We start from the raw sequence: 56,612 nt of genomic DNA, 5'->3' as shown, positions 1-56,612 counted from the left end.
CCCCACCCGGCCGAACACCCCCCCCCCACACCCCCCCCCCCCCACACCGCCAGGGCGCCGCCCCCCGCGCGGGGGGGGGCCCGGCCCCCCCTTGGGGGGGGAAGGACCAAAATGACGGCACTGGGGGACGGGCCCGCGTTGCTGTACGACACCGGGTCTCCGGTGCCGGGGCCGGGGGGAATCCCGGTCACCTACGAGCAGTTCGCCACGGGAAGCCTGCCGGTTGTCGGCGCCGGCGTCGAGGCGCTGCCGGTGCCTCGACTGAGCTCCGGGCTCAAACTGCACGGGGAGTACCAGGGTTCGGGCTTCACCGAACCGAAGTACATCGCGCGCCGCGGAGACGGCCAGGTCGTGCAGCTGTCACGGCTGCTGTACCTGGTCGCCTCCGCGATCGACGGCGTGAACGACATCGAGACCATCTCGCACCGGGTCAGCGCCCGCTACGGCCGCGAGCTCAGCGCCGACAATGTGCGTTTCCTGGTCGAGGAGAAACTCGACCCGCTCGGCGTCACCGTGCCGGAGGGCAAGGAGGAGGACGAGGTCTCGGCGCCGCGCTCCGACCTGCTCCTCGCCCTCAAGGGGCACCGGATCATCTTCAACGAGCGCAGGGCGGGCCGGATCGCCCGCTCGCTGGCCTGGCTGCACCGCCCCACGGTGGTCGTGCTGATGCTGGCGGCGGCCGTGGCCATGGACGTGTGGCTGTTCGGCTTCTTCGGCGCGGTGGAACCCGTACTCCAGGTTCTCGACCAGCCGGTCCTGATGCTCGTCGTGTTCGCGCTCACCGTGGCCTCGCTGGTCTTCCACGAGTTCGGCCACGCCTCGGCGTGCAGATACGGGGGCGCACGGCCGGGCTGCATCGGCTGCGGGCTCTTCCTCATCTGGCCGTCCATGTACACCGACGTGACGGACATCTACCGGATCGGCCGGGCCGGACGGCTCCGTACCGACCTGGGCGGGGTGTACTTCAACGTCGTCTTCATGCTCGGGATGGCGGGCGCGTACTTCGCCACCGGCCAGCAGTTCTTCCTGGCCACGGTCTATCTCGGGCACTTCGAGATCCTGGAGCAACTGATGCCCGCCGTCCGGCTGGACGGCTACTACATCCTGGGCGACCTCGCCGGCGTGCCGGACCTCTACGGCAAGATCAAACCGATTCTGCTCAGCACGGTGCCGGGCCGGCGCGGCAAGGCGGCGCGCGCCGAAGTCGTCGGACTCAAGAAGTCGTCCCGGACCATCATCACCACCTGGGTCCTCACCATGGTGCCGCTGCTGATCGGCGAGCTCGGGTACGCGCTGTGGAACCTGCCGCGGATCGTCGCGACGATGGTCCGCTCGCTCACGGACCAGGTCGTGGGAACCGGGGACGCCTTCGCGGGCGGTCAGGTCGCCGCGGCGCTGATGGGCGTGATCGGCTGCTTCATGCTGCTGTGCCCGATGGCCGGCGTGGTCTATCTGTCGCTCAAGATGGGCGGCCGGGTCTTCCGCGCCGCGAAGCGGTCGACGGCGGACAAGCCCGGGCTGCGGGTGGCGCTGTGCGCGCTGGCGCTGCTGGGCCTCGGCTCGCTGAGCTACGCGTGGGTGTCCGGTGTGACACCCGAGCCGCTGCCGAAGCGTCCGCCGATCGCGCCGATCCTCCAGCCCGGCGTGTCCACGGCCGAGCCGCCCGCCCGTCCCGCGACCGCGCCCCGGCCGCACACGTCACCGTCCGACACCTCGGCGGCCCTGCCGTCCGGCGCCGCGTCCTCCGGCTCCACGGCCGCCACCGCGCCGAGCACGTCGGCCTCGCCCAGCGCGGACGCCTCCGCCTCCACGTCACCCGGCGCCTCCCCGTCCACGAAGCCGACCACACCGGCCGGCGGTCCGGGCGCGACGGGTTCCGTCTCGGCCGGTCCGCCCGCGGGTCCGTCCGAGCCGCCCGGCCCGTCGCCGTCCGTCTCGTCGTCCGCACCGGCGCCCTCGACGGATCCGCCGGCGCCGACCGAATCCGTCAGCGCGACCGGCGCACCGAGCCCGGCCACCCCGTGACCGCCCTCGGCGATCACCGCCCGGTGGCCGTCGTCCCGCCGAACCACGACCGCAGGAGACCCATGTGAGTACCCATCCCAACACGCACCGCAAGCCTCGCCCAGCCGGCCGGGGTCTCTCCCAACGAGCCATGCGCATAGGCCTGTTCGCGGCCGGCGCGGCCGGTATCGCCGCGGCGGTCCCGGCCCAGGCCGCCACCGCGGCGGCGGGCTCGGTAGCCCGCCACGCCGTCGCGGAGGACCACACCTTCAGTCACGCCGACCGGGCGCATCCGACCCAGGTCAAGGACTCCTTCACCGTGCGGCAGCTCGGCACGGCGAAGGCGGTGGGTGTACGCAACCAGGCAGGCGCGGTCTCCGTCGGCTGCTCGGTCGACGCGCACTGCCGGTCGGTCGCGCTGTCCTTCCAGATCGTCACGCTGGCGGGCCAGAACACCCACCTGAACGCGGTGAACCTCAGCGACGCGACCAACGAGCACTGCAACGGCTGCCAAACCCTTGCCGGCGCCTACCAGTTCGTGGTGTCCACCGCCCGTCCGTTCACCCTGGACGCCACCGCGCAGCACAAGCTCGCCGACATCCACCGCAGGCTGGACGACCTGACCCGGTCCACCATCCCGGCCGCCGACCTCAAGACGAAGGCCGACTCGCTGGCCGCGGAGGTCACCGCCGTCCTGCACGACGCGGTGGCAGGCGCACCGAAGGCCCCGGACGCTCCCGCCGTCGCGGTCCACCGTCACCTGGACGGCTGGCCCGGCCACTGACCCAACGGCCACCATGAAGGGGTACGGCGTCACCGACCGGCAGGTGACGCCGTACCCGTGTGCCCGGCTCAGCCGGCCGTGCGCCCGGCCACCAGCCACTTCGACGGCAATTCGATCCGCGCACCGTCAGACGTGAACTCGGTTGTCACGAGCGGGAGTTCACCGCTCGCGAGGACGGTCAGGCCCGCCGCGCGGAGGTAGTCGGGGACCGCGTCGTCGGACACCACGCCGGGCGCGATGCCGTGCCGGAAGATGGGGGCCAGCTTGGGCGGCGGTCCGTCGGAGTTCTGGGCCAGGCCCATCAGGACCGGCCGGGCTGCTTCGGAGAGTTCGACGAGAAAGGCCCGGCCGCGCTCCCCCACCAGGGTGGCGAGGGCGTCCACCAGCGGCTGGCGGTCGTCCGGCTCGCACTGGTGGAGCACGCCCCGCATATAGACGTTGGCGTCGCCCAGCTCCGCGTGCAGGCTCTGCGCCTCGGTCTTCTCGGCCGCGTCGAGCCGCCGGTACGTCGCCTGGCCCGCCGGATCGGCGAGGCGGGCGTGCTCGAGCGCGGCGTCCGCGAGGTCGGCGCCGACCACATGCCGGAAGCGGTCGGCCAGGAAGCGGGTCTGGGTGCCGTTGCCGCAGCCCAGGTCCACGACCGGCAGATCGTGAGCCGACAGGTACGGCTCGAAGAGGGCGAGGTGGACGCCCGCGGTCAGTGCGGGGTCCGCGTCCCAGAAGACGGCTCCCTGCTCGTCGGGGGCCTCGCGCCAGAAGCCCTCCCAGGCCTCCCTGTACCGATGTGTCACGCTCATGCCCGCTCCCCAGGTCGCCGCCGCGGCCCGCCGAGGATGGCGGGCGGGATCGGTCTATCGTGCCGGGCGTGCGTCGACAAGCATGCGGCGCATTCCCGCACGGTTCATTTTGATCCGTGTACGCCGGTACGCGCCCCCGGGTCATCGCCTCGCGTCAGCGCCTCGGCAGGGTCAGTTCGAACCACACGGTCTTGCCGGCGCTGGTGCGGCTCGTGCCCCACTCGCGGGCCAGCGTGCTGACGATACGCAGACCGCGGCCGAACTCGTCGCCGGGGCTCGCGCTGAGCAGCGTCGGCAGGGTGTGGTCGTCGTCGGCCACCTCGCACAGCAGGGTGTCGCCGCGCACGAGCCGCAGTTCGATCCGACGGCTGTGCGTGTGCCGTACGGCGTTGGCCACCAGCTCGCCGACCATCGACTCGGCCGGGTCGGCCAGCCGGGCCAGGCCCCAGTCATGGAGCTGCTCGCGGACCACGGTGCGGGCCCGGCGGGCCTCGACCGGGTCGAGCGAGAGCCGCCACTCGGCGACGTCCTCGGGTTCGATGCCGCCCAGCCGGGCCATCAGCAGCGCCACGTCGTCCTTGCGGCCGCCACAGGTGTTGAGGGCGCGGATGATCGTGTCGCAGGCGTCGTCCATGGACGCGGCCGGGTGGGCGGCGGACTCGCAGAGCGTGGCGAGGCCGACCCCGATGTCCTCGCCGCGCACCTCGACCAGGCCGTCGGTGCACATCACGAGCCGGTCGCCGGGCGCCACCGGCACGCGTACCGCCTCGAAGGGCACGCCGCCGACCCCGATGGGCGCGCCGGTCGGCAGGTCGAGCAGTTCGCTGTGGCCGTCCTCGGCACGGACCAGGACGGGCGGGATGTGGCCCGCGTTGGCGATGTGCAGCTCGCCGACGATGGGGTCGTAGACCGCGTACAGACAGGTCGCGAGATAGTGCTCACCGAGCCGCTGGGCCAGATCGTCGAGGTTGCGCAGGAGTTGGGCGGGCGGCAGGTCGAGCGCCGCCATGGTCTGCACCGCCGTGCGCAACTGACCCATCATCGCGGCCGAGTTGAGGCCATGGCCCATCACGTCGCCGACGACAAGCGCGGTACGGGAGCCGGGCAGTTTCACCGAGTCGAACCAGTCGCCGCCGACGCGTCCCAGCAGGGTGCCGGGCAGATAGCGGGTGGCGATGTCGCAGCCGGCCATGCGGGGCGCGATGTGCGGCAGCATGCTGTCCTGGAGGGTCTCGGCGACGCTCTCCTGGTAGGTGTACATGCGCGCGTTGTCGAGGACGAGGCCCGCACGGGCCGCGAGTTCGGCGCCGGTGACCCGGTCCATGTCGTTGAACTCGACGCGCTCCGGGTGGCGCAGCAGGATCATGAACCCGAGCACCACGTTGCGGGCCTTCAGGGGCACCACCAGCATGGAGCGGTTGGTGATGAGCGGCCTGATGTCGCGCTTCTCGAACTGTGCGGCGATCATGTGCCCCATCTGCTCGCTGATGCGCGGCACGAGGACGGGTTCCCCGGTGGTCATGCACTGGAAGAACGGTGTGTGCGCGGGGAACGGCATGGCCTCGCCGACCGGCACGACGTCGTCCCAGCGGCCCGGCTCGTCGGTGTGCTCGACGGCGACGCGGTGCCACATGGTGGTCGTGTCGGGCACACCGTCGGGGAAGCCCTCACCGGCGACGACCTGTTCGCGCAGATAGGTGCCCGCCACGTCTGTGAAGCGCGGCACCACGGCCCGGCTGACCTCGAGGATCGTCTGCGCGAGGTCGAGCGAGGTACCTATGCGCCCGCTGACCTCGTTGAGGAACTCCAGGCGCTCGCGGACCGCGACGTACTCGAGGTCCTCGCCCTCCTCGTCCTGGAGCTCCTGCGGCAGGGGCTCGCCGGTGGCCGCCGCACGTACCGCCCACTCACGGCGCGCCTTGCGTTCGGCGCGCCGGGGCACGCCCCAGTCGGGAGTCACCGGCACCCGGTCGTTCTGGCTGAACTCCAGGACGGGGTAGCCCAGTTCGAGTACCTGGGAGACGATGCGGGCGCCGTCGCCCACGCTCATGCTGGGCAGGATCTCGGGCAGTCTGCGGGCCAGTTCCTCGGCGCCGGGGAAGTCGGTGTGCAGCGCGAAGCCGGGCGCGATGCGCTCGATCGCCACCTCTGCGTCCTCGTGGCGCAGCGCGTCCGCGTCGGCGGCGAGCACGAGCAGCCGCTCCGGTCCGGGGCCGACCAGCGGGTACGCCCACCACAGGACGTCCACGCGGTCCCGCTCGGGCACGGTGAGCCGGGCGCGTCCGGCGGCCGGGTAGGAGAACCGTCCGCCGAGGGAGGACTCCAGGCCGGGGCCGAGTCCGTCGTACGCCGCGTACGCCCCGTAGGGCCCGATCTCGTCCTCTTCGGGGAGCGCGCCGGAGACGGGGAGCAGGTCGACGGCGGGGCGGCCCACCGCGTCCTCCTTGGACACGCCGAACTGCCGCCGGGCGCCGGTGCTCCAGTGCGACACCAGTCCGTCGCGGTCGACGACCACCACGGCCAGCGGAATGCGCCCGGCCTCGGTGTGTTCCACCGCGTCGTCCCCAGCTCCGCGGCTGTGAGGTGCGCCCGCTTCGGTGCCACTCGCGGTGCCACTGTCCGTGCCACTGTCCGTGCCACTTGCTGTGCCGCTGTCCATGGCCGAGGCCCTTCCTCCCCACGGCTCCGCAAGATCTGTGCCGCCTTCACTACCGTACGGCTGCGGCCCGTCGCGATGTGTGGCAATACGGGAATTGACCTTTCCAGGGGGCGGCTCCGGCGCACGGGCCGCCTCCGCGAAGGTTCCCGCGGCGGCCGTTCAGTCCTCGTGGCCGAGCTGCAGATCCCGCTCCGTGCGCCCCCCACCGGCCACTTGCAGCACGGTGGCCACCGGCGGATAGCCCGCCGCGATGACGGTGTACTCGCCGGAGGACAGGTCGACGAACCGGAACGCCCCGTCCGCACCGGTGGTGAGCGTGTCCACCACGTTGCCCGCGGCGTCCAGGAGCGTCACCCGCGCGTCCTCGACGGGCCGGCCGCCGCCCGCCCGCACGGTGCCGCGCAGCACGGCGCCGCCCGCGAGTTCGACGTCCTGGCGGGTCTCGCGCGAGGCCTGCACGCTGACAGGGAGGGCGGCCGGGCGGAACGCGGGCGCGCTGGCGGCGAGGGTGTACTCGCCCGCCACCAGCTCCGTGATGACATAGCCGCCTTCGCGCCCGCTGCGGGTGGTGGCCACGACTTCCCCGTGGACGTTGGTGAGCGTGACGGTGGCGTCGCGCACGGGGGTGCCGTCCGCGGTCAGCACACTCCCGGCGAGGCGTCCCGCGCCGCCGAGGACGACGTCCAGTTCCACGGGGCGCTCGCCGATGGTCACCGAGACGGCCTGCGGCTGGTGGCCGCCCGCCGCGGCGATCAGGACGTACGACCCCGATCCGGGCGTGGACAGCGCGTACCGCCCGTCCTCGCCGCTGGCGCCCCGCCCGATCTGCTGTCCGGCGATGTCGATGAGGGTGAGCGCGGCGCGCGGCACGACGGTCCCGTCGGGGTGCTGCACGGTGCCGCAGACGGGGATCCCGGCGGCGTGGGAGGAACGGGCCTGCGGGATCGGGGCGTTCACCCGTGCGGTCTCCGGGTCGGCGATGGGGGCGTTGTGGGACACCAGCGGTTTCTCCTTGAGGAAGCAGGCGATGAGCAGGCCCAGGGCGAGCACCGGGACGAGGTAGAGGAAGATCCGCGGCATGGCGTCCGCGTAGGCGCGGATGTAGTCGTCGCGCAGGGCCTCGGGCAGGGAGTGGACGAGCTGCGGGGTGATGGACTCGGGGTCGGGCAGGCCGGTGCGCGGGGGCAGGCGGTCGGCGAGCGCGTCCGAGAGCCGATGGGCGAACAGCGTGCCGAAGACGGCGGCGCCGACGCTGCCGCCGATCTGCCGGAAGTAGTTGTTGGCGCTGGTCGCGGTGCCGAGGTCGGCGGGGCGCACGGAGTTCTGCACGGCGAGGACCAGCACCGGCATCACCATGCCGATGCCCGCGCCGAGGACGGCCATCCAGATGCTGTAGTGCAGGCGGGGCGTGTCGACTTCGAGGCGGGACAGCAGCCACATGCCGAGGACCGACAGGGCGCTGCCGAGGACTGGATAGATCTTGTAGCGGCCGGTACGGCTGATGAGCTGTCCGCAGACGATGGAGGCGCCGACGATGCCGCCCATCATGGGGAGCATGAGGAGTCCGGACTCGGTGGCGCTGGCCCCGTCGACCATCTGCAGGAAGGTCGGCAGATAGCTGGCCGCTCCGAAGAGGGCGACGCCGATGACGAGCCCCACCAGGGCGGTGGTGTTGAAGACACCGTCCTTGAACAGCCTCGGCGGGATGAGGGGTTCGGTGGCGAAGCGCTCGGCGACGAAGAAGAGGACGGTCGCGACGAGCGCGCCCGCGCCGAGCCCCATGATGACCCGTGAGCCCCAGGCGTACTCGGTGCCGCCCCAGCTGGTCAGCAGGACCAGGCAGGTCGACGCGGCGGCCAGCAGCAGCACACCGATTACGTCGACGCGTCCGCGCGCGGGGGGCCTGGGCAGCTTCAGCACGACGGTGACGACGGCCAGGGTGAGCAGGCCGAAGGGCACGTTGATGTAGAAGCACCAGCGCCAGGAGAGGTGGTCGGTGAAATAGCCGCCCAGGAGGGGCCCGGCGACCGAGGCGAGGCCGAAGGCGGCGCCGATCAGGCCCATGAAGCGGCCGCGCTCGCGGGGCGGCACGATGTCCGCGATGATCGCCTGCACGCCGATCATGAGGCCGCCCGCGCCGATGCCCTGGATCGCGCGGAAGGCGATCAGCTGGTCCATGCTCTGGGCTCGTCCCGAGCACGCCGAACCGGCCACGAAGACGACGATCGCGAACTGGAAGACGCCCTTGCGGCCGAAGAGGTCGCCGAGCTTGCCGTAGACGGGGAGTCCGACGGTGGAGGTGAGCAGATAGGCGGTGATCGCCCAGGACATTCTGCCCAGGCCGTGCAGCTCACCGACGATCTTCGGGAGCGCGGTGGCCACGATCATCTGATCGAGGGCGGCGAGCAGCAGCGCGAGCATGAGCCCGAAGAAGACCAGCCGCACCTGGCGCGGGCTCAGCCGGGCGGTCCCGGGGGCCGGTGGAGGCGAGTGCCGCGGGGGCGCGGCAGCCGGTTCGTCCTGCACCAGAGTGATCCCGCCCACGTACCGCTCCCCTCGTCGCGCCCACCGCACAATTCCCGCTTATCGCGACAACTGTGAGCAAGCGCGACGAGTTACGGCGTACCGCCGCGTCGCGAGGGGATCCACTCGAACCAGTGAGGGTGACAACGCGCCCCGGAGAGTTGCCTCTTGGGCCGTGCGGCCGTCAAAGAGGCGTGCGTCCTTGCTACTTCTGCGTCTCGGCGGCGAGCTTGTCGAGCACCAGGTCGTAGATCCTGCCGAGGCCCTTGGGCGCGAAGGTCTTCTCGAAGAAGCCGCCGATGCCGCCCGCGCCGTCCCAGACGGTGGTGACGACGACACGGGACTTGCCCTCGCCGGCCGGGGTGACCCGCCAGGTGGTGACCATGGAGGAGTTGCGGTCCTTCTCGACGAGCTCACCGTCGGTGGGCTCGGTGACCTCGAGGAGGCAGTCGCGCACGCGCTTGCTGGTGGCCTGGAGCTTCCAGTGGACGAGGGTGCCCTCGCCGTCGCCGCCCTCGCGTACCTCGTACTCGCTGAAGTGCTCGGGCAGCAGCTTCGCGCGCGTGCCGCTGTAGTCGGCCAGGGCGTCGAACACCGCCTCCGCGTCCGCCGCGATGACCCGCTCCGTCGTGGCCTCGACCTGCGCCATTGCACTTCCTCCAGCACTTGGTGACTCGGGGTGTGCGGCAAGCCAACCACCCGGCGGCCCGACCCCCCAAATCGGGGTCCCCAGGGGGCGCGGAACGGGTCCCCGCCGAGGCACGGAAGGGGCGCTCCGACGTGCGCGGAAAACCGGGTCGCACGATCAAGGGAACATGTGTTCTATTCTGTGGCCAGTGCTACCGAGGAGGCGTCATGCGCTGGGACAACCTCACAGCGGACCCCGCCGGGGACCGTGCCCGGGACGCCGCGCTGTTCGGCGCGGACGCGGTCACCACCCGTACGTTCGACAGCCCGGAGTTCCGTGGTGTCACGTTCCACGAGATCCGGGCCCGCTCGATCGTGAACCGGGTACCGGGGGCCTCGCGCATGCCCTTCGAGTGGACGGTCAACCCCTATCGGGGCTGCACACACGCGTGTGTGTACTGCTTCGCGCGCAAGACCCACAGCTATCTGGACCTCGACACGGGACTCGACTTCGACTCCCAGATCGTGGTGAAGGTCAACGCGCCGGAGCTGCTGCGCCGCCAGCTCGGCTCGCGCCGCTGGCAGGGCGAGCACATCGCGATGGGCACCAATGTCGACTGCTACCAGCGGGCCGAGGGCCGCTACCGGCTGATGCCCGGCATCATCGCGGCCCTGCGCGACCACGCGAACCCCTTCTCGATCCTGACGAAGGGCACGCTGATCCTGCGCGACCTCGACCTCCTGAAGCAGGCCTGCGAGGTCACCGACGTCGGGATCTCGGTCTCCGTGGGCTTCACGGACTCCCAGCTGTGGCGCACCGTCGAGCCGGGCACCCCGGCCCCGGAGCGCCGCCTGGACGTCGTACGCACCCTCACGGACCACGGCATCGGCTGCGGGGTCCTGATGGCCCCCGTGATCCCCTTCCTCGGCGACAGCCCGGCCCAACTGCGCGCCACCGTGCGGGCGATAGCGGCCTCCGGGGCCACCTCGGTGACCCCGCTCGTGCTGCATCTGCGGCCCGGCGCCCGGGAGTGGTTCATGGCCTGGCTGGAGCACTACCACCCGTATCTCGTACGGCGTTACGAGCGGCTGTACGCGGAGGGCGCGTACGCCCCGAAGTGGTACCAGCGCCGGATCACCCGTCAGGTCCACGAGCTGGCCCAGGAGTACGGCATCGGTCCCACGCGCGCGGGGATGCCCCGCAGGATCGCCGCGCCCGCCGAGTCCGCCGAGCCGGTGGCGCCCGCCACGCCGGAGCCGACCCAGCTCACCCTGCTCTGACCACGGCGAACGGCCGTTGCCCGGCCCGTTCCTGACGGCATCCGAGCGGATCACACGGCTCAATTGGGTCAAGACTTTCCAGAACGAGTTCTTCCGGGGCCCCTTTCCGGGACGATGCGGCGAAGGCCGTGGCGTGCACGGCTCAAAATCCTCCGTCCTCGGGAGGCTCTGTGAAGAAACGCGCAGCTGCTCTGTGCGGGGCGGCCGCCGTACTGGCCGGGATGATCACCTCGATCCCCGCCGACGCGAGCGCCGGTTCCGCGACCGCACCGCGCACCACCCTCACCACCGCGAAACCCACCTGGAAGAAGTGCGGGACCAGCAAGTATCCGACGCTCCAATGCGCGTCCCTGAAGGTGCCGCTGGACCACTCCAAGCCCCACGGCCGGCAGATCACCCTCGCCCTCTCACGCGTGCCGCACACCGCGAAGACGTACCAGGGGCCGCTGCTGGTGAACCCGGGCGGTCCCGGCGGCAGCGGGCTCTCGCTGGCCGGATTCGTCGCCTCCTCGCTGCCGAAGGCAGTGGCGGCGCAGTACGACGTCATCGGCTTCGACCCGCGCGGTGTCGGCGCCAGCAAGCCCGCCCTGGACTGCAGGCCCGGGTCCTTCAACCCGGTGCGCCCTGACTCCGTGCCCAGCACCCCCGCGATCGAGAAGGCCAACCTCGACCGCGCCAAGGCCTTCGCCAAGGCGTGCGGCGAGAAGTACGCCGACCTGCTGCCGTACATCGACACGGTGAGCGCGGTCCGGGACATGGACTCGATCCGCGCCGCGCTCGGCGCCAAGAAGATCAACTACTTCGGTTACTCGTACGGCACCTACCTGGGCGCCGTGTACGCGAAGCTCTACCCGCATCGCGTACGCCGTCTGGTGCTCGACTCCATCGTCGACCCCAGTGGTGTCTGGTACGAGGACAACATCGGCCAGGACTACGCCTTCAACGACCGCCACGAGGCGTTCATGGCCTGGGTCGCCAAGCACGACGCGACCTACCGGCTCGGCACGGACCCGGCCAAGGTCGAGGCCAAGTGGTACGCCATGCGGGGGGCGCTCGCAAAGAACCCCGCAGGCAACAAGGTGGGCGCCTCCGAACTGGAGGACACCTTCATCCCGGGCGGCTACTACAACGGCTACTGGCCCTCCCTCGCCGGGGCGTTCGCGGCCTACGTGAACGACAAGAAGACGGCCCCGCTCGTCGCGGCCTACGAGAACCTCGGCGCCATCAACGCCTCCGGCGACAACGGCTACAGCATCTACACCGCGGTGCAGTGCCGTGACGCGTCCTGGCCGCGCGACTGGAACCAGTGGCGCAAGGACAACTGGGCGGTGTACGGCAAGGCGCCGTTCATGGCCTGGAACAACGCCTGGTACAACGCGCCGTGCGCGTTCTGGCCGACGAAGACGCTGCGGCCGGTGAACATCGCCAACAAGGCGCTGCCGCCGACGCTGCTCTTCCAGGCCACGAACGACGCGGCCACTCCCTACGAGGGCGGCGTGACGGTCCACCACCTACTGCGCGGCTCCAGCCTGGTGGTCGAGCAGGGGGGCGGGAACCACGGCATCACGCTGAGCGGGAACGCCTGCCTGGACAAGTACCTGGCGGCGTACCTCACCAACGGCAAGGTGCCGCACGGCAGCGGCGTGGCCGACGCGGTGTGCAAGAAGCTGCCGGACCCGGAGCCGAAGAGCACGAAGGCTGCGTTGTCCACCACCTCGGGCGGTGCGTCCTCGGCGGGCGCGACGCTGCACGGGCTGCTCGGCCACCGCGGCTGAGCACGCCCTGACGGCCCGTCGGGGGCGTTGTCAGACCCATGGTCCACCATGGACGCATGAGTGAGCTGACCCGCATTCCCGCCCCCGACGGGGTCGCCCCCGCCGCCGCGTACTCGCATGTCGTCCTCGGTACGGGCCGCTTCGTCGCGGTCTCGGGGCAGCTCGCCCTGGACGAGGACGGCAAGCTCGTCGGCGCGGGCGACGCGGCGGCGCAGGCCCGCCAGGTGTTCGAGAACCTGCGCCGCTGTCTGGCCGCCGCCGGGGCGACCTTCGACGACGTCGTCAAACTCACCTTCTTCGTCACGGACATGGCCCATATGCCGGCTGTCCGCGCGGCCCGCGACGCCCACATACCCGCGGACCGCCTCCCGGCCGCGTCGGCGGTCCAGGTCGCCGCGCTGGTCCGCCCCGAGTTTCTGATGGAGATCGAGGCGTACGCGGTGGTGGGCGAGTGGGCACACTCCCGGTCCGGATCCGGGAGATGGTCCTCTCGGACTGCGAGCGGGTGGCCGAGATCCGTATCCGCGGCTGGCAGACCGCGTACCGGGGGCTGATGCCCGAGGCGTACCTCGACGCGCTCAGCGTGGCCGAGGACGCGGCCCGGCGGCGCGAGCGTTTCGGGCGGGGCGGCGGCGCGGTCGTGAACCTGGTCGCCGAGCGGGACGGCGAGGTGATCGGCTGGGCCTGCCACGGCCCGTACCGGGACGACGAAGCCCGCGGCGACGACGTCGGGTCGGCCGAGATGTACGCGATCTACGTCGACCCCGAGCGGGTCGGGGCCGGGGTGGGCCGCGCACTTCTCACGGAATCGATCGCCCGCTGCACCGCCGCGGGGCACGCGCGGATGCTGCTGTGGGTCCTCAAGGGAAACACCGGGGCACGCCGGTTCTACGCACGGGCCGGGTTCGGTCCCGACGGTGGCGAGGAGCCGTTCGAGGTGGACGGTGTCGCCGTGCCCGAGGTCCGGTACGCCCGCACCCTCACGCGCCCCGGCGCCGACACCGGGGCACTCCCGTAGCGCGGGAACTCTTTGCGGTTCCGACCGTTCCCGTGCGGACATCACGGACTACGCTCGAAGGGCCGGGTCCGGAGCGCGACGACACGGTGAGCACGGTCGACGAGGCGCTGCGGGAGGCGGCCCGTCGGCCGACCGCCGTGTCACCCGGGCAGTCGGGCCAGCGCGTGCACCGCCGCCTCGGCGAGTGCCGGATGGGCGAGCGCCTCGTTCAGGACGGGTCTCGCACGTATGTCCCCCAGCGCCCCGAGCCCCTCCACACAGGCCAGGGCGACTCTGCGGTAGGGGTCGTGGGGGCGCAGCCTGCGCCCCAGGGTGGTGATCAGCGACGGTACGGCCTCGGGGGCGCGCAGCTCGACCAGGAGCCGTACGGGATGCAGCGCGTAGGCGACGCGCAGTTCGTTGGTGGCGAGCGCGGCGGCCGCGCGGGCCGTGCGCGGATCGCCGAGCCGGGCGAGCGCGTGTGCCGCGGACGCGCAGCGCTGCGGGTCGCGGTGGTTCAGCAGCAGGACGAGCGCCTCGAAGGCCCGCCGGTCCCCGGCGAGTCCGAGCCGGAAGGCGCCCAACTCCCGTGCCCACAAGGGCTGTCCGGGCGCGGTCAGCGCGGCCGCAAGCACATCCGGGTCCTCGGTCGCCACGAGTCGCTCGTACGCCGGCGAAGCCCCCGCCTCGTTTCGTAGACGCTCCGTGAGTGATCGCAACTCTTCGTCCATGAAACCGAGCCTAGGCGCGGCCCCCATGACTCCGGGACGTACATCACAAACTCGGGGGCTGGCGCGCTCGTTACCGGCGAGTTAAGCTCAGACGAGCGAGTTACCCACTCGCGTCTTGCTTGCGGTGGCCTGGTGACGCAGCCACCGTGAGAGCAGTCGGTTCGGTACCTCAGGTACCTCAGTACGACATGGCTCCGGGACAGGGCCGGTCGGCTTCACCGTTCCCTGGGTGCGCCCTCGCGGGCACCCCCCTTCGGACGGCACCGGGCGTGTGCGCTAGTCAGCCCGGCAACACCCGCACTCTCCGCACTCTCCGCACTCCGTGCGCCTCCTGGGCGTACCTGCGTGCGCTCCTCAGTCGTCACCCTCTTTCTGGAGTCCCGCGATGGCAACTCCCCTGTCCGACACCCCTCTGTCCCCGCTCAAGACCGTTGCCGTCGTCGGCCTCGGCACGATGGGCATCGGCATCGCCGAGGTCCTCGTCCGGGCCGGCCGCGACGTCATCGGCATCGACATCAGCGAGGCCGCGGCCACCCAGGCCGTCTCCGCCCTCGAAGCCTCCACCGCCCGCGCCGTGCGACGCGAGCGTCTCAGCGAGCAGGAGCGCGCCGACGCCCTGGCCCGCTTCCGCGCCTTCACCGACCTCGAGGCCGCCGCCGACGCCGATCTGGTCATCGAGGTGACCCCGGAGTCGTACGACATCAAGCAGCAGGTCTTCCGCGCGCTGGACGGCATCGTGCGTCCGGACACCATCCTGGCCACCGGCACCAACGCCCTCTCGGTGACGCGCCTGGCCGCCGACTCGGCCCGCCCCGAGCGTGTGCTCGGCCTGCACTTCTTCAACCCGGCCCCGGCGATGAAGCTGGTCGAGGTCGTGTCGTCCGTGCTGACCGCGCCCACGGCCGTGAGCGCGGTCACCAACCTCGCACTCGACCTCGGCAAGGAGCCCGTCGCGGTCGGCGACCGCCCCGGTTTCGTCGCCGACGGGCTGCTGTTCGGCTACCTCAACCAGGCCGCCGCGATGTACGAGGCCAAGTACGCCTCACGCGAGGACATCGACGCCGCGATGAAGCTCGGCTGCGGGCTGCCCATGGGCCCGCTCGCGCTGCTCGACCTGATCGGTGTCGACACCGCGCGCACGGTCCTGGAGGCCATGTACGCCGAGTCCCGCGACCGGCTGCACGCCCCCGCGCCCATCCTCAAGCAGCTCAGCGAGGCGGGCCTGACCGGCCGCAAGTCGGGGCGCGGCTTCTACTCCTACGAGGCGCCCGGCAGCGCGACGGTCGTGCGGGACGCGCTGACCCCCCTCTCCGGCGGCCCCGAGGTCCCCGGCCGCACGGTCCGCTCCGTCGGCGTCGCGGGCTCGGGGACCATGGCGTCCGGCATCGCCGAGGTCTTCGCGAAGGCCGGGTACGAGGTCGTCCTCGCCGCCCGCACCGAGGAGAAGGCACAGGCGGCGAAGGCCCGCATCGGCAAGTCCCTGGCCCGCTCGGTCGACAAGGGCCGGATGACCGCGGAGGCCGCCGCGAGCACCCTGGACCTGATCGTCCCGGCGGGCTCGTACGACGCCTTCGCCGACGTCGATCTCGCTCTGGAGGCGGTGGCCGAGGACCTGGAGGTCAAGCAGCAGCTGTTCGGGGTGTTCGACAAGGTCTGCAAGCCCGGCGCGATCCTCGCCACGACCACCTCCTCGCTGCCCGTCGTCGCCTGCGCCCGTGCCACCTCACGCCCCCAGGACGTGATCGGCATGCACTTCTTCAACCCGGCCCCGGCGATGAAGCTGGTCGAGGTGGTCCGGACCGTCCTGACCGCGGACGACGTGCACGCCACGGTCCGCGAGCTGTGCGGGAAGATCCGCAAGCACCCGGTGGACTGCGGTGACCGGGCCGGATTCATCGTGAACGCGCTGCTTTTCCCGTACCTGAACAACGCGATCAAGATGGTCCAGGAGCACTACGCCACCCTCGACGACATCGACGCCGCGATGAAGCTGGGCGGCGGCTACCCGATGGGGCCGTTCGAACTCCTCGACGTCGTCGGTCTTGACGTCTCGCTCGCCATCGAGAAGGTGCTGCACCGCGAGTTCCGCGACCCGGGTCTCGCCCCCGCGCCGCTCCTGGAGCACCTGGTGGCCGCGGGCTGCCTCGGCCGCAAGACGGGCCGCGGCTTCCGCGAATATGCCCGCCGCTGAGCGTCCCGGCGACCGGCTGTGCGACACCGCCGACTGGGGCGGACTGCTCGGCCCGGCCGCAGGCCCCTCGCCCGTCGAGGGCGGGGGGTTCCCCGGACATGCGCGCTCCCCTGCGCACATGCAGTACGTTCGGGTCATGTCCCAGCCCGCCAAGTCCTCACGTACACCAGCCACGCCCGACGCTCCGGAGAGCGCCGCGGGCAGTCGCGCCGCCGCCCAACGGCTCAAGATGCGCCGAGAACTGGCGGCCGCGGCCATGGAGCTGTTCGCGACCAAGGGGTACGAGGCGACCACCGTCGACGAGATCGCGGCCCGGGCCGGGGTGGCCCGCCGCACGTTCTTCCGCCACTTCCGCTCCAAGGAAGAGGCGATCTTCCCCGATCACGACGACACCCTGATCCGCGCGGAGGCGGTCCTCAACGCGGCTCCGGCGCACGAGCACCCGCTCGACACGGTGTGCCGCGGCATCAAGGAAGTCATGACGATGTACGCGGCCCAGCCCGAGATCTCCGTCTCGCGCTACAAGCTGACCCGCGAGGTACCCACGCTCCGGGAGGCCGAGATCGCCTCCGTGGCCCGCTACGAGCGGCTCTTCACCCGCTATCTCCTGGGCCACTTCGACGAGCACGCGCACGACGACGACGCCAACGACGATCCGCTGCTCGCGGAGGTCGCCGCGTCCGCCGTGGTCACGGCGCACAACCATGTCCTGCGACGCTGGCTGCGGGCGGGGGGCCAAGGTGACGTCGAGGCGCAGCTGGACCACGCCTTCTCCATCGTCCGCAAGACCTTCGGGACGGGGATCGGGGCCGGTCGAGAAGCCACGCCCCGTACTGCGCCGGCGTCCGCGTTCACCGAGGGCGACGTTCTGGTGACCGTGGCCCGGGTCGACGCGCCGTTGGACCAGGTCATGCGGACCATCGAGCAGGCGCTGCGGGAAAGGTCGTAGAGCGCGGGGAGGCCGGTCATCGGCTGCGGGGACGCGAGCCGGCCGGGCACGGTCCACGAGGCGTCGTACGGGGTGCTGCGCACTCGCAGGCCCGCGACACGCGGAAGCCCCGCTGTCCGGGTTGCGCGAGCGTGAGAGTGCCGGTGTGGGGGCGCGTACGGGGGTGAAGCCGGCGCCGCGGCGGCGGACGGGCGCTGCGAGTCGTGGGCCGAAAAGTGCCGTCCTCAGGCCGGTACGCCCTTCTGGTCCCGTCGCCCGCACCCCAGGCTCCGCCGCCGAGCGCCCCTCGTCATCGACCGCCCGGCGCTCTCGATGCCCGGCGCTCCCGGAGATGCCCCGCCGCCCCCTGCAACGCCGACGCGCCCCGGCCTCACCCCCGCACCGGCACCCTCACACCGCGCCACCGACACCAGGTGTTCTCCGAAGCGGCCCGCCGCCCCGCCCTTCCGGCCCGCGGACCGGCCCCTCCATACCGCCCCTGACCAGTGCGTTTTGATCGATCATCGGTCGATCTGATCGATCATCGCTCACGTGTTACGTAAAGATTTCACCTGAGCGAAACTCATGGCACTCCGTGCCTTGCACGGTGACACGGCGTGCCATACGTTGATGTTGTCCGGGCGGCCGGCGTGCAGAGACCTTTCGTACGCCGGCTGTCCCCGCAAGCCTCCCCCAGGCTCCGCCCGGGGGTACCCCCAGGCGAGCGCGCCCGGACGCCTGCGTCACAGGCAACCTTTTGCGCCAACCCGGCGCTGCCACCGCACCACCCCCTCCGCCGAACCGACGGCACACCCCTCACTCCCAGCAGCAGTACCGACGTAACCCTCAGCGTCTTCCCTCAAGACGCTCATCGCCGGAGGCAACACCGTGAAGGAAATCCTGGACGCGATTCAGTCGCAGACGGCCACGTCTGCCGACTTCGCCGCTCTTCCGCTCCCCGAGTCGTACCGCGCGATCACCGTGCACAAGGACGAGACGGAGATGTTCGCGGGGCTCAGCACCCGCGACAAGGACCCCCGCAAGTCGATCCACCTGGACGACGTGCCGGTGCCGGAGCTCGGCCCGGGCGAGGCCCTGGTGGCCGTGATGGCCTCTTCCGTCAACTACAACTCGGTCTGGACCTCGATCTTCGAGCCGATGTCGACCTTCGGTTTCCTGGAGCGCTACGGCAGGCTCAGCGAGCTCACCAAGCGCCACGACCTGCCGTACCACATCATCGGTTCCGACCTCGCGGGCGTCGTCCTGCGCACCGGCCCCGGCGTCAACGCCTGGAAGCCCGGTGACGAGGTCGTCGCGCACTGCCTGTCCGTCGAGCTGGAGTCCAGCGACGGGCACAACGACACGATGCTCGACCCCGAGCAGCGCATCTGGGGCTTCGAGACCAACTTCGGCGGCCTCGCCGAGATAGCCCTCGTCAAGTCCAACCAGCTGATGCCCAAGCCCGACCACCTGTCGTGGGAGGAGGCCGCCGCTCCCGGGCTCGTGAACTCCACCGCGTACCGGCAGCTGGTGTCGAGGAACGGCGCCGGCATGAAGCAGGGCGACAACGTCCTGATCTGGGGCGCGAGCGGCGGGCTCGGCTCGTACGCCACGCAGTTCGCGCTCGCCGGTGGCGCCAACCCCATCTGTGTCGTCAGCAGCGAGCAGAAGGCGGACATCTGCCGGGCGATGGGCGCCGAGGCGATCATCGACCGAACCGCCGAGGGCTACAAGTTCTGGAAGGACGAGCACAACCAGGACCCGAAGGAGTGGAAGCGGTTCGGCAAGCGCATCCGTGAGCTGACGGGCGGCGAGGACGTCGACATCGTCTTCGAGCACCCGGGCCGCGAGACCTTCGGCGCCTCCGTCTACGTCACCCGCAAGGGCGGCACCATCGTCACCTGTGCCTCGACCTCGGGCTACAACCACGAGTACGACAACCGCTACCTGTGGATGTCCCTGAAGCGCATCATCGGCTCGCACTTCGCCAACTACCGCGAGGCCTGGGAGGCCAACCGGCTGGTCGCCAAGGGCAAGATCCACCCGACGCTCTCCAAGGTGTACTCCCTGGAGGAGACCGGGCAGGCCGCGTACGACGTCCACCGCAACCTCCACCAGGGCAAGGTCGGCGTGCTCGCGCTGGCGCCCCGCGAGGGCCTGGGCGTGCGCGACGAGGAGAAGCGTGCCCAGCACATCGACGCCATCAACCGCTTCCGGAACGTCTGAGGTTCACCCATGACAGAGCGCCAGAAGGACCGGCCGTGGCTCATGCGGACCTACGCCGGTCACTCCACCGCCGAGGCGTCCAACGAGTTGTACCGGCGCAACCTCGCCAAGGGGCAGACGGGTCTGTCCGTGGCCTTCGACCTGCCCACGCAGACCGGGTACGACCCCGACCACATCCTCGCCCGCGGCGAGGTAGGCCGGGTCGGGGTGCCGGTCTCGCACCTCGGTGACATGCGCCGGCTGTTCCAGGACATCCCCCTGGAGCAGATGAACACCTCGATGACCATCAACGCCACCGCCATGTGGATGCTGGCGCTCTACCAGGTCGTCGCCGAGGAGCAGGGCGCCGACATCACCAAGCTCCAGGGGACGACGCAGAACGACATCGTCAAGGAGTACCTGTCGCGGGGCACGCATGTCTTCCCGCCGGGGCCCTCGCTCCGGCTGACGACGGACATGATCGCGTACACGGTCTCCCACATCCCCAAGTGGAACCCGATCAACATCTGCTCGTACCACCTCCAGGAGGCGGGGGCGACCCCCGTCCAGGAGATCGCGTACGCGATGTCGACGGCCATCGCTGTGCTGGACGCCGTCCGCGACTCGGGGCAGGTGCCCGCCGAGAAGTTCGGTGATGTCGTCGCCCGTATCTCCTTCTTCGTGAACGCGGGTGTCCGGTTCATCGAGGAGATGTGCAAGATGCGGGCGTTCGGGCGGATCTGGGACCAGGTCACGCGCGAGCGGTACGGCATCCAGGACCCCAAGCAGCGGCGCTTCCGGTACGGCGTCCAGGTCAACTCGCTCGGTCTGACCGAAGCCCAGCCGGAGAACAACGTCCAGCGGATCGTCCTCGAAATGCTGGCCGTGACGCTGTCGAAGGACGCACGCGCGCGTGCCGTGCAGCTGCCCGCCTGGAACGAGGCGCTGGGGCTGCCCCGGCCCTGGGACCAGCAGTGGTCGCTGCGCATCCAGCAGGTGCTGGCCCACGAGAGCGACCTGCTGGAGTACGAGGACATCTTCGAGGGCTCGCACGTCATCGAGGCGAAGGTCGCGGCCCTCGTCGAGGAGTCGCTCGCCGAGATCGGCCGGATCGACGAGATGGGCGGGGCGATGGCCGCCGTCGAGTCGGGCTATCTGAAGTCACAGCTCGTCTCCTCGCACGCCGAGCGCCGGGCCCGGATCGAGGGCGGCACCGAGAAGATCGTCGGCGTCAACATCTTCGAGTCCACCGAGCCGAACCCGCTCACCGCCGACCTGGACGCGGCGATCCAGACGGTCGACCCGGCGGTCGAGGCCCGTGTCGTCGCCGCGCTCCAGCGGTGGCGCGACACGCGCTACCAGCCGCCGTTCAACCACCCGCGCCCCTGCAAGGCGCTGGAGCGGCTGAAGGAAGCGGCCAAGGGCACCGCCAACCTCATGGAAGCCACCCTGGAGTGCGCCCGCGCCGGCGTCACGACCGGCGAGTGGTCCGAGGCCCTGCGCGAGGTGTTCGGCGAGTTCCGGGCCCCGACGGGCGTCTCGTCCGCGCCCGTCGCGGTCACCGCCGAGGAGGGCACCGCGATGGCGCTGGTGCGACGCAAGGTCGAGGAGACCGCCCGGGACCTCGGTGTCGGCAAGCTCCGCTTCCTGGTGGGCAAGCCGGGCCTGGACGGGCACTCCAACGGCGCCGAGCAGATCGCCGTGCGGGCCCGCGACGCCGGGTTCGAGGTGGTCTACCAGGGCATACGGCTCACGCCCGAACAGATCGTGGACGCGGCCGTCGCCGAAGACGTGCACGGCGTCGGCCTGTCCATCCTCTCCGGCTCGCACGCCCAGTTGGTGCCGGACGTGCTGGAGCGGCTGCGCGAGGCCGGCGCGGCCGACATCCCGGTGATCGCCGGCGGGATCATCCCGAACGCCGACGCCGAACTGCTGCGCGCCGCGGGAGTCGCCGCGGTATTCACACCGAAGGACTTCGACATCACCGGAATCATCGGCCGTATCGTCGACGAGATCCGGAAAGCGAACAAGCTCGACCCCCTGGAGGTCCCCGCATGACCACGCCCGTCAACCGCCTTCGCCCGCGGCGTTCCTGCCTGGCCGTGCCCGGCTCGAACCCCCGCTTCCTGGAGAAGGCCCAGGGCCTCCCCGCGGACCAGGTCTTCCTGGACCTGGAGGACGCCTGCGCCCCGCTCGCCAAGCCCGAGGCGCGGCACACCATCGTGAAGTTCCTGAACGAGGGCGACTGGACCGGCAAGACGCGGGTCGTGCGGGTGAACGACTGGACGACGCACTGGACGTACCGCGATGTCGTCACGGTCGTCGAGGGCGCGGGCCAGAACCTCGACTGCATCATGCTGCCGAAGGTCCAGGACGCCCAGCAGGTCGTCGCGCTCGACCTGCTGCTGACGCAGATCGAGAAGACGATGGGCTTCGAGGTCGGCAAGATCGGCATCGAGGCGCAGATCGAGAACGCGAAGGGGCTCGTCAACGTCGACGAGATCGCGGCTGCCTCACCGCGTGTAGAGACCATCATCTTCGGCCCTGCCGACTTCATGGCCTCCATCAACATGAAGTCGCTGGTCGTGGGCGAGCAGCCGCCGGGCTACCCGGCGGACGCGTACCACTACATCCTGATGCGGATCCTGATGGCCGCCCGTACGCACGACCTCCAGGCGATCGACGGCCCCTACCTCCAGATCCGCAACCAGGAGGGCTACCGCGAGGTCGCCCGGCGCGCCGCCGCCCTGGGCTTCGACGGCAAGTGGGTGCTGCACCCGGACCAGGTCGCCGCGGCCAACGAGATCTTCTCGCCCTCCCAGGAGGACTTCGACCACGCCGAGCTCATCCTCGACGCGTACGAGTACTGCACGTCCGAGGCGGGCGGCAAGAAGGGCTCCGCGATGCTCGGCGACGAGATGATCGACGAGGCCAGCCGCAAGATGGCCCTGGTCATCTCGGGCAAGGGCCGGGCGGCCGGCATGCAGCGCACCAGCAAGTTCGAAGCCCCGGAGGCCTGAGCAGCATGCAGTTCGGACGCACGTACGAGGAGTTCGAGGTCGGCGCGGTCTACAAGCACTGGCCCGGAAAGACCGTCACGGAGTACGACGACCACCTCTTCTGTCTCCTGACCATGAACCACCACCCCCTCCACATGGACACGAACTATGCGGAGAAGACGACGGATTTCGGCAGGAACGTCGTCGTGGGCAACTACATCTACTCGCTGCTGCTCGGCATGTCCGTCCCGGACGTCTCCGGCAAGGCGATCGCCAACCTGGAGATCGAGTCGCTGAAGCACGTGGCGCCGACCTTCCACGGCGACACGATCTACGGCGAGACCACGGTCCTCGACAAGACACCCTCGAAGTCGAAGAGCGACCGCGGGATCGTCTACGTCGAGACCAAGGGCTACAAGCAGGACGGCACGCTGGTGTGCGTGTTCCGCCGCAAGGTCATGGTGCCGACCGAGACGTACATCAAGGAGCGCGGGGGCGAGCAGCCCGGCCGTCCGGAACTCAAGCAGCAGGAGAAGTAGCCATGGCGCGACTCGCCCAGACCGCCGGTCTCACCGACGTCCAGCAGGAGATCCTCTCCACCGTCCGCGACTTCGTGGACAAGGAGATCATCCCGGTCGCCACCGAGCTGGAGCACCGCGACGAGTACCCCCAGCAGATCGTCGACGGCCTCAAGGAGTTGGGCCTGTTCGGCCTGATGATCCCCGAGGAGTACGGGGGCCTGGGCGAGTCCCTCCTCACCTACGCGCTCTGCGTCGAGGAGATCGCCCGCGGCTGGATGTCGGTCTCCGGCATCATCAACACGCACTTCATCGTGGCGTACATGCTCAAGCAGCACGGCACGCAGGAGCAGAAGGACCACTTCCTGCCCCGGATGGCGCTGGGCGAGGTGCGCGGCGCGTTCTCGATGTCGGAGCCGGGTCTCGGCTCGGACGTCTCCGCGATCACCTCGAAGGCGGTCAGGGACGGCGACGAGTACGTCCTGAACGGTCAGAAGATGTGGCTGACGAACGGCGGCTCGTCGAACCTGGTGGCCGTGCTCGTGCGAAGTGACGAAGGACACCCCGAGGGCACCGCGCCCCACAAGTCGATGACGACCTTCCTGGTCGAGAAGGAGCCCGGCTTCGGAGAGGTCCGCCCCGGCCTCACCATTCCCGGGAAGATCGACAAGATGGGCTACAAGGGCGTCGACACGACCGAGCTCATCATGGACGGACTGCGCGTTCCGGCCAATCGGGTACTTGGCGGCACCACGGGCCGAGGGTTTTACCAAATGATGGACGGAGTCGAGGTCGGCCGCGTGAACGTGGCGGCACGTGGCTGCGGTGTCGCACAGCGTGCCTTTGAGCTGGGCGTCTCCTATGCCCAGCAGCGTCACACTTTCGGCAAGCCGATCGCGCAGCACCAGGCCATCCAGTTCAAGCTGGCCGAGATGGCCACCAAGGTCGAAGCGGCCCATGCAATGATGGTGAACGCGGCCCGCAAAAAGGACTCCGGGGAACGAAACGACCTCGAGGCAGGGATGGCGAAGTACCTCGCCTCCGAATACTGCAAGGAAGTAGTCGAGGACGCTTTCCGGATCCACGGCGGCTACGGTTTCTCCAAGGAGTACGAGATCGAGCGTCTCTACCGTGAGGCGCCGATGCTGCTGATCGGCGAAGGTACCGCCGAAATCCAGAAAATGATCATCGGGCGCCGACTGCTCGAAGAGTATCGACTCCAGGGTTAAGCAGGGTTGGATGCCCCAGTTCGGGGTGTTTTCTTCGAGAAGAAGATCACACCCCGTCAACACTCTTCGGCCGCCGACTCGGCTTCCTGGCTTGCCCAGTTGCGGCCCGCGACCGGTACGATCCCGGGAAAGCCGCCGTCCCCCGTTCCAGCGCGGCATCATCCGCTACGAAGGTCATCCATGCCCCACAGCCAAACCTCTGCACCTCGCGGCCGGGTCCGCCTCGCGCGCGGAGCATCGCCGTGGCTTCTCCCGACCGTTGCCACCGCAGCACTCAGCCTGGTCAAGGCGCGCCGCTCCGGCGCCGCCAAAGCCGTGGCCGTACCCGCCACCGCGCTCGCGGCGGGCATGCTGTGGTTCTTCCGTGACCCCGAGCGCGAGATCGCCCCGGGCCGGGTCATCTCGCCCGCCGACGGTGTGGTGCAGAGCATCATGCCGTGGAAGGACGGACGCACCCGCGTCGCGATCTTCATGAGCCCTCTGAACGTCCATGTCAACCGCGCGCCGCTCTCCGGCACGGTGACCTCGGTCGAGCACATCCCCGGTGGGTTCGTTCCGGCGTTCAACAAGGAGAGCGAGAACAACGAACGCGTAGTCTGGCATTTCGACACCGAACTCGGTGACATCGAGATGATCCAGATCGCCGGCGCCGTCGCCCGCCGTATCGTTCCTTATATCCCGCAGGGTACGAAGGTCGAGCAGGGCGACCGGATCGGTCTCATCCGCTTCGGCTCGCGCGTCGACATCTACCTCCCCGAGGGTGTCGAGGTCGATGTGGAAGTCGGTCAGAAGACCGTGGCTGGGGTGACTCGAATTGACCGTGATTGATCCTGAGACTCAGGCCGGCTGGGTGCCGGAGGCCGACGAGGTGGACGACGAGGAGGAAATGCCCCTCTCTCTCCGCCTCTCAATAGCGGACACCCTCACCCTCGGCAACGCCACGTGCGGCTTCATGGCGGTGTACTTCACCACCACGGGCATTCTGATCCCGCACCTCACCGGCAGCCAGGAGTCGGGCATGGGGCGCCACAGCGCCGCCACGGCCGTCATCCTGATGCTCTGCGCCGCGGTCTTCGACCTCTTCGACGGCCTCGTCGCCCGCAAGCTGCGCTCCTCCCCCATGGGCGCGGAACTGGACAACCTGTCGGACCTGATCAGCTTCGGTCTGGCGCCCGCTTACTTCGTCCTCGTCTACGGCATGGTCGCGGACGACGCGCACCAGAGAGTGGCGGCGCTCGGCGCGATCGTGGTGTTGCTCGCGGTCGTCCTCCGCCTCGCCCGCTTCTCCTGCGTCACGGTGAAGGACGGCACGTTCCAGGGCATGCCGTCGCCGTTCGGAGCGCTGACGGTGGTCTCCATCGTGCTCCTGGAGCTTCCCTTCGCGGCGACGCTGATGGCGATCCTGGGCACGGCGTGGCTGATGGTGAGCCGGGTGGAGTACCCGAAGCCGCGGGGGCGCCTCGCGGTGGCGATGCTCTCCTGGATCGTCCTGTCCATGGGTCTGCTGGCGGCGTGGGCCTTCGACGCCCCCAGCGGTCAGCTCCTGCTCCAGACCGGCTGCGCGCTGCAGCTCGTCATGGGTGCGGTGATTCCGCTGTTCGCGACGGCTCGGCGGGTGAACAACTTCCGCGACAACCGGCGTGAGGCGCGCGCGGCGCAGCTGCCGTAGCTTTTCCTCGTACACGCCCGAAGGGGCCCGAACCGGACAACCGGTTCGGGCCCCTTCGTCGTGCTCCAGGACGGGTCGGGCCAGATCGTCCCGAGAACGGGTCGTACCCAGGTCAGGTCAGGTCAGGTCAGATCAGGTCAGGAAGTCACGGGCGATGTTCTGGGCCACCGTCTCCAGGATCGGCCCCGCGTCGGAGATGCACCGCGCGATGTCGGGCTCGACCTCCGTGAGGGGGTACGCGCGCCGGATGCCAGCCCTGCCGAGCGCCTCCGGGCGCAGTGCCAGGCGCCCGCACACCGCGACGACCTCCTTGCCCGCGGCACGGGCGGCCGCGGCCACCCCCGCCGGAGCCTTGCCGTGGAGGGTCTGTTCGTCGAGGGACCCCTCACCGGTGATCACCAGGGTGGCCCTCTCCAGCGCGGGCGCGAAGCCGAGGACGTCGAGCATCACCTCGATACCGGGACGGAACCGGGCGCCCAGGACCAGCGCACCGTAGCCGATGCCGCCCGCGGCCCCCGCCCCCGGCGCCGCGGCGTACTCCGTGGCCCTGGACCCGATCGACTTCTCCAGAACCGCGGCGAAGTGCCCGAGGGCCGCGTCCAGGATCTCCACGTCGTCGGGGCTCGCCCCCTTCTGGGGGCCGTACACGGCGGGCGCGCCCTTCGGCCCGGTGAGCGGGTTGTCCACGTCGCTGGCGAGGACGAAGTCCACGGAGGCCAGACGGGGGTCCAGGCCGGACAGGTCCGCGGTCGCCACGTCACTCAGCGCCGCACCGCCGGGAGCCACCGGCTCCCCCTCCGCGTCCACGAACCGCGCCCCGAGCGCGGACAGCATCCCCGCCCCGCCGTCCGTCGTCGCGCTCCCGCCCACGCCGAACACGATCGTCCGGGCACCGGCGTCCAGCGCGGCCCGCAGGAGCTCCCCGGACCCGTACGTCGACGACGTCAGCGGCGCGAACACTCCGGCGGGCAGCCGCTGCAGTCCGCTCGCCTCCGCCATCTCGACCACCGCGGTGTCGCCACGCAGCGCGAAGGCGGCGGTGAGCTCGTCGCCCAGCGGGCCGGCGACCCGCACCTCCCGCCGTTCGAACCCGGCCGCGACCGCCGCGTCCACGGTCCCGTCGCCGCCGTCGGCCACAGGCAGCGCCTCCACCTCGGCTCCCGGCACGACACGGCGCAGCCCGGCCATGACGCGCTCCGCGACCTGCACGGCGGTCAGCGACCCCTTGAACTTGTCCGCGGCGATCAGCACACGCGGAACACGCCCGGTGCCCGCACGTGTCGTCTTCACAGCAGAGTCCGCCACCTTGCATTCCCCTTGCTTTCCGGCCTCGCACACGTCAAGGCAGTCGCGCCGCTGCGACCTTAACCGGCGGACGCCCCCGCCGTCATGCCCCGACCGGACCGTGGAACGCCGCACGCTCATGCCCGGAATTGGGTAAACCGGAGCTATGACCGTTCCTAGAGACTGAGTGGGAGTGAGTCCTGTTGCCAGATCTCGGGCTCAGCCGCGTGTCCCGAACGGTGTTGGACACGCTGGTCTCCCGCATACGCGCCGTGTCCGGGCCCGGCGCATCGTGTGCGCGGTCCGGGAACACGGGGGCGGGTTCCCTCACGCCCGAAGATGCCCGGTCCGGCCTGGACGGTCCGATGCCCCACACGATCGCTCCGGTCATGTGGGGGCGGTGCCGTCCGTCGCCGGATCGGGTGCCCTTGGGCGCGCCTGCCGATCGCGATGCTCGCGGCATCGTGCCGGCTGGTCTTGCGGGTGGTACTGGTCGTGGGACGCTGCCAGTACTGGGCGCCCCACTTGGATGTGTATGCGGGATCGACTCCGATGACCGCGATGCCCGTGGCATCGGCCATCGACGTCAGACGGGCACGAAGCCTGCCGGTGGGCAGGCCGGAGATCACCTGCCGGAACTTCTTCTTACGGCCGTGCTTCTCCCTCGTCTTCTCGGCCGTGAAGTCCAGATCCTCAATGGCGACGGCCTGCACGCGACAGGTCCTGACCCAGTTCAGCAGGCGGGTCAGTGCATGGCGGACCTGGGCGTCACGGTGATCCGCGCGGCCGGTCAGGTCGTAAGAGAAGCGGCGTGGACTGCCAACGGGATTGCCGTGCCGGTCGAGCCGCCAGGCGGCAAGGTGATCGGCATTGGTGTCCACCCCGATCACTCCGTGCGCGAGGGCTGTGCCCAGAGGGACCGCCGGGGCGGCCGCGTACTGCCAGCAGGCCGTCAGATACCAGTGGCCCCGCCCGACGTCATAGGCGTTGGTCCGCCCCGCCAGCGGGGCCGGAAGCTTGATGCTGATCTCGCCGTCCGGGCTGACGCGGATGATCTCGTTCCCGTACCGCTTCCCGGACTCCCCATCAGCGGCCAGCAACCAACGCTGCGCTTCCCACCGCTCCCGCCATCTGGCCTCGGCGAGCTGGGCGTCGGCCAGGTGGTGGCGGGCGTTCGCCAGTCGCTTGCCACCACGCACCACGCGCACCCGACCAGCCTGCCAGTCCCCCACCACCACCGCCGCACAGAAAAGGGTCACCCGTTCCCACCTCGAACACCCCAACACTCCATCTGTACGACCGAGCGGGGCAAGGCGCACCCGCTCGTACGCACTCATGTGCCGTAATGCGCAGAAAGGCGGCAGCAGATGAATGCTCCTGTGGGCACCGAACTCGCGGACCGCGTTCTCGGGGGCTGGCTGGGCCGGATCGCGGGCAACATGCTCGGCAAGCCGGTCGAGCAGGGCGACCACTGGACGCGGGACCGCATCGACCGCTATCTGCGACAGGCCGCCGCCCTGCCGCTCACCGACTATCTTCCCGAGCCCGCCACCGACGGTGACGCCGGCGAGTTCGAGCTGCGGCCCGAGTGGCGGCAATGCGTGCGCGGCCGCATCCACGGCAGCTGCCGTGACGACGACGTCGACTACGCGATCCTGGGCCTGCACCTGCTGGAGACGCACGGCTTCGGTTTCAGCACCGAGCAGGTCGGCGACCTGTGGCTGCTGAGGCTGCCGTATCTACAGACGTTCACGGCGGAGCGGGCCGCGTACCGCAACCTCGCCAACGGCATCAAACCACCGCTGACGGCCACGTACGACAATCCCTACCAGGAGTGGATCGGCGCCCTGATCCGCGCCGATGTCTACGGCTGGACCAGCCCGGGTGCGCCGCGCCGGGCGGCCTCCCTCGCCCGTCGGGACGCCGTGCTGTCCCACACCGGCAACGGCGTGTACGGGGCGATGTGGGCGGCGGCGCTCGTCTCGGCCGCGTTCACCGCGCCCACGGTCCGCCACGCGTTGGACACCGCACTGACCGTCATCCCCGCGAGCAGCCGCCTCGCCCGCACCGTACGACGGGTGCTCACGCTTCACGAGACCCGGATGACCTGGGAGGACACGCTCACCACGGTGTCCGAGGAGACCGCCGGGCTCGGCTGGATCCACACGATCCCGAACGCCGCCGTCCTCACGGCCGGGCTGCTGTACGGCGACGGCGACTTCACCCGGACCATCACACTGACCGTCCGCGGCGGCCTGGACACCGACTCGAACGGCGCGACGGCGGGCTCGGTGGCCGGGGTCCTGTGCGGGGCCGAGGCCATTCCCGCACAGTGGAAGGACCCGCTGGAGGACACCGTACGCAGCGCGGTGTTCGGCTTCGACGGCGTACGGATCAGTGAGCTGGCCACGCGGACGCTCGCGCTGAGGGAGACGGAGGGCGAGGCCCAGGGCGGGTCCGGTACCGGTCCCGACGCCCAGGACCTGTCCTAGGGCCTGTCCGACGGATGTCGGGGCCGCCGACGGGACGCCCAGGGCGTCGTCGGCGACCTCGAAGTCTCGTACGTAGGCTTCAGGGATGACCACTCCAGACTTCGCCACGTACATCGCGGGCCTCCCCCGTGTCCTCGCCGGTGCCGCCGCGCTCTTGCGCGACGGTGACGGCCGGGTGCTGCTCGTCGAGCCGAACTACCGCGAGGGCTGGGCCCTTCCGGGTGGCACCGTCGAGTCGGACGACGGGGAGACCCCGCGCCAGGGCGCGCGCCGCGAGACCGCCGAGGAGATCGGGCTCGACATCGAACTCGGCCCGCTGCTCGCGGTCGACTGGGTGCATGGGACGGCGCGACCCCCGCTCGTCGCCTACCTCTACGACGGCGGAGTCCTCGGTGAGCGGGAACTCAAGGCGATCCGGCTGCAGGAGGAGGAACTGCTGTCGTGGCGGCTGGTCCCACGGGAGGAGCTGGCCGAGTATCTGCCGGGCGCACTCGGCCGCCGGGTCCTCGCCGCGCTGGACGTGCTGACCGAGGGCGGCGGAACCGCGGAGCTGGAGAACGGCCACCGGGTGGGCTAGCCGCCCATCGGCTACGGCGAATTCGTCAACTTCACTACCTTCTCGGGGCATTGATCGGCACAATGCCCGTGTGCCGCACTACGACTACATGGAGTTCGCCCTCGACGACGGGGCCCACGTCCGGCTCGAACTCGCGGCCGCGGGGGAGGCGTCGGCGGCCCCGGCCGTCGACGCCGATCTGCCGGGCGGCATTTCCGGGGTGGTCCCGGTCGGGCGTGGCGCGCGGGTCGCGTCGCTGGCGACGGACGGTCTGCGCAGTGTGCTGAGCCCGCTGGGGCCCGTACTGCAGCAGGTGCACGACGCGATCCGCGGGATACCCGATCCGCCGCACGAGATCTCCGTCGACTTCGGCATCCAGATCGGACAGGACCTGAAGATCGGCATCGTCGGGGCCAACGGCCAGGCCAGCATGACCATTTCGGCGACCTGGCAGCTGCCCCGCCGGACGGAGCCGTGACCTGGTTCGGATCGCCGGACGACCCGTCGTCCGGCGACGCCCGCGGCGCGCTGGTGCGCGTCCTGTCCAGCGATCGCGGCAGAACCGCGGGGGCGGGTGTCTACCTCTCCGGCCGCAGGCTGCTGACCTGCGCGCATGTCATCAACCTGGCGCTCGGGCTGCGCAGCCTCAGCCCGCACAACCCGGGGAAGGTCACCCTCGACGTGTCCTTTCCGGTGCTGTCCGCCGCGGATCTGCACCAGGCCCGGCTGGTCGCCTGGATACCGCCGCGGTCCCCGCAGTACGGCCCGGTCGCCGACGGCTCCCTGGAGTGGGACGGCGATCTGGCCGTCCTGGAACTCGAGGAGGCGCCGCCCCCGCCCGTGAGCCCGGTGCGCTGGCTGGAGATGGAGCGCGGTCAGCAGGTGCGGGCCTGGTACGGCGGTGGGCAGCCGTTCTCGTACGCCGACGCGCGGGTGGGGGCGTACGACGGCCGGATCTGTTACCTCGACGGGCAGTTGTCGGGCGCTGCGGTGGACGAGGGCTACAGCGGCGGCCCCCTCTGGTCGGTGACCGACCGGGCGGCCGTCGGCCTGGTCGTAGGGCGGATCACCGCACCCGACGGGGCGTTCTCGGCCCAGCACACGCTGCGGCGCAGCTGGGGACTCGGCTGGCAGTCGGTCCTGCGGGAGCTGGCCCGGGTCGGGGTGGCACCCGAGCAGGTGAACGGCAGCCGGGAGCGGTCGGCCGCGACCCTCGCCGAGGCCGAGTCGGTGCGCGACATGATGGTCGGCCCGCTGCACAGCCTGCTCGGCGACCCGCGGGCGCGCGCCGACCACGCCACCGTGCTCGCCGCCCAGCTCGCGCTGCGGACCCCGGGCGACGGGAGCGCGCCGACCGTGGAGGAGCTCGCCCATCTGCTCAGCGGCACGGAGCGGGCGCTGCCCACGCTCGCCGAGTCGCTCGCGCCCAAGGTGGCGGACGATCCGCGCGGCCGGGCCGAGCTCGACCGACTGCTCGCCCTGGGCCGACTGACGGAGGCGGCGCGGCTGCTGTCGGTGGCCGAACACCGGGCGCTGGTGGTCAAGTTGGAGCACCTCACCGAGCACGATCCGGGTCTGCTGCCGCGGGCCGCGACCGCCGCGCTGCCCTACGTGGACCTGCCGCGTTCGCTGCAGGCGGCCCGCCTGGCACCGTCCGCCGTGCCCGCGGTCGTCCATGAACTGGAGGGCTGGTACGGGGACGGGTCGCCCGTGCCCGACGAGTCGCCCCGGCTGCCCGCGCTGCTGCGGGTCGTCGAGTACGTGGCGGCGGAGACGTCCGGCGATCTGGCCCGGCAGGCGCTGCGGGAGTGGAGCGGCCGGGTCGCCGCCCGCCTGGGCATTCACTCCTCTGCGCTGCAGGAGCGGCGCGGGGATGCGGACCGCTGGTCCCGGCGGTCCGCGCCGGCCGGTGTGCGGGTCCTGGTGGAGCTGGACCGGTACGCCAAGGATCCGGCCGGCCACTACCGCTGCTCGGTGTGGCGGCTGCGCCCCGACGGCACCCCGGCGCGCGCCGCCTCGGAGTCCGACCGGCCGCGCACCGGACGGGAGATCGCCCGGCTGGTCCGGGAGGTGGCCGGGGGCGCGGAGGGTGCCGGGGACGGGGTCGCGCTGGTCGCCGTGTCGGTGCCGCCGGACGCGCTGGAGCTCGCGCTCGACGAGTGGGACGGGGCGGGCGCCGAGGAGTACATCTCCGCGCGGCTCGGTGAGGACTTCCACCTCGTGCTGCGCTGCCCGAAGATCCGGCGGCGTTCGCGCACCGGACCCGCCGATCTCAAGCGGCGCTGGAACGCCCGTCACCAGAGCGACACCCTCCTCGCGGACCACAGGATCGGCGGCCGAGCGGGACTCATCGGGCTGCTGAAGACAACCCATCGGGACACCGCGCGCGTCCTTGTGCACGGAAGCACCGAGCACCGCGGCGAGTTGCTGCCCGTGTGCCTGGTGATGGGGGTGCCGGTCGTGCTCTGGGACCGGGCCGCCCCCGGTCCGGACGACTGCGCCCCGCTCGACGCCCTGGCACCTCACGGTCCCATGGACGGACTCCCGGAGCGCGTACGGCACTTCAGGGTCCGCGCCTACGCGGACCGGGCGGTGCCCGCGCGTCCCGCCCTGGTGTGGGAGGACATCGAGCTGCCGCTGCCCGACGAACTCCAGCTCGCCGACCCCTCGGAAGGAACGGAGCGGACAGGATGACCCAGCAGACGCAGGACGGGTGGCGGCTGTTCCGCGGGGACCGCGTGGCCCGTGAGGTGGAGTTCCCCGAGGCGCCGCCCTGGCGGCAGTTCGGCGACGGATCGGGCGGCCGCACACGGCACCGTCCGTATCTGATCGGGCGCACGGAGGCGGACGTGGTCAGCGCCGCCCTCCATCTGCGCCGGCCGCTGCTCGTCACCGGGCACCCGGGCACCGGCAAGTCCTCGCTGGCGCACGCCATCGCGCACGAGCTGTCCCTCGGACCGGTGCTCCAATGGCCCGTCAACAGCCGCTCCGTCCTCAAGGACGCCCTGTACGGCTACGACGCGATCGGCAGGCTGCGCGAGACGCATCTGCGCCAGGAGCGCGGGGACCCCGAGCCCGACATCGGCACCTATGTGCGGCTCGGGCCGCTCGGTACCGCGCTGGTGCCGCGCGACCGGCCGCGGCTGCTGCTCGTGGACGAGCTCGACAAGGGCGACGTCGACCTCCCGAACGATCTGCTGACCGTGTTCGAGGAGGGCGAGTTCGAGATTCCCGAGCTGTCCCGGCTGCCGGAGACCCAGTCCGAGGTGCCGGTGCTGACCCATGGCTCGGGCGGCGAGCGGGTCACCGTGACGCGCGGGGTGGTGCGCTGCCGGGAGTTCCCCGTCGTGGTGATCACCAGCAACGGCGAACGGGACTTCCCGCCGGCGTTCATGCGCCGCTGCGTACGGCTGGATCTGCCGGACCCGGACGAGGCCCGGCTGCGGGACATCGTCGCCGCGCACCTCGGTGAGGACGCGCTGTCCGACGTGGACGACCTGTTGCACGCCTTCCTCAACCGCCGGGCCCCGGGCGAACTCGCCACCGACCAGCTGCTCAACGCCGTGTTCCTGCGCAAGGGCGGAGTCGATCTGGACGCCGAAGGGCTGCTGGACGCCGTACTCCACCGCCTGGGCGGGATGGTCTAGCGTGCGCGGGGGCAGCGGGAGCGACCCGCGTGACACCGGCGGCGGGCCAGGCGGCCCGGACGTTCCGGGTGCCTCGCCGATCCTGCCCCCGTTGAGCAAACTCGGCCGGCTGGCCGGGCACGAGCTGTCGATCCATGAACTGCTCGACACCCTGTGGCTGGCGACGCGGCTTCCCCCGGGAGCCGCGGCGCCGCTCGCGAGCGCGCTGGCCGCGGACGCCGGACCGCCGCCGGGCGCCGGCGCGGGAGACGCCGAGCGCTCCACGGCCGGGGCCGCCCCGGCCGGGCCCGACTCCCCCGCGTCCGCCACGCCGTCCCAACCACCGCCTCCCGCCCAGCTGTTGGGCGCGCTGCACGCGGCTGCGGCGGCGCGCAGCGCGCCCGAGTTCGCGGACCTCGCCGCGCCGGGGCTGCGCGGTGCGCCCGGTGAGGGCGCGCTGCCCGTACGGGTCCCCGAGGAGAAGGCGCTCGGGTCGGACGAGCTGCGCCTCAGTCGTGCGCTCCGCCTGCTGAAACAGCCCCAGCCCGGGCCGTTGAAGCGGGAGTTCGACGAGGAGGCCACCGCGGCCGCCATGGCCGAGACGGGCCTGCCCGACGTGGTGACTCGCCCCGCCCGGCAGCGCTGGCTCGACCTCACCCTCCTCATCGACGACGGCATCTCGATGCTGCTGTGGCGGCGGCTGGCGATGGAACTGCGCGCTCTGCTGGAACGCCTGGGCGCCTTCCGCGACATCCGTGTGCACGGCCTGGACACCCGGTCGGCGGGGGCGCCGCTGCTGCGTTCCCGCCCCTTCGACCCGCACGCCCCGCTGCTCTCCCCCGCGTCGGTCGCCGACCCCTCGGGCGGCACGCTGGTGCTGGTGATCAGCGACGGCGTCGGCGCCTGCTGGCGGGACGGGCGACTGCACGCGGCGCTGGAACGCTGGGCGCACCAGGGGCCGACGGCGATCATGCACGCACTGCCCTCCCACATGTGGGACGGGTCGGGCATCCGCTCGGAGCCGTGGCTGGTGACGACCCGGCGGCGCGGCGCGGCGAACGACACCTGGGAGGTGGCCGACCCGCTGCTGCCGCCGGGGCTCGGTGACGAGTTCCCCGGGGTCCCCGTCCCCGTACTGGAGCCGTATCCCCCGGCGGTCGCCGCGTGGGCGCGGCTGGTGGCCTCGCCGGGCGGCAGCGCGGAGCTGCCGCTGCTGGCGCCGCTGCAGGCGAAGGCGCCACGGGCCGGGGCCGACACCCGGGGCGGTGGCGCGGCGGACGCCGTGCTCAGGTTCCGGGACGCCGCGTCGCCGGGGGCCTACCGGCTGGCCGCTCATCTCGCGGCGGTGTCCCCGCTCACGGTGCCCGTGATGCGGCTGGTGCAGGCGGCCGTGCCGTGGCGGGCCGACACCGCGCATCTGGCCGAGGTGTTCCTCGGCGGTCTGATGCGCCAGGTGGAGCCGGTCGACGAGCGGCTGCCGGCCCAGCACCGCCGGTTCGGTTTCGCCGGCGAGGCCCAGGAGATCCTGCTCGACACCGCGTCCCCGATCGATCTGCTGCGCACCACCCGGGCGGTCACCGCGCGGCTGCGCACCCTGGTGGGCCGCTCCCCCGACTTCCCCGCATGGCTCGCCCACCCCTCCGGGACGGGTGAACTCCTGCCCGGGACGCGGCCGTTCGCCTGGCTGGAGGACCGTCTCCTCACCCACCTGGGTGCCAAACCGATGGCGCCGACGCCGCCGCGCACCACCGAGTACGAGGAGGTGCGGCTGCCGTCGGGCCTGGACGCGGCCCCGTCGTGGCTGCCGCTGCGACTGCAGGACCTGCACACCCTGGGCCCGTACACGCTGCTGCAACGCGACGGCACGGGCGGCAAGCCCACCGCGTACATCGGGGAGGACGAGGACGGGCAGCGGGTACTGCTGCGGGTGTCGTACTCCTTCGACTCGCCCGTGGCGCAGGAGTTGCTCGACGTGGAACGCCGGGCGCTGCGCCGCATGGACGGGATGTACGCGCCCGCCGTGGTCCGCAGCGACCTGGAGGGCCCCACGCCGTGGCTGGCGCTGCGTCTGGACACGCTGAGCAGTGGACTGCCCGCGCCCACGCTGCGTGCCGTGCTCGACGCGGCCGGGGCGCTGCCCGGGACCCCGCTGTTCACCTGGCTGGGCTGGAACCTGGCGCGGGCGCTGACCCGCTGCCACCACAAGGGCATCGTGCACAGCGCGCTGACCCCGGGCACCGTGCTGGTCACGGAGTCGACGCTGCACCTCATCGGCTGGACGTCGGCGCGCATCGACGGCGCGTGGAGCGCGTCGACACCGTCCACGCCGGCCAACTCCCCCTACAGGGCTCCCGAGGTGACGTACTGGGGCGAGTCCCGGATCACGGCGGGCGACGTGTACGCCCTCGGTTCCATCCTGTTGCAGGCCGCGACCGGCCGGCCGTGGCGCTGGTACGAGAACGACGCGCTGCGCAGGAGTCCGGAGCTCGCGCAACTCGACGAGACGATCGCGGAGTTGCTGCTGCGCTGTGTCGAGCCCGAGCCCGCGGGGCGGCCGACCGCCCGCGAGGTGGCGGACGCCTTCGGGGCGCTGCTGCCGGGCGGGGTGGAGTGGGAGGACGTGGAGAGCGGCTCCGGTGGGGACGACGACAGCCCCGCCGTCGAGCCGGAGACGGCGGTCGACGAGGAGGACGACCACGAGGAGTGGATGCGCACCATCCGGACCCCCTTGCCGGAGCCCTTGCGGATCGCGCTCGTGGGCGTCAAGGACGGGGTCGGCTGCACCACGACCACGATGGTGCTGGGGGCCGTACTGGCCGACCAGCGGCAGGAGCGGGTGCTCGCCATCGACGCCGACCGCCACACGGGCAGCCAGGTCCGGATCGGCGGGCGGGTCTTCCGCAACACCCTGGCCAGCCTGTCCGACCTGGCCGAGTCGCTGCGCGAGGTGCGGCACTTCGAGGATCTCCAGCTGTTCCTGTCCCCGCACCGGTCGGGGCTCCAGGTTCTCGCCAACGACTCCGTCTCCCGCATCGCGTCGGTCGGCCAGTTCACGGACTACGACTTCCACCGGGTGGCCCGCACCACCCAGGAGTACTTCGACCTCACCCTGGTCGACTCCGACAAGTTCATGCCGACGGTGCTGAGGGCGGCCGACCGCGTGGTCATCGTCTCGCGGGCCGACCCCGCCGGTCTGACCCAGGCACAGCAGGCCATGGACCGTCTTGTCACCCTCGACCTGCCGGACCTGGTCCGCGAGGCCGTCGTCGTCCTCAACCACAGCCGCCCCGCGGCCGGCTGGACGCTCGACGCCGCCAGTATCCGCGGCCTGAGCTCCCGCTGCCGAGGCGTCGTCATGGTCCCCCGCGACGGCCACCTCACCATGGGCAGCACGGTCGAACTCTCCTGGCTGACCCCCGAGGCCTACAAGGCGTACCTGCGCCTCGCCGCCCTGCTGTTGGGTCCCCGCCCCGTCTTCCCCTGACCCCGGCCGGCACCCCCACGTACACCCCCCCCGAATTCCGTTCGCCGTCGCGCCCCGCGCGATCTGCCCTCGGCACCATGACCAAGCCCCTCGTTGCCCTGCTCAGTGGCGCCGGTATCTCCACGGAACGGAGCATCGGCAGAAGTAACCGGTCTACGAGCACGGCTTGACATGGATCAAGCCGTCGTTCGTACGATCGGTGGCCGCCTCCGAGAAGACGAGCGCTTGATCCACGTCATCCTGTCCCGCTTTCGCGTAGTTGGGAAACTGTCCTCCCGAGCGGCGGGCAAGCTGACGTCTCGGGAGTGCGCCTGTTAGTTGCTCGCCCTTCGACAGCCCGTTGGGCAGCCACTGTGGGCGGAACGTGGATCTCAGTCGACGAGCACAGCCGGCCGGCGCGGGCCACCCCCCTGATATCCGCTCGCTCCTAGCAGGCAAGCGTCCTACTCTCGGCCCATGAACAGGCCACTCGTCGCCATCCTCAGTGGAGCAGGGATCTCCACCGATTCCGGAATCCCCGATTATCGCGGTCCGAACGGGCTGTGGCGGCGGGATCCCGAGGCCGAGAAGCTCGTGACCTACGAGTACTACATGGGCGATCCCGAGATCAGGTGCCAGGCCTGGCAGATGCGGCGGAGGAACCGCACGCTTAAGGCAGAGCCCAATGCCGCGCACCGCGCCGTGGCTGAGCTGGAGCGGGCCGGGGTGCCGGTGCGGGTGATCACGCAGAACGTGGACGGGCTGCACCAGCTCGCCGGACTGCCCACCCGCAAGGTCCTCGAACTGCACGGCACCGCACGGAAGTTCGTGTGCACCAAGTGCCATGCCCGCGGGCCCATGGAGGACGCCATCGCCCGCGTCGAAGCCGGCGAAGACGATCCGCCCTGCCTGGAGTGTGGCGGCATCCTGAAGTCGGCAACCGTGATGTTCGGCGAGCGCCTCGACCCGGTGGTCCTCGGCGAGGCCCTCGCGATCACCAAGGCCTGCACCGTGTTCATCGCGGTCGGCACCAGCCTGCAGGTCCAGCCCGCCGCCGGGCTCGCCGGCGTCGCCGCCGACAACGGCGCCCGACTGGTCATCGTCAACGCCGAGCCGACACCGTACGACGAACGTGCCGACGAAGTGATCCGCCAACCCATCGGCACCGCCCTGCCCGAACTGCTGCAGCAACTGAGCGCAGAGAGCGCCTACTAGCGCTGTTGGGTATCGGCTATCACGCGCGACGCCTCATGAAGTCCAGATCAGTAACTGATCAAGAGCCTATCCGTCCAATTCAGAAGCCGCGGCGTCCCGACCCTCAGCCAAAATGACGCGATGCCGCCTTGCGGCGAAGGGATTCCGTCACGGACCTCGCCCGCATACGGCACGTCAGGGCGGAGCCATGTGACGTCACTCCGCAAAGAAGTGGCGAGGTTTGGGTAAAGTCCCCCCCAATGGCATGATCGGCTAGGTGTTCGAGACAACGAGCCGGAGGGGGAACCGAGTTGTCTTTCGATGAGGAGTGGGCCCAGTTGAAGGCCGACGCCCTGGCGCGCAGGTCGACGGGCATGCAGATCGACCAGCTTCCGGCCGACGCGAGCGGTGGCACCGGCGCACCAGCCACGGGGGGTCTGGTGGCCAAGACCGACTCGATCAACGGCAACGCGAATCTGCTGATCGAAATAGCGGGCTTCCTCCAGGAGGGCCGGCCTGACGCCGAACTCACCACCATGGCCCGGGAGCCTCGAACACACGAGGACGTGGCCAAGCAGGTGGCCCGGTTCGCCGGATTCGCGGATGACCAGTACCTGGACGCGGTCGCTCTCTTCGCGGCACTCTCCACCCGCCTGCGAACAGTCGGCAGCGACTTCGTGAAGATCGACGACGACACGGCACTGCGCTTCCTCGACGACATATTGCGCTACGGCCAGTACGTCGCTCCGGAGGCACGATGAGCGGCGGGATCAGCCACCGCAAGGACGTCGAATATCTGGAGGGCTGCAACCCGCCCCTCGTCGAGCGGAACGCGGACGAGTTCAAGCGCCTGCACGACATGCTCGTGGCGGTCGACCCGTCCGCCGAGCGGGCCGAGAAGCGCACCCAGTGGAAGAGCGAAGGCAGCCGGCACTACGAAGCCCGGCTCACCGAGGCGCGCAAACTGCTCACGCAGCTCACCGAGGGTTACCACAAGGCCGCCTGCGCCCTGAGCGACTATGCGTTCGCACTGGAGGTCGCCAAGGCGCACTACTCCAACGGCAAGGCGAACGAGCAGTCCCTCGCAAACCTGATCCACACCAAGGGCACGGCGATCACCCGTGAGGCCCAGGAGGCGGAGCCGATGCGCCAGTGGGAGGACATGCGGTCCACCACCGACGTCATGGACTTCTTCGCCGAGCTCACCATGGATGTCGACGACATCCGCGACGACGCGAACCGGCTGCACGACGCCGCCGGCGGCGATTTCCATCTGGCGAAGACCACAGAACACGAGGCACGGGAGCTCTGCGTCCACCAGCTCAAGCAGGCGTACGACCTGCTGCCCGACTTCCGCATGGGCTTCATTCAACGCGTCGACATCGTCTCGGCGATCGCCGACTTGCGGCGAGAGGCTGCCGAGGCGCGCACGAATCCGCTGACCCATCTGCCCGGCAGCGGCCCCAAGCAGGACTACTACCCCATCGCCGGGAGGGACATCGTCTCCCCGACGCTGCGCGACATCCGCCTCCAGGTCGCCAACCTCCCGGGAGCGGCGGACAGTTACTGGAGTCCGCCCTCCAACGCCCAGGAGCACGCCGACTGGATCGCGGCGAACAAGGACATCATCAAGGCGGCGGCACGGAACTCGGGGCTCCCGCCGGACATGGTCGCCGGTATCGCCTGGCAGGAGATCGGCGGACAGCCCGGCATCCTGGACGACATCACCGACACCATCCGCGAACAGGCCGACTCCCCGCTCAGTCCGATCGCCCCCGAGAGCCTCCCCTGGCGTCTCGGCGGCGATCCCGACAACACGTCCATGGGTCCCATTGCCATCCAGGTGCGACGCGGCGCCGAGGTCCTCGGCTACGACCCCGACCACCTCACCGACCAGCAGCGCGGCATGGTGGAGGATTCTCTCCAGGACCCTGCGCAGAACATCTTCATCGCCTCGGAGTACCTGGCCCAACTCAAGGCGGAGAGCGAGTTCGCCAACGTGCCTGCGGAGGAGATGACGCCGGCCCAGTATCAGGAACTCGCCGCGCGTTACAACGGTGGCCCGTACTGGCAGACCGATGACGCCCAGGCCTACGGGCGTGGCTTTACGAACAATCTGGACGAGGCAAGGAACGCACTGCGCTGATGACCAGCCCTTCCCACGTGGACGACGACCGCGGCTGCCTGCGCCTGGTCCTCGCCGTTCCACTGATCCTGCTCACCCTTGTCGCTGCGTACTTCTGCTGGACGGCACTGACCATCCGTCCGTCCGGGCCCTGGGACGACGACGCGTACGCCGGCATCGCACTCTCGTGCGTCCTCACCATCGGGGCTGCCGGTGCGGTGGCAGTGCTGTGGCTGCTGCCGTCGGTGCGACGGATCATGGGATGGTGGTGGGTGGGCCCCGCCGTGCTGTTGGGTGTGATCGCAGTGATCCGATGGGTGATGGGCGGTTGAGCCGTCCAGCCCCATCACGAACGTGAAAAGGCGTGGCGGACCATCCGACCGCCACGCCTTACGGACTTGCGGTTTCAAGAATCAGTGACCGTGATCTGCAACGGTCCGCTGGGCGCCGGGGAACCCACATCGTTGGGGTATCCGTACTGCGCGTGGAGCCCGCCCGAGTCGGTCAGCGTGAAGCCGATAGTGTAGACGCCGGGCGCCAGGCCTTGGGACAGGCCGGCCACTATCTGCACGGTCCCGTCGGTCACCGCGAAGAGGCCGCCGTAGCCCCCACCGACGGGATCGCCGGTGGAATCGTAGATGGTGAGGCTGTACCCGTTGACTCCCGCGAAGGAGGTCACGTCAGCCGTCAGCTCGACGTTGCGGGGCAGGGCGCTGGCGGCGACCGTTGTGAAACTCAACGATGCGGAGGTCGCCACAGGGGGCGTGGTGTCCGGAATCTGTGTGACCACCAGGTTCAGGTCCGGCCCATCGAAGTATGAACCGTACGCCGCCACGTCACCGGCACCGTCCACGAGCGCTATGCCCGTGATGGTGCACTCCTTGTCGTAGGTCTGAAACATGGTGGCAGTGACCGTGATCGTGCCGTCAGCGCTGATGACAGGCGCCTGGGTGACCGATCCACCGCAGCCTGTGTCCGTCCACACGGTGGCCGAAGCGAGCCCCTGGCGCACGCCGTTGGGCTGCATCGTGATCGAGAGCTTCTGCGGTGCGGACCAGTTGTTCACCGCCTTCGGGGTGATGGAGAAGTCACTGGCCTGCAGGGTCCCGTTCTGAGTGACCTGAACAGGCGCGAGGTTCAAGTTTCGGTGGACGGATGTGTTTCCCGCGTTGTCGGTCAGCCTGATCCGTGAGACGGCCCACGTACCAGCTGCGGCTCCGGCCGGGATGGTGACCGAGACGCTGCAGACGATGTCGTTACTGCCCCAGCCACCACCGTGGGGACCGCAGGAGGTGGAGCCATCTCCGGTCGACACCACCCTGAGCTTGCCGGACGCTGTCTGCCCGCCCGGGCCGGCGACGGTGATCTCACCCTTGTAGAAGCCGGACTCGGGATCAGCGACCTCGATGCTGTACTCCACGGTGACGGGCTTGGCCGCGTTGTAGAGATACGTCGGCTGGTCAGGCGGCACGGAGACCCGCTCGTAAGTCGGTCCGGCCGAGTCGACCAACTCCTCGGCCGTGACAGTGCTTGCGAACTCCGAGAGCCGGCCTTTGCCGACCGTCAGGGTCTTTCCCCGGTCGTCCGAGGCAGTGACCCTGACGACCGCCCAGGTCGCGCTGGGCTCCGCCGCGTACTGCGGCACATTGAAGTCGTAACTGTATGTGGATGACTGGGCGTTCCCGGACACGGAGCTGGTCATCGTGGAGCCGTCCGGCTGCAATGAGTAGCTGATGTCGTAGGCGGGTCCTACGGCGCTGCCCCCTGCGGTGATCTGACGGATGTAAACGTCGCCCGACACAGTGGCGGCGCCGGCGTTGCCGTCCGTCACGGTCCAGTCGAGCGTCGCGGTCGCGCCCTCGGCCGTGGCGTCAACCGTCGACGGGCTGAACGAGAGAGCGCTGAGCTTCAGCCCTCTGTCGTTTGCCGCAGCCTGCGCCGGCCCCACCGAGGCCGCGCACAATAAAGCTGCCGTCAGAATGCCGACGACAGCCCGGGATATCTGGGGTCTGCGTCTTCGTGAACGCATCGTTCACTACCTCCTCATGCCCTGACCCCGGCGGATCAGCTGCCCGATGCTAGCAATTGCGATGTTCTGCGCATCGGGTAATTTGCACCGGATCCCATGCCACCCGAAGGTCGCCTGCCCGTAGGGCAGTTGCCAACGCAAGTGATCAGGTGTCGAGGTGCTGCCAAGAGGGTTACATCTACCCATGCCTTGCGATTCCAGGATCCTCGACCACCGGGGTCCGAACGGGCTGTGGCGGCGGGATCCGGAGGCCGAGAAGCTCGTGACGTACGACTTCTGCATGGGGGATCCGGAGATCCGGCGGCGGTCGTGGCAGATGCGGCGCAAGAACCGGACGCTGAAGGCGGAGCCGAACGCGGCGCACCGGGCGGTGGCCGAGCTGGAGCGGTCCGGGGTGCCGGTGCGGGTGATCACACAGAACGTGGACGGGTCGCACCAGCTCGCCGGGATGCCGGCCCGCAAGGTGATCGAGCCGCACGGCACCGCGCGTACCGTCGTGCGCACCAAGTGTCACGCCAAGGGGCCGACGGAGGACGCGCTCGCACGGGTCGAGGGGGGCGAGGAGGACCCGCCGTGCCTGGAGTGCGGCGGGATCCTGAAGTCGGCGACGGTGATGTTCGGGCAGCGGCTCGACCCGGTGGTGCTCGGTGAGGCGATGGCGATCACCAAGGCGTGCCAGGTGTTCATCGCGGTCGGCAGCAGCCTTCAGGTGCAGCCCGCCGCCGGGCTCGCGGGCCTCGCCACCGACCACGGGGCGCGGCTGATCATCGTCAACGCCGAACCGACACCGTACGACGACCGGGCCGACCAGGTCGTACGGGACCCGATCGGAACCGCGCTGCCGAAGCTGCTGCGTACGTTGGGCGAAGAGGGCTGGAGGCACAGAGAGCCGACGGCGAAGAGAGCTGGAGAAGTGCGCTAGGTCCTGTCGTCAAATTCCCGTCGTCCGCCCGGAGGGCGGGCCCTGCGGCGTCATGGGGGTCCCCCTGCTCGAGCGGAGTCGAGAGCTTGGGGGAGCGTGCTCTCGGCGTGCCGGGCACAGGCCCTCGTACTGGATGTACTTGGGTCTGTGCCCGGTGCGCCGAAGGGAGTCCCTCCCTGTTCGAGCGAAGCCGAGAACTTGGGGGCGCGTGCATGGCGTCGCGGGGCAGACGGGAATGTGACGACAGGGCCTAGAAGAGAGCCGTACCGCTCTCGAAGTCCAGCAGGCGCTGCTTGCGGTCCAGGCCGCCGCCGTATCCGGTGAGGCTTCCGTTCGCGCCGACCACGCGGTGGCAGGGCACGATGATGCCGATGGGGTTCTTGCCGTTGGCGAGGCCGACCGCGCGGGAGGCGCCCGCGTTGCCCAGGGCTTCGGCCAGTTCGCCGTACGAGCGGGTCTCGCCGTAGGGGATCCGGCGCAGCTGCTCCCAGACGCTGCGCTGGAACGGGGTGCCGGACATCCGCAGTGCGAGGGTGAACTCCTTCAACTCACCCTCGAAATAGGCCTTCAGCTGGTCGGCGACCTCACCGAAGGGCATGTCGTCGCGTTCGCCGAAGGTCTCCTCCGGCGGGCGGTGGCGTTGGCCGACCATGTAGAGGCCGCACAGGACGCCGTCGTCGGCGACGAGGGTGAGGGGGCCGTACGGGCTGTCGATGACCGTGTGCTGTTTCACAGTTCGTACCTTCGAGTCGCTTGAAGCATGTGCGCTTGCTTGAAGTCGCTTACACGGGGAGGAAGTTGATCGGGTGGCTGTCCGTCGCCCACAGGTACTGGACCGCGTACGCCCGCCACGGGCGCCACGCCGCCGCGCGCGCCGTGAGGGCGGCGGGGGTTGAAGGCAGACCCAGTTCCTGGGCCGCGCGCCGGATTCCGAGGTCGGTGGGGAGGAAGGCGTCGGGGTCGCCGAGGGCTCGCATGCCGATGACGTCGACTGTCCAGGGGCCGAAGCCGGGGAGGGCGAGGAGACGGGCGCGGGCTTCGGCCCAGTCGCTCTCCACTCCCAAGTGGAGGGTGCCGTCGGCGAGTTGGTGTACGAGGGTGGTGAAGGTGGTGCGGCGGGTGCTCGGCATCGCGAGCGTGGACGGGTCAAGGGCCGCGAGCGCCTGAGGGGAGGGAAAGAGGTGGGTGAGGCCGCCCTCGGGGTCCTCGACGGGTTCGCCGTGCGCGGTGACCAGGCGGGCCGCGTGGGTACGGGCGGCGGCGGTGGAGACCTGCTGGCCCAGGACGGCCCGTACGGCGAACTCGGCCTCGTCGACCGTGCGCGGCACCCGGCGGCCCGGGGCCTTCGCCACCAGGGGCGCCAGCACGGGATCCGTCCGCAGCTGGTCGTCGACGGCGACCGGGTCGGCGTCCAGGTCGAGCATGCGGCGGCAGCGGCTGATCGCGACGGGCAGGTCGCGCAGGTCACTGAGGGTGAGGCGGCAGGCGATGTGGTCGACGTGCGGGGTGAGCCCGACGATCCCGTGGCCGTAGGGCAGGCGCAGGGTGCGCCGATAGGCGCCGTCGCGCCACTCCTCGACACCGGGTACGGCGGTCGCCGCGAGGTGACCGAAGAGGTTGTCGGGGTTGAGCGGGGCGCGGAAGGGGAGCCGCAGGCTCAGGACGCCCGGTGTGGCCGGGGCGCGTTTCTTCGGCACCCGGTCGCGCAGCTCGCTCGGGGCGAGGGCGAAGACCTCGCGCACGGTGTCGTTGAAGGTGCGGATGGAGGAGAACCCGGCCGCGAAGGCGATCTCCGCCATCGGGAGCGTGGTGGTCTCGATGAGCAGCTGGGCGGTCTGGGCACGCTGGGCCCGGGCGAGCGCGAGCGGTCCCGCGCCGAGCTCGGCCAGCAGCTGCCGCTCGACCTGGCGGATGCTGTAGCCGAGCCGGCCCGCCAGGCCCGGGATCCCCTCGCGGTCCACGACCCCGTCGCCGATCAGACGCATCGCACGGGCGACGAGGTCGGCTCGCTGGTTCCACTCGGGCGAGCCGGGGCTGGTGTCCGGACGGCAGCGCTTGCAGGCCCGGAACCCGGCCTGCTGGCAGGCCGCCGCACTCGGGTAGAACGTCATGTTCTCGGGTTTCGGCGGCACCACCGGGCAGCTCGGCCGGCAGTAGATCCGCGTGGTCAGGACCGCTGTGAAGAACCATCCGTCGAAGCGCGCGTCCTTCGACTGGACAGCGCGCACACAGCGCTCCATGTCGGTGTGCATCCCGTTCCGCATGCCTCAAGCATCGGGCACCTGCGGGGCCGGGGCTGGCGAGAATCCGACATCAACCTCACAGCGACCGAGGTCGGCCTCCGTCCGGCCGATGCCCTGCGGACTCCCGCAGACGCCATGCGGACTCCCGCAGCAGCCGTAGCCCGTTCAGCCCGACCAGCACGGTGGAGCCCTCGTGGCCCGCGACGCCGAGCGGCAGCGGGAGGTGTCCGAGCAGGTCCCACAGGACGAGGACCGTGATGAACGTGCCCGCGACGAGGAGATTCTGGACCACCAGGCGGCGGGCCCCGCGGGACAGCCGTACGACCGCGGGGATCGCCGCCAGCTCGTCGCGGACGACGACGGCGTCCGCCGTCTCCAGCGCCAGGTCGGAACCCGCCCGGCCCATGGCGACCCCCGCGTGGGCGGCGGCCAGGGCGGGCGCGTCGTTGACACCGTCGCCGACGAACAGGACCTTGCGGCCCTCGCGTTGCAGTTCCCGTACGGCCGTGACCTTGTCCTCGGGCAGCAGGGAGGCGCGTACGTCCGTGATGCCGGTGGCGGTGGCCACCTGGGCGGCGGCGCGCGGGTTGTCGCCGGTGAGGAGCACGGGTGAGGCGCCCGTCAGGGCGGTGAGGCCCGCGGCCGTCTCGGCGGCGTCGGCGCGCGGGCGGTCGGCCAGGACGAGTCTGCCGACGGGAGCGCCGTCACGTTCCACGAGGACGACCGTGCCGCCTTCGACGTCCGTGCCCGTGTCCGTGCCCGTGTCCGAGTCCGAGTCCGAGTCCGAGTCCGAGTCCGAGTCCGAGTCGGGGCGGCCGACCGTGACGACCCGGCCTTCGACCGTGGCGGTGACGCCATGTCCCGGCTTCGCCGTGAAGTCGCAGGTGGGGGCGAGGCGCAGATCACGGGTGCGGGCCGCCGCGACGATCGCGCGGGCGAGCGGGTGTTCGCTGGGGTGCTCGGCGGCGGCCGCCAGCGCCAGCAGGGCGTCCTCGTCCAGCCCCGATCCGGTCGCCGGACGTACGGCCGTCACCTCGGGCGCGCCCTCCGTCAGCGTGCCGGTCTTGTCGAGGGCGGCCGTGTCGATCTCGCCGAGGCGTTCCATGGCGAGCGCGGACTTGACCAGGACGCCGTGCCGGCCTGCGGTGGCGATGGCGGAGAGCAGCGGGGGCATGGTCGCGAGGACGACCGCGCACGGCGAGGCGACGATCATGAACGTCATCGCCCGCAGCAGCGCGCCGGTGAGGTCCGCGCCGAAGGCGAGCGGCACGGCGAAGACGGCGAGCGTGGCGGCCACCACGCCCACCGCGTAGCGCTGTTCGACCGTCTCGATGAACAGCTGTGTCGGCGCCTTGGTGCGCGAGGCCTCCTCCACGAGGGTGACGATCCGGGCGATCACGGAGTCGGCGGGGTCGCGCTCGACACGGACGCGCAGGGCTCCGGTGCCGTTGAGTGTGCCCGCGAAGACCTCGTCGCCCGGGGTCTTGAGGACCGGCAGCGGTTCGCCGGTGATGGTCGCCTGGTCGGCCTCGCTCCTACCGTCGAGGACCCGCCCGTCGGCTCCGATCCGCTCCCCCGGCCGGATCAACAGCTCGTCACCGACGGCGAGTCGACTCACCGGGACGGACTCCTCGCCGTCGGCGGTCAACCGGGTCGCTGTCGCGGGCGCGAGGTCGAGCAGACCGCGTACGGAGTCGGCGGTGCGGGCGGTGGCCAGGGCCTCCAGGGCGCCGGAAGTGGCGAAGATGACGATCAGCAGGGCGCCGTCCAGGACCTGTCCGATCGCGGCGGCGCCGAGGGCCGCGACGATCATCAGCAGATCGACGTCGAGGGTCTTCCCGCGCAGCGCGCGCAGCCCCTCCAGCGCCGGTTCCCAGCCACCGGCGAGGTAGGCGACCACGTAGAGCGGCCCGTACGTCCAGCCGGGCGCGTCGGCGAAGTGCAGCGGGAGCGCGAGCAGGAAGGCGGCGGTCGCGAGGAGCGCCCAGCGGGCCTCCGGCAGCGCGAGGACGCGGGTGCGGCGGCCCGGGGCCGTGCGGGCGGATGCGTCGAGGGCGGGGACGGGCGGCGAGTCAAGAGTGGAGGACACCCCGGCACCATACAGGAATGCATGAAGACTCATTCATATCTTCATGTGCGATGAGTAAGATACGCCCATGGGTCATGGAGCCGTCACCACCGCGCGGGACGCCGCCGCTGAGAACGTCACCACGCGCGTGCGTCTGGACGCGGCGAATGTCGCGAAGGTGGCCACCACGCTCCAGGCCCTGTCCACCCCCTCACGGCTGCTGATCCTCGCGCGGCTGCGCGAAGGGCCGCTTCCGGCGACGGAGCTGGCCGCCGAGGTGGGCATGGAACAGTCCGCCTGCTCGCACCAGTTGCGGCTGCTGCGCAACCTGGGCCTGGTCGTCGGCGAGCGGCGCGGCCGGTCGGTGGTCTACGCGCTGCACGACCACCATGTCGCCGAACTCCTCGACCAGGCGGTCTACCACGTGGAGCATCTGCGGCTCGGCCTCAGCGACGCGTCCGAGTAGCGCCGGCGTCCCGGCCGACTGCCACGCGGCAGATGCGACCGCTGTACGCCGCCGGGTTCACGAGGACCGGGATCAGGCTCCTTCGACGTAAGGGAAGACGCGGGTGAAGTCGGCGCCGGGTTCCTTCGCGGCGAACCTCTCCCACAGGGCGCCGGTGGCCGCCCCGATCGGTGACGGCCGGTCCTCTTCCTCGACGGCGCGCAGGTAGAGCTGTACGTCCTTGGCCATGAGCGTGTTGGTGAACCCGGCGGCGTAGCGGCCGGTGAGGACATGGTTCGGGAACTTGTCGTTCGTCGCGGCGCTGCGCCCGCTGGCCCCGTCCAGCACCTCCACCATGGTCGCCATGTCGAGACCCACCGACCTGCCGAAGGCGATCGCCTCGCTGGTCGCGGCGAGTGTAGTGGCCGCCAGGAAGTTGTTCGCCAGCTTCAGGGCCTGGGCGAGGCCCGGGCGGTCGCCCACCCGGTGGCGGCGGTCGCTCAGGGCGGCGAGGACCGGCTCGACGCGGGCGCAGGCCTCGTCGCTCCCGGCGTACATCACGGCGAGGGTGCGGGCCCTGGCGCCCGCCACACCGCCGGACACCGGGGCGTCGACGTAGGCGACCCCCGGACTCCCCACTCAGGAGAACATCCCTCTCGCTGAGCGTAAATGAAGATTCCGCAGGGAAACAGATGGGCGTCACGGCCTTGACCCGGCACCCCGGCCCGGAAAGGTCAGCGGGTCTCCTCGCCCTGGGCGATCTCCACCTCGTGATGGAAGGCGAGGACGCCGGTCGCCGCCGCGGAGGCGGAGACGGTCGCGCAGGCGACGAGGAGGAGCGCGATCCAGGAGGCGGCGCGGGAGCGGCGCCCGGGAGTCGCGAGAAGGGCCGCGACGCGCTGGGGTACGGGTCCGGTGGTCGCGGCGGCGGCGAAGTCGGGGCGGACGGAGCGGGCGGCCGTGGTGGCGAGGGCGGCGCGGGCGATGGCGCGCGCGGTCAGCCGCCGGTCCCCCACCGCCGTGGCGGCGGCCTCGTCCGCGGCGCGCTCGGCGGCGAGCGCGATGCTGTCGCGGACCGCGCGCAGCCCGGGATGGCAGTGCGCGGCGATCTCGGCCGCGACGAGGAAGCGGTGGTGGTTGCCCGCGTTGTGAGCCCGCTCGTGGGCGAAGAGCACCTCGCGCTCCTCGGGGCGGAGGCTGCGGAGCATCGCGGTGGTGACGACGATGCGGTGCGGACGGCCCGGCAGCGCGTACGCGTCCGGGTGGGGAGATTCGATCACGCACAGGTCGCCCGCGGCGGGTCGGCGGTCGGCCTGACTGCGGGCGGTGCGGAAGGCGCGCAACTGGCGCAGGGCGGAGCGTACGAGGGTCGCGGCGCCGACGGTGAGGAGGCCGGTGGCCGCCGCCGCCAGGGGCAGGACGATCAGGTTCGACGGGGTGCGCAGGGGGTGGACGAGGTCACCCAGGCCCGCCAGGACCGGCAGCTTGAGCAGGCCGGTGAGGAGCAGCGCGCCGAGCGCGGCCACGGAGGCGCCGGCCAGCACGAGGACCGTGAGCGTCAGTGCCCACAGCGCGGCGACCGGCGCGAGGCGGTCGAGGCAGCGGCGGGCCAGCCCCGGCAGCGCGAAGGGCAGCAGAAGCGGGATGAGCAGCGGAATGATCAGCAGAGTGGTCATTACTCACCCGATTCTAGTGGCTCACCCGATTCCAGAAGATCACGCAGGAGACGCTCGTCGTCGGGGCTGAGCTGGGCGACGAACCGGGCGAGCGCCGTCTCCCGGTCCTCGTCCCGGTCGAGCTCGGTGTGCATGCGGCGGGCGGTGAGGCCGTGCGGGTCCTGGACGGGGAAGTAGGCGAAGCCGCGGCCCTGGCGCTCCCGGCGGACGATCCCCTTCTCGTGCAGCCTCGACAGGATCGTCGTCACCGTCGTACGGGCCAGCCCCGAGCCGAGCTCCGTCTGGACGCGGCCCGGCGTCAGCGGTGCGCCGGCGGCCCAGAGGGCGGCCATGACGGAAGCCTCGAGCTCACCCGCCGGTCGGCGTTCGTCCTTCGCGCTGGTCATGGGAACGATCCTCACCCCGGTATCGTCTACAGTTCAGTAGACCGTCTACAGGATTGTAGTCACTCGGGTGCCGTCACGACCGCGCCCGCCCGTCCAGTATGAGAGGGCTCCCGGCGATGGCCGCACCTTTGTTCGCAGCGTCACAGCTCGGATCACAGCTCGGGTCGGAGCTGGCGGTGAACATCCTCAGCGCCCAGTCCCTGCTCGCCGCCTTCGGTGTGCTGGGCGTCGGCGTGGTGATGTTCGCGGAGACCGGGCTGCTGATCGGCTTCTTCCTGCCCGGTGACTCGCTGCTGTTCACGGCGGGCCTGCTGTGCACGGGGTCGGGCCACGGCGGCCTGAAGCTGTCCCTGGGGCCGCTCCTGGTCTGCGCCGCCGTGGGCGCGCTGGCCGGCTCCCAGTGCGGTTATCTCATCGGACGCAAGGCGGGCGGCGCTCTGCTGGCCCGCAGCGGCTCGCCCCGGCTGCACGAGGGAGCCAAGCGCGCCGAGGAGCTGCTGGAGCGGTACGGCCACGCGAAGGCGATCGTGCTGGCCCGCTTCGTCCCGGTCGTGCGCACGGTGCTGAACCCGATGGCGGGCGCCCTCCAGGTCCCCGCCCGCACGTTCACCGTGTGGCAGGTCGTCGGCGGTCTCGTCTGGAGCATCGGCCTCACCCTCGCGGGCTATGCACTGGGCTCGTCGATTCCGAACGTCGACCGCTATCTGCTCCCGATCATCGCCGTGATCGTCTTCGTGTCGCTGATCCCGCTGGCCGCGGAGTTCCGCCGCTCCCGCAAGGGCGCGGCCACGACCGCGGAGAAGGGCGCCGAGGGATGATGCTCGCGTTCAACGGGTCGTCGATCGACGGCTCCGCCTACACCTACGTGGTGAATCTCGCCCATGACGCCCCGTCCTGGCTGGACGGCCTGGTGTCCGCCTGGTCGACGTACGGGCTGGCGCTGTTCGCCGTTCTCATGCTCGTGGGCTGGTGGCAGGCCCGTCGCAGCAGCGCCCAGGCGGCGATGGTCGCGCTCGCGGTGCCGGTGATCGTCGTCGTGGCGTTCGGGGTGAACTCCCTGTTCAAGATGGTCGTCCGCGAGGACCGCCCCTGTCAGAGCCTGCACGTGAAGACGCTGGAGGCGTGTCCCGCGCCGGGCGACTGGTCCTTCCCCAGCAATCACACGGTCATCGCCGCCGCGGCCGCCGTGGCCCTGCTCTACGTCTCCCGTCGCCTCGGCACCATCGCCCTGCTGGCCGCCTGTCTGATGGCCGTGTCCCGGGTCTGGGTCGGCGCGCACTATCCGCACGATGTGGTCGCCGGTGTCCTGGTCGGAACGCTGATCGCGATGCTGCTGACGACCCTTCTGCGCAGACTCTCCGACCCGCTGGCGGGCCGGCTGACGGACTCGCGGCTGCGGCCGCTGCTGATCTCGGCGTAGGCCACCGGCCACGGCTGCGGCCACACCCAGAGCCACGGCTACGGCTACGGCTACGGCTACGGCTACGGCTACCGGCTACCGGCTACGGGAAACAGGCAAGCACCCTTCCGGAGCTGCTGAAGGAGGACCATGCGGCACACGATCCTGGTCGTCGAGGACGACCACGCCCTGCGTGACGTCCTGCTGCGCGGGCTGCGCGACGAGGGCTTCGACACCGTGCCCGCCCCGGACGGGGCGACCGCGCTGCGGCTGGCCGGGGACGACGTCGACGCGGCCGTGCTGGACGTCGGGCTGCCCGATGCGGACGGGCGGGACGTGTGCCAGGCGATCAGAGCCAATGGTTTCCTCTCGCCCGTCATCTTCCTGACGGCTCATCACCACCTCACGGACCGGCTGGCGGGCTTCTCGGCCGGCGGCGACGACTATCTGCCCAAGCCGTTCCACCTGACGGAGCTCGCCGCCCGGCTGCGGGCGGCGCTCAAACGCAGCGGACCGCTCCCGGCCACCACGGCCGGGGACCTGGTCCTGGACCCGGTCGGGCACAGCCTCACCGTCGAGGGCACCCGGGTCGGCCTCACCCCGACGGAGTTCCGGCTGCTGGCGGCGCTGATGGCGGGGTCCGGGGACATCGTCCGCAGGCGGGAGCTGATCAGGGCCGGCTGGCCGGAAGGCGCTCAGGTCAGCGACAACACGCTGGACCAGTATCTGACCCGGCTGCGCCGCAAGCTCCGGGACGGCGGCAGCGCGCTGACCATCACCACGGCGCGCGGCATCGGCCACCGGCTGTCATGAAGACCCTGTCAGCCGGTGCCACGAGGGCCCTGTCAGCCGACACGAAGGCACGGTCATGAGGGCGTTCGCCTCACGATGGTGGCCGCGCACCCTGCGGGGCCGACTCTCCCTGGTCGCGCTCACCACGGCGACGATCCTGATGGTGATCCTCACGGTCGCGTTCAACACGGTCGTACGCCGTCACCTCCAGCACCAGGCGGACGACGAGCTGCGCACGCGGGCCGCCGCCGTCAGCGCGACCGTCGTCACCGACGGCTCCCGGGTGCGGGTCCTGGAGACCCCGGGCGAGGAGCTCCTCGACACGAACGTGTGGATCTACTCGGGCGGCCGACTGCTCGAGAAGCCCACGTCCGCCACCGCCACCAGCCCGCTGACCCGCGCCGCCGGCCGGCTCGTGGCGCGCGACGCCCGGACTTGCGTCACCGTGCACAGTCACGACGAGGTACGGCTGTGCTCGCGCCCGGTGCCCGGTGGCAAGGGCACCGCTGCCGTCGTCACGGCGCTGGACCTCTCCCCGTACCGCAGTTCGGCCGACACGATGCTCTTCGCGTCCCTCGCCCTCGACGCCGCGATGCTCGCCTGCACATACGCGCTGACGCGGCTGGCAGTGGGCCGTGCCCTGCGTCCCGTGCGCTCGATGACCGAGCACGCCACCCAGTGGAGCGCGATAGCCTCCCAGGAGCGCTTCGGCTCCGTGACCCGGCCCACCGAACTCGCCCAGCTGGGCGGTTCGCTGGACGCCCTCCTCGACCGCATCCGCGCGCTGCTGCGGCACGAACAGCAGCTCACCCGGGAGCTGTCGCACGAGCTGCGCAACCCGCTCGCCCGGATCATCGCCGAGCTCGACTGGTGGGGAGCCCGCCCCCGCTCCGACGCCGACACCAAGGCCACGCACGCGGCGATCGCCGACGCGGCCCAGTCCATGCGCACGATCTGCGACACCCTGCTCGACGAGGCACGCGACAGCGCGGCCACCGCGCCCGGCACGGCCGACGTGCTGCCGGTGCTGCACCGCCTGGTGGACCGCCTCGGCCCCACGAAGGAGGGTGTGGAAGTCGTCGTCACCGTCCCGGACGCGCGGTTGTCGGCCGGGGTGCCGGACGCCCTTCTGGAGCGCATCGTCAGCCCGCTGCTCGACAACGCCCTGCGGCACGCACGCACCCGGGTCGAGATCCTGGCCCGCGCTCAGCCCGGCGGCGTACGCGTCGAGGTCGGGGACGACGGTCCCGGCGTACCGGCGTCGTTCACGGCGCAGCTCTTCCAGCCCGGCCGGCGCGCCGATCCCGAGGACGGACACGGCGGAGCGGGCCTCGGGCTGCCGCTGGCGCGACGCCTGGCCCGCTCCGCCGGCGCGGAGGTGGACCACGACGGGCGGCACACCTCCGGCGCGACGTTCGTGGTCACGCTGCCCGCGGGTTGAGCACGTCCTCCCCGCTGGAGGCGCCTACTGGAGGCTGAGCTGCCGCTCGGACTCGGTGACGTCCTTGCGGGTCATCGACAGGTACACCACCAGAGCGAGGATGACCGCGAGGAACAGCACGCTGGTGACCGTGGTGCCCAGGCCCAGGCCGCCGTCGCCGGTCGGCTGCGAGAGGTAGTCGCCCATCGAGGCACCCAGCGGGCGGGTCAGGATGTACGCGATCCAGAAGCTCAGCACGGCGTTGAGGCCGAGGGCGAAGTGCGCGACCGCCACCGCGGCGATGGCGAGGCCGAACAGGATGGCGGAGACCCAGTACCCGAGGGCCATCTTCTCGGCGACCAGGTCGCCGGCCGAGGTGCCCAGCGCGAAGGTGAACAGCACGGCCAGCCAGTAGTAGGCCTCGCGGGACACCGTGTCGATGCTGTGGATGGACAGCGTTCCCTCGCGGCGGTACCAGATGGCGAAGACGACGGCCAGGGCGACGGCGAACACGGTGGTGCAGGTCGTCAGCGACACGCCCAGATTGTCGGTGAGGTTGTCGCTGATCAGCGTGCCGACGACGCTGATGAGTGCCACGGCGGACCAGTAGACGCCGGGCCGGTAGGCCTTCGTGCGGAACTGGACGACGAGGACCCCTATCAGCAGCGCGCTCATCAGCAGCGACACGCCGGTCAGGCCCATGCCCAGGTTCGAGTTCAGGAAGTCCGCCGCGGTCTCGCCGACCGTGGTGCACAGCACCTTGATGATCCAGAAGTACGCGGTGACCTCGGGAACCTTGTTCCAGCGGAGGTGGTGGCCGGGGGCCGCCCCACTGCGGACATAGGCCCCGGGCGTCTCAGAAGTCTCAGTCATGAGGCCCGACCCTGCCAGCGGGACTCTGAACACATCCTGACTACCGGGTGGCGGGGGCGACGGGCGCGCCAGGGCCGACGGGGACGAGCAGCGTGAACGTCGTGGGGTCGCCGCCCGCCAGGAAGAGTCTGCCGCCGAGCGACACGGCCAGGTCGCGGGCGAGGGCGAGGCCGATGCCCGTACCGCCGTTGCGACCGCTGGTCCGTCCGCGCGCGAACAGGCCTTCCGGCTCGGCGGTGACCGTTCCCTCGTCGGCGACGTCGAAGGCGAGGGCGTCGTCGAGGTCGCGGACCGTGACGCGGACGCTGCCCCGGCCGTGCGTACGGGCGTTGTCCAGGAGGACGCCGAGGATCTCGGCGACGGGCGCGCCGGGCACCAGGACGTCGGCCGGGGCGTCCTGGACGCCGCAGTCCAGGCGCCTGCCTTCCTGGGCGAAGAGACCGTGCCACCGGGCGTCGGTCTCCGCCAGGAGGTGGGCCACCGGCCGGTCCGGCACAACGGCGCCCGGCGGGCCGGGCGAGCCCGCGAGTCGCAGCACCTCCTCCACCGTGTCGTGCAGCCGCCGGGTGGCGTCCAGCGCCTCCTCCAAGGCAAAGCGCAGCCGGGCGTCGTCCTGCGCGAGCCCCGACTCCAGCGTGAGCTGCAGCCCGGTCAGCGGGGTGCGCAGCTGGTGGGAGACATTGGCGGTGAAATCCTTCTCGTGGCGCAGGAGTTCGGAGAGGCTGTGCAGCATGTCGTTGTGCGTGCGGGCGACCTGGTCGATCTCGGCGATGGTGCTGGGCGCGGCCCGTGCGCTCAGGTCGCCCTCGGTGACGGCGCGGCAGTGCCGGGAGAGGTCCTCCAGCGGTGCGGCGAGCGCTCGTGCCTGACGCCGGGCGACGAGGACGGCGACTGCGAGCGCAAACACGGCCGCGCCTAGCAGGACCGCCCAGTCCAGCAGGACACGGTTCCTGACCGCCGACACGGCGGAGGAGGCCCGAACGACACCGATGACCTGCTCGGCGTGCGAGACGGGCACGGCGACCACGAGCTCGCTGCCGGTCCGGGTCCGTGCAATGACACCACGGAAGGCAAGGCGGACCGCCGCATCCCCGTTGCGGGGCCCGGTGCCCGTGTGCAGCCGGGGTTTGGGGTCGTACAGGCCGAGCCGCTCGCCCGGTCCCGGCGGGGGCAGTTCGGCGGGGTCACCGGTCGCGTAGTCGGGGTTCACGCGTACGGCGGCGGCCAGGGCGGCCCGTTCGAGGGAGTCCCGCTGGTCGGCGTACAGGGTGGCCCGGACGGCGAGGGCCAGCGGGATCGCGAGGAGGGCCAGCGCTACCAACACCGCGGTGACGGCCACCCGCACGACACGCTGTCTCATGCCCCTCATGATGCGGGGCGGCCACCGGATCACGCGGGGGCCGCCACGCGCTTTTGCCGTCGTCTAACCCTCGCCGTGCGGGGCGTTAACCGGGCGGCTCCTAGCGTCGGTGCCATGACCGTCCGGTCGGATCCGCACCGGTTCGGCAGGGGTTTCCAGGAGGGCAGTGGCCATGGCACGCGTACGTACCGTCCGTAGTCTCGGGGTCGTCGGACTCGTACTCGCCGGGGTGGTGGCCGCCGGATGCTCCGGTTCGGGTTCCGGGCCCCCTGCCGCCTCGCACGCCTCCTCCGGCTCGGGCTCCAGCTCCACCGCCACGGCCGGTGCTGGTGCCGCCCCGGG

The 56,612-nt window shown here is 71.0% G+C and carries 45 protein-coding genes and 2 pseudogenes; 31 read left to right on the top strand and 16 right to left on the bottom strand.

Translation table 11 applies throughout. From position 1 onward, the window contains the following. Positions 1-111: 111 nt before the first annotated feature. A complete protein-coding gene (locus tag ACFVWD_RS39895; protein ID WP_389602874.1) occupies positions 112-2,025 on the top strand; it encodes a hypothetical protein in 1,914 nt (637 codons plus the stop codon). Positions 2,026-2,089: 64 nt separating this feature from the next. Beyond that, positions 2,090-2,788, top strand: a complete 699-nt coding sequence (locus ACFVWD_RS39890; protein ID WP_389602873.1) for a hypothetical protein — start codon at positions 2,090-2,092, stop codon at positions 2,786-2,788. Positions 2,789-2,856: 68 nt separating this feature from the next. On the opposite strand, the gene ACFVWD_RS39885 is transcribed toward ACFVWD_RS39890, so the two are convergent. The 4 genes from ACFVWD_RS39885 to ACFVWD_RS39870 all read right to left on the bottom strand — a co-directional run bounded on the left by ACFVWD_RS39885 (position 2,857) and on the right by ACFVWD_RS39870 (position 9,416). Next, on the bottom strand, positions 2,857-3,585 hold the full coding sequence (locus tag ACFVWD_RS39885) for a class I SAM-dependent methyltransferase (RefSeq protein ID WP_389602872.1): 729 nt from the start codon (positions 3,583-3,585) through the stop codon (positions 2,857-2,859). 154 nt (positions 3,586-3,739) lie between these two features. Further along, the gene (locus ACFVWD_RS39880) at positions 3,740-6,244 is read right to left on the bottom strand and encodes a SpoIIE family protein phosphatase (RefSeq protein ID WP_389602871.1); all 2,505 of its coding nucleotides are present in this window, start codon (positions 6,242-6,244) and stop codon (positions 3,740-3,742) included. Between the two features lie 159 nt (positions 6,245-6,403). Then, positions 6,404-8,788, bottom strand: coding sequence for an MFS transporter (locus tag ACFVWD_RS39875; RefSeq protein ID WP_389602870.1), 2,385 nt, complete (start codon positions 8,786-8,788; stop codon positions 6,404-6,406). Positions 8,789-8,972: 184 nt separating this feature from the next. Further along, on the bottom strand, positions 8,973-9,416 hold the full coding sequence (locus tag ACFVWD_RS39870; RefSeq protein WP_101401831.1) for an SRPBCC family protein: 444 nt from the start codon (positions 9,414-9,416) through the stop codon (positions 8,973-8,975). A gap of 206 nt (positions 9,417-9,622) precedes the next feature. Here ACFVWD_RS39870 and ACFVWD_RS39865 point away from each other — a divergent pair, with 206 nt between their 5' ends. From ACFVWD_RS39865 to ACFVWD_RS39850, 4 genes and pseudogenes are all read left to right on the top strand, one after another. Then, positions 9,623-10,675 carry an Rv2578c family radical SAM protein gene (locus ACFVWD_RS39865; RefSeq protein ID WP_389602869.1) on the top strand — a complete coding sequence of 351 codons (1,053 nt, stop codon included), beginning with the start codon at positions 9,623-9,625 and terminating at the stop codon, positions 10,673-10,675. A 170-nt stretch (positions 10,676-10,845) separates the two neighbouring features. Next, a complete protein-coding gene (locus ACFVWD_RS39860) occupies positions 10,846-12,450 on the top strand; it encodes an alpha/beta hydrolase (RefSeq protein WP_389602868.1) in 1,605 nt (534 codons plus the stop codon). A gap of 56 nt (positions 12,451-12,506) precedes the next feature. After that, a pseudogene (locus tag ACFVWD_RS39855) lies at positions 12,507-12,896 on the top strand (RidA family protein); the annotation flags it as partial. Between the two features lie 35 nt (positions 12,897-12,931). Further along, the gene (locus tag ACFVWD_RS39850) at positions 12,932-13,468 is read left to right on the top strand and encodes a GNAT family N-acetyltransferase (protein WP_389602867.1); all 537 of its coding nucleotides are present in this window, start codon (positions 12,932-12,934) and stop codon (positions 13,466-13,468) included. A 140-nt stretch (positions 13,469-13,608) separates the two neighbouring features. On the opposite strand, the gene ACFVWD_RS39845 is transcribed toward ACFVWD_RS39850, so the two are convergent. Continuing rightward, complete coding sequence (locus tag ACFVWD_RS39845; RefSeq protein ID WP_389602866.1) at positions 13,609-14,178, bottom strand: adenylosuccinate lyase; 570 nt, start codon at positions 14,176-14,178, stop codon at positions 13,609-13,611. 385 nt (positions 14,179-14,563) lie between these two features. Between ACFVWD_RS39845 and ACFVWD_RS39840 the strand changes: the two genes are divergently transcribed. The 9 genes from ACFVWD_RS39840 (at position 14,564) to pssA (ending at position 25,917) form a co-directional block, all read left to right on the top strand. Then, positions 14,564-16,369 carry a 3-hydroxyacyl-CoA dehydrogenase family protein gene (locus tag ACFVWD_RS39840; protein ID WP_389602865.1) on the top strand — a complete coding sequence of 602 codons (1,806 nt, stop codon included), beginning with the start codon at positions 14,564-14,566 and terminating at the stop codon, positions 16,367-16,369. Between the two features lie 136 nt (positions 16,370-16,505). Further along, a complete protein-coding gene (locus ACFVWD_RS39835) occupies positions 16,506-17,318 on the top strand; it encodes a TetR family transcriptional regulator (RefSeq protein ID WP_355488256.1) in 813 nt (270 codons plus the stop codon). Positions 17,319-18,185: 867 nt separating this feature from the next. Further along, on the top strand, positions 18,186-19,523 hold the full coding sequence (gene ccrA, locus ACFVWD_RS39830) for a crotonyl-CoA carboxylase/reductase (protein ID WP_389602864.1): 1,338 nt from the start codon (positions 18,186-18,188) through the stop codon (positions 19,521-19,523). A gap of 9 nt (positions 19,524-19,532) precedes the next feature. Beyond that, the gene (locus tag ACFVWD_RS39825; RefSeq protein ID WP_389602863.1) at positions 19,533-21,560 is read left to right on the top strand and encodes a protein meaA; all 2,028 of its coding nucleotides are present in this window, start codon (positions 19,533-19,535) and stop codon (positions 21,558-21,560) included. Continuing rightward, positions 21,557-22,522 (top strand): CoA ester lyase, encoded by a 966-nt coding sequence (locus ACFVWD_RS39820; protein ID WP_101401792.1) that lies wholly within the window; start codon positions 21,557-21,559, stop codon positions 22,520-22,522. Before ACFVWD_RS39825 ends, ACFVWD_RS39820 begins: the two co-directional genes overlap by 4 nt. A gap of 5 nt (positions 22,523-22,527) precedes the next feature. Beyond that, complete coding sequence (locus tag ACFVWD_RS39815) at positions 22,528-23,040, top strand: MaoC family dehydratase (RefSeq protein ID WP_168497390.1); 513 nt, start codon at positions 22,528-22,530, stop codon at positions 23,038-23,040. 2 nt (positions 23,041-23,042) lie between these two features. Beyond that, positions 23,043-24,248 carry an acyl-CoA dehydrogenase family protein gene (locus ACFVWD_RS39810; protein ID WP_101401790.1) on the top strand — a complete coding sequence of 402 codons (1,206 nt, stop codon included), beginning with the start codon at positions 23,043-23,045 and terminating at the stop codon, positions 24,246-24,248. A 180-nt stretch (positions 24,249-24,428) separates the two neighbouring features. Continuing rightward, positions 24,429-25,076, top strand: coding sequence for a phosphatidylserine decarboxylase (locus ACFVWD_RS39805; RefSeq protein ID WP_079064788.1), 648 nt, complete (start codon positions 24,429-24,431; stop codon positions 25,074-25,076). Between the two features lie 22 nt (positions 25,077-25,098). Next, positions 25,099-25,917, top strand: coding sequence for a CDP-diacylglycerol--serine O-phosphatidyltransferase (pssA, locus tag ACFVWD_RS39800; protein ID WP_101401789.1), 819 nt, complete (start codon positions 25,099-25,101; stop codon positions 25,915-25,917). A 132-nt stretch (positions 25,918-26,049) separates the two neighbouring features. Here pssA and ACFVWD_RS39795 read toward each other — a convergent pair whose 3' ends face one another. Beyond that, a complete protein-coding gene (locus ACFVWD_RS39795) occupies positions 26,050-27,168 on the bottom strand; it encodes a glycerate kinase (protein WP_389602875.1) in 1,119 nt (372 codons plus the stop codon). Between the two features lie 209 nt (positions 27,169-27,377). Beyond that, positions 27,378-28,436: pseudogene (locus tag ACFVWD_RS39790) on the bottom strand (IS200/IS605 family accessory protein TnpB-related protein); the annotation flags it as partial. 132 nt (positions 28,437-28,568) lie between these two features. On the opposite strand from ACFVWD_RS39790, the gene ACFVWD_RS39785 reads away from it, so the two are divergent. The 10 genes from ACFVWD_RS39785 (at position 28,569) to ACFVWD_RS39740 (ending at position 40,989) form a co-directional block, all read left to right on the top strand. Further along, positions 28,569-29,693: an ADP-ribosylglycohydrolase family protein gene (locus ACFVWD_RS39785; protein WP_389602862.1), complete on the top strand. Its 1,125-nt coding sequence runs from the start codon at positions 28,569-28,571 to the stop codon at positions 29,691-29,693. Positions 29,694-29,778: 85 nt separating this feature from the next. Then, positions 29,779-30,270: an NUDIX domain-containing protein gene (locus ACFVWD_RS39780; RefSeq protein WP_389602861.1), complete on the top strand. Its 492-nt coding sequence runs from the start codon at positions 29,779-29,781 to the stop codon at positions 30,268-30,270. Positions 30,271-30,340: 70 nt separating this feature from the next. Then, positions 30,341-30,727 carry a CU044_2847 family protein gene (locus tag ACFVWD_RS39775; RefSeq protein ID WP_060901035.1) on the top strand — a complete coding sequence of 129 codons (387 nt, stop codon included), beginning with the start codon at positions 30,341-30,343 and terminating at the stop codon, positions 30,725-30,727. Further along, positions 30,724-32,943: a trypsin-like peptidase domain-containing protein gene (locus tag ACFVWD_RS39770; protein WP_389602860.1), complete on the top strand. Its 2,220-nt coding sequence runs from the start codon at positions 30,724-30,726 to the stop codon at positions 32,941-32,943. The genes ACFVWD_RS39775 and ACFVWD_RS39770 overlap by 4 nt, the downstream gene beginning before the upstream one ends. Next, positions 32,940-33,896, top strand: coding sequence for a MoxR family ATPase (locus ACFVWD_RS39765; protein WP_168497384.1), 957 nt, complete (start codon positions 32,940-32,942; stop codon positions 33,894-33,896). Before ACFVWD_RS39770 ends, ACFVWD_RS39765 begins: the two co-directional genes overlap by 4 nt. A 91-nt stretch (positions 33,897-33,987) precedes the next feature. Next, positions 33,988-37,359, top strand: a complete 3,372-nt coding sequence (locus ACFVWD_RS39760) for an SAV_2336 N-terminal domain-related protein (protein WP_389602859.1) — start codon at positions 33,988-33,990, stop codon at positions 37,357-37,359. Between the two features lie 456 nt (positions 37,360-37,815). Further along, the gene (locus ACFVWD_RS39755) at positions 37,816-38,553 is read left to right on the top strand and encodes an NAD-dependent deacetylase (protein ID WP_389602858.1); all 738 of its coding nucleotides are present in this window, start codon (positions 37,816-37,818) and stop codon (positions 38,551-38,553) included. Between the two features lie 290 nt (positions 38,554-38,843). Beyond that, positions 38,844-39,293, top strand: coding sequence for a hypothetical protein (locus ACFVWD_RS39750; protein WP_389602857.1), 450 nt, complete (start codon positions 38,844-38,846; stop codon positions 39,291-39,293). Further along, the gene (locus ACFVWD_RS39745) at positions 39,290-40,678 is read left to right on the top strand and encodes a hypothetical protein (RefSeq protein WP_389602856.1); all 1,389 of its coding nucleotides are present in this window, start codon (positions 39,290-39,292) and stop codon (positions 40,676-40,678) included. The genes ACFVWD_RS39750 and ACFVWD_RS39745 overlap by 4 nt, the downstream gene beginning before the upstream one ends. Next, complete coding sequence (locus ACFVWD_RS39740) at positions 40,678-40,989, top strand: hypothetical protein (RefSeq protein ID WP_389602855.1); 312 nt, start codon at positions 40,678-40,680, stop codon at positions 40,987-40,989. Before ACFVWD_RS39745 ends, ACFVWD_RS39740 begins: the two co-directional genes overlap by 1 nt. Before the next feature lie 74 nt (positions 40,990-41,063). Here ACFVWD_RS39740 and ACFVWD_RS39735 read toward each other — a convergent pair whose 3' ends face one another. Next, positions 41,064-42,686 (bottom strand): hypothetical protein, encoded by a 1,623-nt coding sequence (locus tag ACFVWD_RS39735; protein ID WP_389602854.1) that lies wholly within the window; start codon positions 42,684-42,686, stop codon positions 41,064-41,066. A 184-nt stretch (positions 42,687-42,870) separates the two neighbouring features. On the opposite strand from ACFVWD_RS39735, the gene ACFVWD_RS39730 reads away from it, so the two are divergent. Then, positions 42,871-43,608, top strand: coding sequence for a Sir2 family NAD-dependent protein deacetylase (locus ACFVWD_RS39730; protein WP_389602853.1), 738 nt, complete (start codon positions 42,871-42,873; stop codon positions 43,606-43,608). A gap of 250 nt (positions 43,609-43,858) precedes the next feature. On the opposite strand, the gene ACFVWD_RS39725 is transcribed toward ACFVWD_RS39730, so the two are convergent. From ACFVWD_RS39725 to ACFVWD_RS39715, 3 genes are read right to left on the bottom strand one after another with little or no spacing between them, the layout of a single operon-like run. Then, entirely contained in the window at positions 43,859-44,341 is a 483-nt protein-coding gene (locus tag ACFVWD_RS39725; protein WP_389602852.1) for a methylated-DNA--[protein]-cysteine S-methyltransferase, read from the bottom strand. 49 nt (positions 44,342-44,390) lie between these two features. Continuing rightward, positions 44,391-45,872 carry an AlkA N-terminal domain-containing protein gene (locus tag ACFVWD_RS39720; RefSeq protein ID WP_389602851.1) on the bottom strand — a complete coding sequence of 494 codons (1,482 nt, stop codon included), beginning with the start codon at positions 45,870-45,872 and terminating at the stop codon, positions 44,391-44,393. Positions 45,873-45,927: 55 nt separating this feature from the next. Next, positions 45,928-47,973, bottom strand: coding sequence for a heavy metal translocating P-type ATPase (locus ACFVWD_RS39715; RefSeq protein WP_389602850.1), 2,046 nt, complete (start codon positions 47,971-47,973; stop codon positions 45,928-45,930). A gap of 34 nt (positions 47,974-48,007) precedes the next feature. On the opposite strand from ACFVWD_RS39715, the gene ACFVWD_RS39710 reads away from it, so the two are divergent. After that, positions 48,008-48,385, top strand: coding sequence for an ArsR/SmtB family transcription factor (locus ACFVWD_RS39710; protein ID WP_389602849.1), 378 nt, complete (start codon positions 48,008-48,010; stop codon positions 48,383-48,385). A gap of 72 nt (positions 48,386-48,457) precedes the next feature. On the opposite strand, the gene ACFVWD_RS39705 is transcribed toward ACFVWD_RS39710, so the two are convergent. The 3 genes from ACFVWD_RS39705 to ACFVWD_RS39695 all read right to left on the bottom strand — a co-directional run bounded on the left by ACFVWD_RS39705 (position 48,458) and on the right by ACFVWD_RS39695 (position 50,426). Next, positions 48,458-49,003 (bottom strand): NAD(P)-dependent oxidoreductase, encoded by a 546-nt coding sequence (locus ACFVWD_RS39705; RefSeq protein ID WP_389602848.1) that lies wholly within the window; start codon positions 49,001-49,003, stop codon positions 48,458-48,460. Positions 49,004-49,098: 95 nt separating this feature from the next. After that, positions 49,099-50,040: a M48 family metalloprotease gene (locus tag ACFVWD_RS39700; protein ID WP_389602847.1), complete on the bottom strand. Its 942-nt coding sequence runs from the start codon at positions 50,038-50,040 to the stop codon at positions 49,099-49,101. Continuing rightward, the gene (locus ACFVWD_RS39695) at positions 50,040-50,426 is read right to left on the bottom strand and encodes a BlaI/MecI/CopY family transcriptional regulator (protein WP_389602846.1); all 387 of its coding nucleotides are present in this window, start codon (positions 50,424-50,426) and stop codon (positions 50,040-50,042) included. Before ACFVWD_RS39695 ends, ACFVWD_RS39700 begins: the two co-directional genes overlap by 1 nt. 116 nt (positions 50,427-50,542) lie before the next feature. Here ACFVWD_RS39695 and ACFVWD_RS39690 point away from each other — a divergent pair, with 116 nt between their 5' ends. The 4 genes from ACFVWD_RS39690 (at position 50,543) to ACFVWD_RS39675 (ending at position 54,058) form a co-directional block, all read left to right on the top strand. After that, positions 50,543-51,244, top strand: coding sequence for a DedA family protein (locus ACFVWD_RS39690; protein WP_389602845.1), 702 nt, complete (start codon positions 50,543-50,545; stop codon positions 51,242-51,244). Next, positions 51,241-51,846, top strand: coding sequence for a phosphatase PAP2 family protein (locus tag ACFVWD_RS39685; RefSeq protein WP_389602844.1), 606 nt, complete (start codon positions 51,241-51,243; stop codon positions 51,844-51,846). Before ACFVWD_RS39690 ends, ACFVWD_RS39685 begins: the two co-directional genes overlap by 4 nt. 129 nt (positions 51,847-51,975) lie before the next feature. Then, on the top strand, positions 51,976-52,638 hold the full coding sequence (locus tag ACFVWD_RS39680) for a response regulator transcription factor (RefSeq protein ID WP_389602843.1): 663 nt from the start codon (positions 51,976-51,978) through the stop codon (positions 52,636-52,638). A 55-nt stretch (positions 52,639-52,693) separates the two neighbouring features. Further along, positions 52,694-54,058: a sensor histidine kinase gene (locus ACFVWD_RS39675; protein WP_389602842.1), complete on the top strand. Its 1,365-nt coding sequence runs from the start codon at positions 52,694-52,696 to the stop codon at positions 54,056-54,058. A 24-nt stretch (positions 54,059-54,082) separates the two neighbouring features. Here the strand turns inward: ACFVWD_RS39675 and ACFVWD_RS39670 are convergent, their stop codons facing one another. Both ACFVWD_RS39670 and ACFVWD_RS39665 read right to left on the bottom strand, forming a co-directional pair. After that, on the bottom strand, positions 54,083-54,910 hold the full coding sequence (locus ACFVWD_RS39670; protein ID WP_168513011.1) for a hypothetical protein: 828 nt from the start codon (positions 54,908-54,910) through the stop codon (positions 54,083-54,085). A 40-nt stretch (positions 54,911-54,950) separates the two neighbouring features. After that, on the bottom strand, positions 54,951-56,270 hold the full coding sequence (locus ACFVWD_RS39665) for a histidine kinase dimerization/phospho-acceptor domain-containing protein (protein WP_389602841.1): 1,320 nt from the start codon (positions 56,268-56,270) through the stop codon (positions 54,951-54,953). Positions 56,271-56,612: the final 342 nt, after the last annotated feature.

The organism is Streptomyces sp. NPDC058086 (assembly GCF_042885015.1).
Classification (GTDB): domain Bacteria; phylum Actinomycetota; class Actinomycetes; order Streptomycetales; family Streptomycetaceae; genus Streptomyces.
Note: the sequence above shows the minus strand (reverse complement) of the source record. Positions and strands in the feature narration are given on the sequence as shown.

Bases quoted from the DNA above. Each gene is read 5' to 3' on its own strand.
- ACFVWD_RS39895 (WP_389602874.1), top strand. From the start codon at position 112: ATGACGGCACTGGGGGACGGGCCCGCGTTGCTGTACGACACCGGGTCT.
- ACFVWD_RS39885 (WP_389602872.1), bottom strand. From the start codon at position 3,585: ATGAGCGTGACACATCGGTACAGGGAGGCCTGGGAGGGCTTCTGGCGC.
- ACFVWD_RS39880 (WP_389602871.1), bottom strand. From the start codon at position 6,244: ATGGACAGCGGCACAGCAAGTGGCACGGACAGTGGCACGGACAGTGGC.
- ACFVWD_RS39870 (WP_101401831.1), bottom strand. From the start codon at position 9,416: ATGGCGCAGGTCGAGGCCACGACGGAGCGGGTCATCGCGGCGGACGCG.
- ACFVWD_RS39865 (WP_389602869.1), top strand. From the start codon at position 9,623: ATGCGCTGGGACAACCTCACAGCGGACCCCGCCGGGGACCGTGCCCGG.
- ACFVWD_RS39850 (WP_389602867.1), top strand. From the start codon at position 12,932: ATGGTCCTCTCGGACTGCGAGCGGGTGGCCGAGATCCGTATCCGCGGC.
- ACFVWD_RS39845 (WP_389602866.1), bottom strand. From the start codon at position 14,178: ATGGACGAAGAGTTGCGATCACTCACGGAGCGTCTACGAAACGAGGCG.
- ACFVWD_RS39840 (WP_389602865.1), top strand. From the start codon at position 14,564: ATGGCAACTCCCCTGTCCGACACCCCTCTGTCCCCGCTCAAGACCGTT.
- ACFVWD_RS39835 (WP_355488256.1), top strand. From the start codon at position 16,506: ATGTCCCAGCCCGCCAAGTCCTCACGTACACCAGCCACGCCCGACGCT.
- ACFVWD_RS39825 (WP_389602863.1), top strand. From the start codon at position 19,533: ATGACAGAGCGCCAGAAGGACCGGCCGTGGCTCATGCGGACCTACGCC.
- ACFVWD_RS39820 (WP_101401792.1), top strand. From the start codon at position 21,557: ATGACCACGCCCGTCAACCGCCTTCGCCCGCGGCGTTCCTGCCTGGCC.
- ACFVWD_RS39815 (WP_168497390.1), top strand. From the start codon at position 22,528: ATGCAGTTCGGACGCACGTACGAGGAGTTCGAGGTCGGCGCGGTCTAC.
- ACFVWD_RS39810 (WP_101401790.1), top strand. From the start codon at position 23,043: ATGGCGCGACTCGCCCAGACCGCCGGTCTCACCGACGTCCAGCAGGAG.
- ACFVWD_RS39805 (WP_079064788.1), top strand. From the start codon at position 24,429: ATGCCCCACAGCCAAACCTCTGCACCTCGCGGCCGGGTCCGCCTCGCG.
- ACFVWD_RS39785 (WP_389602862.1), top strand. From the start codon at position 28,569: ATGAATGCTCCTGTGGGCACCGAACTCGCGGACCGCGTTCTCGGGGGC.
- ACFVWD_RS39780 (WP_389602861.1), top strand. From the start codon at position 29,779: ATGACCACTCCAGACTTCGCCACGTACATCGCGGGCCTCCCCCGTGTC.
- ACFVWD_RS39765 (WP_168497384.1), top strand. From the start codon at position 32,940: ATGACCCAGCAGACGCAGGACGGGTGGCGGCTGTTCCGCGGGGACCGC.
- ACFVWD_RS39755 (WP_389602858.1), top strand. From the start codon at position 37,816: ATGAACAGGCCACTCGTCGCCATCCTCAGTGGAGCAGGGATCTCCACC.
- ACFVWD_RS39745 (WP_389602856.1), top strand. From the start codon at position 39,290: ATGAGCGGCGGGATCAGCCACCGCAAGGACGTCGAATATCTGGAGGGC.
- ACFVWD_RS39740 (WP_389602855.1), top strand. From the start codon at position 40,678: ATGACCAGCCCTTCCCACGTGGACGACGACCGCGGCTGCCTGCGCCTG.
- ACFVWD_RS39735 (WP_389602854.1), bottom strand. From the start codon at position 42,686: ATGCGTTCACGAAGACGCAGACCCCAGATATCCCGGGCTGTCGTCGGC.
- ACFVWD_RS39730 (WP_389602853.1), top strand. From the start codon at position 42,871: ATGCCTTGCGATTCCAGGATCCTCGACCACCGGGGTCCGAACGGGCTG.
- ACFVWD_RS39720 (WP_389602851.1), bottom strand. From the start codon at position 45,872: ATGCGGAACGGGATGCACACCGACATGGAGCGCTGTGTGCGCGCTGTC.
- ACFVWD_RS39715 (WP_389602850.1), bottom strand. From the start codon at position 47,973: ATGAGTCTTCATGCATTCCTGTATGGTGCCGGGGTGTCCTCCACTCTT.
- ACFVWD_RS39710 (WP_389602849.1), top strand. From the start codon at position 48,008: ATGGGTCATGGAGCCGTCACCACCGCGCGGGACGCCGCCGCTGAGAAC.
- ACFVWD_RS39700 (WP_389602847.1), bottom strand. From the start codon at position 50,040: ATGACCACTCTGCTGATCATTCCGCTGCTCATCCCGCTTCTGCTGCCC.
- ACFVWD_RS39695 (WP_389602846.1), bottom strand. From the start codon at position 50,426: ATGACCAGCGCGAAGGACGAACGCCGACCGGCGGGTGAGCTCGAGGCT.
- ACFVWD_RS39690 (WP_389602845.1), top strand. From the start codon at position 50,543: ATGGCCGCACCTTTGTTCGCAGCGTCACAGCTCGGATCACAGCTCGGG.
- ACFVWD_RS39685 (WP_389602844.1), top strand. From the start codon at position 51,241: ATGATGCTCGCGTTCAACGGGTCGTCGATCGACGGCTCCGCCTACACC.
- ACFVWD_RS39680 (WP_389602843.1), top strand. From the start codon at position 51,976: ATGCGGCACACGATCCTGGTCGTCGAGGACGACCACGCCCTGCGTGAC.
- ACFVWD_RS39675 (WP_389602842.1), top strand. From the start codon at position 52,694: ATGAGGGCGTTCGCCTCACGATGGTGGCCGCGCACCCTGCGGGGCCGA.
- ACFVWD_RS39670 (WP_168513011.1), bottom strand. From the start codon at position 54,910: ATGACTGAGACTTCTGAGACGCCCGGGGCCTATGTCCGCAGTGGGGCG.
- ACFVWD_RS39665 (WP_389602841.1), bottom strand. From the start codon at position 56,270: ATGAGACAGCGTGTCGTGCGGGTGGCCGTCACCGCGGTGTTGGTAGCG.